Raw genomic sequence first — 57671 nt, forward strand, 5'->3', positions numbered from 1 at the left:
GCAATACAGAATGAAATAAACATAAATAAAGGTCAAGATTACTCCAAAGCCCTTGAAGCAATCGAGTTAGCTTCCACTCATTCTCAAAGAATTTTGAAAAGCGAATGGGAAAGAGTTAAACGTGGTGAAAAATCATTTCAAGTAGCTAAAAACTGGGTAATGCCATTAATAATGGCATTATCTCTAGTTTTCATTACAGCCTTATTGTTTAGTTCACCTGGACCTGTAAAGCCACCTCAGTCTATGGCTACAAAGTTTGCTGATTAGCAAGTCTATCAAAAGTAACTTTAATACTAAATCGAAGTGTTTTTATTGCAATACACTTTTAACCAAAAAACCCGACTTTCCAAAAGCTTAAAATGCGACATGCCGTTTATACATGTGACCCTCATATTACGTTTTTAAAAAGTAAATGAGATAAACCCTAAAGTAACTTTTATAAATTGAAGGATAACAACGTGAAAGTTTCATCACTACATTTGAAGGGCTTTAGAAATTTCAAAGATGCTCATATTAACTTCAAAGCTAGCAGCCTTGTTGTTGGCTCAAACGATATTGGCAAAAGTAATATGCTTCATGCATTACGGATAGTTCTTGATAAAAGCTTATCTGAAGCAGATATAGAGCCATCTGAACTAGACTTTCACATCAATGCTAATGAAATTTGTGATACCGTAGAAATCACTATCAAATTTGACCAGATCATTGAAGATGCAGTCATATCGGTCTTGAAAGGCAATGTTAGTGATGATGGTGAAACATACATAAGATATAGTGCTCAAAAATCAGACTTAAGCTACAAGTTATTTGTGGGACATTCGTTAGAAGATCTACAAGAGGTATCAAGTAGATTTTATCTTAAATATGTAAATTTGAAGTATATCCAGTCCCAACGAGATCTTGAACGCTTTATTCGTAAGGAAAAAAAGCAGCTCTTACGTATTGCACAACAGTTATTGAGCGAAGAAGATATTGAAGCCGATGAGGAACTTTTTTCAGAAATAAGTCAAGACCTCTCGACACTTAATGGGAAAGTTTCCCAACTTAGATATGTAACATCTGCTACCAGCGACGTGAACGAAGAGTTAAAGAAGTTAGCTCATCACTACGCTGACTATGAAGTTCAACTAGATACAGGAGCTATCGAAGTAAATGATTTTATTGACAAACTTCAGTTGGGTGCAAAATCAAATGGCTCAAATGTTATGCTTGGTGGGGATGGGAGAAACAATCAAATACTTTTAGCTTTATGGAAAGCTAAAAGTGCCATTGAACATGATCTAGATAATGAGGTCGTTTTCTATGTGATTGAAGAGCCTGGAGCCCACTTACACCCGCATCAGCAAAGAAAGCTTGCTAGCTATCTCACCAAAGAGCTTCCTGGTCAAACGATTATTTCATCTCACTCACCTCAAATAACAGTCAATTTTAAGCCCGACTCTATTGTACGACTCCGCACTAAAAATGGGGCAACTGTTGCAGCTAGTGAAGGGTGCTCTGATTGCATAGCTGAAGGCTGGGAGGATATGAGTTATCGTATGAGTATTTTGCCAGCAGAAGCCTTCTTCTCAAGTGGTATATTTTTAGTTGAAGGGCCATCAGAAGTACTTTTTTACCATGAGCTAGCTGAACAGTTAGACATTGACCTAGACTTTGAAAACCTTTCGATTCTGTCAGTGGATGGTATTTCATTTAAAGTTTATATCGAAATTTTGAATGCCTTAGAAATACCTTGGGTAATGAGGACAGATAACGATATCTCAAAAATCCCCAACAAAGATCAGTGGCAATATGCGGGAATTAATCGTTGCTTAAGGCTGGCTAACATTGAACCATTCCTGCATAGTGAAATAATGGTTAAACCACAAAAGACCATTGAAAGCGGTGAGTGGGAATCTGTATCAGACAATGTAAATGATAAAGGAATATTTTTATCTAAGATTGATTTAGAAACCGATCTCATAAATGAGCTCTCTGAGCCAATCCTTTTAGCACTGGGAAAAACAACTATACCTAGTGCAATTGACTACCTTCAAAAGAAAAAGGCACTTCGTATGCGCACTCTATTGAAGCATATTAGGCCCGACTTGAATCAACTAAGTGAAGGGGAATTAGCCAAACCACTAAGCAAGCTTGTGGAAGTCAGCAAAGAGGTAAGTATATGAGCGCTTTCACACCTACCGACCAACAAAAAGATGCCATTAACTACAAAGGAAATATGGTTATTACTGCTTGCCCAGGAAGTGGTAAAACAACTGTGATTAAGGAGAAAATCCGACAAATAACTCCTGAGCTACTAAACCATAAAGGCATCATCGCTATTACTTTTACTAGAAAAGCGAGTCTCGAATTAAAAAATAGATGTAAGCTTAATGCACATGACACAAAACAAAGCTTTTTTGGCACCATTGATAGTTTTTGCTACAAAGAGCTCATTCTTCCTTTTTTATCAAGAGTTTGGGATGGTTCACCGAATAATTGCCAAGTAGTTAAACGCTTACAAACACCTTATAAAAAATACTTAGCTGATGTCTATGAAAAGTCACCTAGTCTGGAGGATTTGAATAGTGATAAAGGATTTAAGCGTCTATTTGACGATGAAATTTTGTGGATGAGCTCCTTTGCGGCGATTGCACTACATATTTTAAATGAGTCCTCAGCTGCACAGCGTTACATAAAGGCAAAATACTCACATATATTCATTGATGAATATCAGGATACCTCCAAAGCTCAACATCAATTATTTTTGAAGCTTTTTGAGCTAGGACTGATTGCTACAGCTGTTGGTGATATACAGCAGTCTATTTTTGAATTTCGCGGAGGCTCACCGGAGCTATTGAAGCAACTTTCTGATAACGAAGATAATTTTAAACATTTTGAAATCACTATTAATCATCGTAGTCATCCTTCAATAATTAACTACGCCTCCAGGCTACTAAACCCAGATTTTCAACTATTGGAATATGAAGGAGATGCCCGAGTACATCAACTTGAGCTTGATGGAAACCTCAAAAATGTTGGAGAACAAATATCAGTGTGGGTTACCGAACTACTAAAGAGTGGCGATATAGATACTCCTTCAGAAGTTGCGATCTTAACGAGAAAGATAGACTCTATAAAACTACTGTCTACGGGGCTTGAAGTGAATCACCGAGTTTACGTTGACTCCCCACTTGATGAGCTAGGAACTGCCTGTGCAGACCTATATTCAGATCTACTTGCATTTAGTTTAGGAACCATCCCAACAGCTCAAGATTTAATTGATAAACAATTTCAATTTATCAATTCAAAAAAGCAACACATAGCTAATTTTAGAACACATTTACTGAACTTAAAAAACGAGCAGAATATCGATGAATTTATCAACAAATGTCGTAATCTTGCTTTGAACCTACAAATAGATGACACTCACGATTCTGATAATGTATTAAAGCAAATCTTAGAACACGAAGAGCAACTTAAACTATTCAAACCAATAGATAAAAATGAAGTACAAGTCATGACTCTACATAAATGCAAAGGACTAGAGTTTAAAGTAGTTTTCCACCTCGATCTTGAAGACTGGGTTTTCCCTTTTAAGAGGGTTATTGATAGTGATTGGGACAACCCAATTTACCCAAACTTAATTCAAGAAAAAAACTTGCATTATGTTGGAATAACAAGAGCTGAAAATGACTGCGTGCTCATTCAAGCAGGGTTAAGAAGAAATAGTTTTGGTGAATTCAAAGTCTCCAAACCATCATGCTTTCTAACACTTCCTCAGCTTGAGGGGCTTTACCAACAGTAATATATGAGACCCGTTTTTTTAGAAAATAATTTCAGTTAAACTGAAAAGGTTTTAGCTAACCTATATACAGAACTGAATTGATTACAGTCACCGGCGTCAGTTGAACTTAACAAACCACAATTCAGGTGCATCGGAAAATAAGGTGAACGTCTAATAAATGTATCAAGTTTTTTCTGTAGAATGCTAAGTTCTGCTAAAAAGGCTTACCAAAATTTAGAGAATAGAGTCTGGAAAATATATTTTCCAGACTCTATTTTTCTCAAAATTCTTTTAATTTTTTTACTTTTTTGGAAAAACGCTACAAAGATAGAGTGGGCATGGGTTTCCAGATTTTTTCCAGACTATGATATAAATAGTAAGAGCATTACCATGCGCTAACGACGATGTTTGGCTAACCTATTAGCCAACGCCTACGCTAAAAGCTAGCCAACTCAGGCTAGCTTTTTTATTGCCAGTTACCACCCCTTAAGTAAGAAAAATTGATGCTATGAATAAAATGATTTGAATTTTATTAATCATTGGCAATTTGTATAGTGACCCCATCAAGTACTCAGGCTTTCTATCTCGCTAAACAAGCTGCTGCCGCATCAAACCCAACTGAAAACCTAGACGACACTACTTATTCTTTGCCAATGAGGTCACTATGATCAACACCGCTAAACGAAAGTTACTCAGTGCGCCCACGCCTATGGCAGGTTTGGCCTTAGCTATTGCCAGTTTAGGTTGGTGTTGGGAGAGTTTTATTGACTTACACGGTTACGGTCAGTGGAGTAGCGCTGCCATTGCCAGCGTACTGCTGTTGATTCTAACCAGCCGATTTATTGCTCACCCACGCAGTCTTTTGCAAGATCTTGCCCATCCTGTAGTGGGTAGTGTTGTGCCGACCTTTGCTATGGCAACCATGGTGGTATCTAACTCAGTGGGACAATTCTCTGCTTACACGGGAGACATTCTGTGGTTGCTAGGGCTTGCGTTACACATTATTTTTCTGGCCAGTTTCTTATTCCATCGGGTAAGCGAGTTTGAGTTGCACCATATGGTGCCAAGCTGGTTTGTTCCGCCGGTTGGCATTGTGGTCGCTGATGTGTCGTTTTCAGGTAACCCCAATTTATACCTGCTTGCCATCGCGGCACTGGTATTTGGGATGGCAACTTATGCCATCATGTTACCTATTATGATCTACCGATTGATGTTCACCCATGAGATCCCCGATGCCGCTAAGCCAACGGTGGCGATTCTTGCTGCACCCGCCAGCCTCTCATTAGCTGGCTACCTAACAGTGTCTGCCAATCCATCGCCATTAATTATCGCGCTATTATTCGGCATTGCCGTTTTGATGACCTTAATTATCTATTTCGCATTTTTCAAACTACTGCAATTGCCTTTCAGCCCAGGCTATGCGGCCTTTACTTTCCCCATGGTCATCGGCGCTACGGCCCTATTTAAAACCGCTCAGTGGATGGACAGTGTCAATATTGCGGCCCAATATGTACAACAAGTAAACCTATTGGCGGTTATCGAACTAACCATTGCTACCTTGGTTGTGGGATACGTCGCGCTGCGGTATATCTGCTACTATGGCGCTCAAGCTACGCCCCCCGCCAGCGCGTAAATGAGCCAGCAGTATCATCAATTAAAGCGTTTGATCGCCCAACCAGCCTAAAGAGTCAATTTAATTTAATCTATAAATAAAATGAATTGAATTTATTAAAGATCAAACAGTTTGTATAGTTGAAGCTGACAACGACTTTGAGTACTGGCTGAATGACCGCGCACGCCCGCCCTTTTTATAAACAAGCACGCTACTGGCCATTTTGCCTCATCGCGGTGGTGTGCTTACTGCCAATCATCTCATCTCCTGTTGCACTCACTCTTGGATTAACTTTAGCCAGTTTAGGCCTAGTACCAAAGCAACTGGATTTAGGCGCCATCACCAAAAAACTGTTAGCCTATTCGATTGTCGGCCTCGGATTTGGCATTCAGCTAGAATCAGCCATCAATGCCAGCTTGGCCAACTTACCTTTGATTGTCGGCTCTATCATTGCCACTTTACTGCTAGGCTTTTTACTGACAAGGCTGCTTAATTTTGACAGTAAAACTGGCCACCTCATTGCGGCGGCAGTGCCATTGCAGCGGTCGCCCCTGCGATACACGCTAAACCCGATCAAACCGCCATCGCGTTAGCCACCGTATTTATACTAAACTCTGTGGCTCTGTTTGTATTTCCAACTATTGGTCATTTGCTGGACTTAAGCCAATATCATTTTGGAGTTTGGAGCGCGATTGCTATCCATGATACCTCATCGGTTGTGGGCGCAGCCGCAGCTTATGGTGATGAAGCACTGGTCACAGCCACCACAGTGAAGCTGGCCAGGGCGTTATGGATAGTGCCATTGGCTTTATTAAGCGCCATGTTATTCGGCGGTGATAAAAAGCGCTTGGCCGTACCTTATTTTATTGGATTCTACTGTGTGGCGATTGCCATTGGACATTGGTTGCCACAAGGAGAGGCGCTCTACCAAATACTCTTTAGCTTGGCTAAACGTTTATTGATTGTCTGCCTGTTCTTTATTGGTGCAGGTATTACAGTGAATAAGATGCGTCAGGCCGGACATAAACCATTGTTGCTGGGTGTGTTGTTATGGCTAGCAATCGGTGGTGGGTCACTTATCTACATCATCAGCTTTACTTGAGGCTTTCATCCCCACCAACAAATAGAGCAGCAGTAAAAAAGCACTTAAGTCGATGACTGAACGTAATAAACCTTCAGTACTAAGCGAGGCGCTAACAAAAACAACGCAACATAATATGATTAATAGTTTTCGCACGATTACCCCCACGGCCGACAATTAGATAGGCTAATTATTTCGCATCTGTGCCGTTGGGGATAATATTGTAATCCACTAATAAATAGCTAAAACTAATAAGTGGTATTTTGACTATACTGAAATAGCATAAGGATCTTGGCGACTATCGCTGTTCCATTGATATTCCGTGAGTTGCTCTATTCGCCGAGCTTCAGCCTCACCTTGGGTTTGTTTAATGTAATGTAAGGCGGCATCGATACCCGCTGAAACCCCAGAAGAAGTTAGGTACTTGCCATCATCAACCCAGCGGGCTGTCGGCTGCCACACCACTTGGCTATTCAAACTTGTTACCCAGTTATAGGCCATTTTATTGGTCGTCGCACTCACTTGATTCAGCAAAGCGGTTTTGGCTAACAGTGCACTGCCAGTACACACTGAAAACACCTTTTTGGATACTGCACATTGGCGTACTAGCCAATCAACCAGCTCACTGTCATCAACCAAAGTGCGAGTCCCTAAGCCACCGGGTATCAAAAATAGATCGCACGGAATCACATCTGGCAACTGTCTGTCGGTCACCACACGAGGGCCTTGATAACTGCGCACAACACTTTGGTTTCCCACCAGCAATATCTGGCTGTTGCGCATGTGTCCGAGCATTTCAATCGGACCATGCAGATCTAACGTTTCGTAGTCATCGAAGACCAACGCAACCGTTTTGTGGCGAGCGCCGGTATCACTTAATGCTGTGGGCGATAGCATCGCCGCGACTATGGCTGCACTGCCACCAATTAGCACATCTCTTCTATTCATATTCATCTCGTTGCGTATTGATCTTTCATCCCCTGCGGGCTACGGGGCCTGCGGGTACTTGGATAACATCACCTTAGTAGAGTTCCTTGGCTTTTTTACAGATAACTCAGTTTGAGGGACTCACCACAGTAGTGCTGCAAATTGCGAGCTAACCAGTCTATATAATCCTATGAAATAACGTCTAATTTTGACAACCAACATGCAAAACCACATGGCTGTTCTACACTTGATACATACTAATTAAAACTAAGGTTTGCTCAATGGCGCAGCGCTCGTTTTCCAACTGGCTTTCACTCAACTCTATCGGCACCAAAGTAATTCTCGCCATGCTCTCCATTAGCCTGTTAGTCATCATCTTGTCTACTTCCAATTACCTGATGAACCAGCGGGTTTCAACCGATACCAGCAGAGTGAGTCAATTTGAAATTCCCAAGGCAATTGCCACCATCAATATGCTTGATGAAATAGGTGACATGAATGCCAACATTTTAGAGTATTCCTTAGGCGAAGTAGATGAAAAACAAGAGTTCGATAACAACCAAGCCGAGTTCTACCTCTATTTAGCCCAACTTAAAAATGCCCTCAAAAACAATGATAAACGGGTGGCAGAAATCGAGCAGCTGTTTCAAGATTACCAAACTATCGCACGGGCAGAGGTGTTTAATCGCTATAACCCAGAAAATGAAGAGTGGGCCAAACAACGCGTAAAGGGACTCACAGAGGTAACAGGGCGCAAATTGGAGGTGTTACTTGATTCGCTAAAGCAGAGCGAAATTAACGATGTTGGCTCTCAAGCGGATCTGCGCGAGGTGATTAATGATGATCTACCGGGAGTACGCTACTATTTAGAGCTGGTTGATGAAGCTGGCGATATGGTCGCAAACCTGACCGAGTACATTACCGGAGTCTATCAAGCAAAGAATGACTTTGTCGAAAACGCACAAAACTTTGAAGAGTTCTTAACTAAGCTCAAGCCACTTGAGCAACGTACAAAAGAAGTTGAACAACTTAATGATGTTGAGGCGCTCTACAAAGTGCTTCGAGACGGGGGGTTTGAAGTATTTCAGCGTTATGACTCGGCTAACAAAATCACGGCTATTCAAGCCATTGATGAGCTAGAGCATAAGACCTTCGCGCGACTAGAGCAGTTGCTTGATGACATGTCAAAAGAGGCTGAATCCAGCGCCTCAATCTCACTTAACGGCCTCAATGATGTCACTCAGTCTAACCAATATGTCCTGATCACCTCGCTGGCATCGGTATTGATTCTTTGCGCCGGTATTATCCTATTTACTTACCGAGTCATCACCCGCCCCATTACTAAATTGAGCGGCACCATGAAGCAGCTTGCCGATGGTGATACTGACGTAGATATCGTCTATAGCGGCCGCAATGATGAAGTCGGCTATATGGCCAAAGCCATGGAGGTATTTAAGAAAAATATCATCGCCCGCAACCTTGCAGAGCGCGAGCTCGTTGAGGCTAAAGAAAATGCTGAAGCGGCTTCTAAAGCCAAAGCCTCGTTTTTGGCTACCATGTCCCATGAAATTCGCACCCCGATGAATGGGGTCATCGGCATGATAGATCTGATGTTAACAACGCAGATGAACCATGAACAACGGCAGATGACCTCAACCATACGTAGCTCAGCTTTTTCACTGCTCAACATCATTAATGACATTCTCGATTTTAGTAAAATTGAAGCCGGTAAATTAACCCTTGAACACATTAGTTTCTCTATAGATGAATTACTCGAAGGGGTGGTTGATACCATCACCCCCAACGCAGACAAGCAACAAGTTAGTTTGCAACTGTATATCGACCCCAGTTTGCCCACACATTTAATTGGTGATCCTATCCGTATTCGCCAAGTCCTATTCAATCTAATTGGTAATGCGGTGAAGTTTTCCGCCAACGACAACCAACAAGGGGTCGTTAAAATACTGCTTAGGATGACCGACGTCGGCAGCAAAAAAGTCACCTTTAACATTGAGATTGTCGATAACGGCATCGGCATTTCTGCCGACGTTATCAGTATGCTGTTTAAGCCCTTTACCCAGGCTGAGTCATCAACAACTCGGCGCTATGGCGGCACAGGCTTAGGCTTAGCAATTTGTTATAACTTGATAGATTTAATGGGTGGCACAATTGCGGTAGACAGCAAAGTAGGTGAAGGCTCCAACTTTAGCATCGACCTCTCATTGCCTTATGTCGCGCAGGAGAAAATTAACCTCAGCGAATATCAACACACGATTAATTTTATCGACATTCAATCGAACTGGCACCGTCAAGTGGTTGAAGAGTACCTGAGTGACAGCCAAATCCCCTTATCTGAATTGTCGGCCGCCAATCTTCATAGTGTTGCCGCCACAAACCAAGCCATCATTACCGTCATCACCGACAACCTAACGTCAACCTTGGCGCAATATACCGAATTTATGCAACCTCCGCTGTCATTGCCACTGCGATTTCTTGTGCTGGATTATGCATCTCGTGGGGCGGGTATTATGGATGAACGCACGTTCGCCATTGCAGCATCACCACTAAAACGCTCAACCTTACTCTACGGATACCGTGTGACACTGGGTAAAGACAGCCCGTTAGAGATGTCTGAGTTTGATAATCAAGAGATCTTTACCCCAGATGCCAGCATTGAAGAGGCTGAAGCCGCAGGCAGACTGATCTTGGTCGCCGAAGACAACCAAACCAATCAAGAGGTGATTAAGCGCCAACTGCTAAAACTAGGCTACAGCAGTTTGATAGCTAATGATGGCATTGAAGCTGAGCAACTTTATCCGCAACACCAGTTTGCTGCCGTCCTGACCGACTGTCATATGCCCAATAAAGATGGTTATGAGCTTGCCGCTACGCTCAAGGCTATGCAGCAAGATCAAGGTAAGCACATTCCCATTATTGCTATTACCGCCAACGCACTACTCGGAGAAGCAGAAAAATGCCTTGCTGCCGGTATGGACGACTACCTTGCCAAGCCCATTGAAATGGCCAAGCTCAAGAAAGTGCTGCAGCAATGGTTACAACCTCAAACGCAACCCACTGCCAAAGTGCTGCCCGCGATGGAGCCGATGACATTTAGTCCGCCTGCCTCAATTGTGCCACCGACTCCCTCTGCCCCCCATAGTGCGAACGCGCCTATGCAGGACAATGATGTCAGTGATATTTTTGATGACAGTGTGATAACCGATGTGTTTGCTGATGATATGCCTGACTATATCGCTTCGCTGGCAGACTTTATCGAGCTCACCATGCCGCAATTACGCGCTATGGTGCGCGATAGCCAATTTGATATATCCACCATAGGTCAGATAGCCCACAAGCTGAAATCATCTGCAAAAACCATGGGCATAAAGCAGATTGCCGAACACTGTGAACTGATCGAGCAAGCCGCGGCTCAACAAGATGCGCCAACAATTGGCCACTCTCTGGCGGTTATTGCCGCACAACTTGATGATGTAGAGGCGGCAATCAATGACAGGATCAAGCAAAATGGCAGCCAGCTAAGCTAAGCTGGCTAATGGTGACTAATAAAAAGGCGAAGGGTCGACGTCTAAGCTACTTGGCGATACGCCGCGTTCGATATGTAAATCTGACTTGAGCAGATCGACCATAGCGACATCAACATAACGCTTGTGCTTATTAGAATAGAAGCATTTCAAGATTGGATGCAGTGCATCACGGTTTTTCGCATCCCAGACAATGCCCACTCGGCCGTCAGAAAGTTCAACGAGCGAACCAACCGGGTATACCCCAACACACCGAATAAACTCATAAACCAGTTTTTCATCTAAATGAAATGGTGTCAGGCTCAACAATACTTTAAACGCAGCAGCAGGACTCATGGCTTCTTTATAGCAGCGGGTAGCCGTCAGTGCATCGAAGATATCCACGATACAACTCATGCGCCCGTGCAAGGGGATTTCATCACCTTTGAGTCCATGGGGATAGCCTTTACCGTCGAGCTTCTCATGGTGCATTAAGCATACGTCTTTGCTGATCTGCGATAACCCTGTGGTTTCAGCCATGATCTCTGCTGCATAGACTTGATGCAACTTCATATGCTCAAACTCTTCAGGCGTTAATCTAGCAGGCTTATTTAAGATCTCATCGTCGACCTTAATTTTGCCAATATCATGCAAAATTCCACCAATTGCCATCTGCCTAAGAATGTTTTTCTCTAGCTTGAGGTATTTACCAAAAGTGATCAGCAAAAAGGCAACATTGATTGAATGTTCGAGCAAGTAAGCATCTTTGGTTCGCAATGCCGATACGCACTTCAACGCATCGCTATCGTCTAACACTGATGCAATCATATTGTCCGCTAACGCTTCAAATGGCTCGACTTCTACCGCTTTGCCCTCGAAGGTTTCAGACAACACCTTTTTGACCAAGCCTTTCGCTTCAATCAGCAGTTTTTTAGCTTTAATTTGCGACTGTTCGCGATTAACCGTTTTCTTGACTATCGGTTTAGCCGGCAAAGGTGACGCTTTTTTCAAGCCACAACTTTCATCCGAGCGCTCGGCGTCGACCCAAACATATTGGATACCGCTTTTACTCAGCTTATCAATTGACTCTTGGCTGCGGATTTGACCCGCATTAGCCACAGCCACATGACCGCGTTTATCCACAGCAGTGACAAACATTCCGACCTGCAAACGAGGTACAGGAATACGCATCATGTCGGCGCCAGGCTTGGTGGTTTCACCCATCTGAACTACATCCCCCCGGATGAAAGCAAATACGTTACTTTACGTTAAATTCTAGACCTTTTATCAACACTATAGTGACAAGCACAACAAAATAATACTGAAAAAGGGCGACATTTTATGCTGAGTTCAGGGAAATGGCTATATAAATCAGTAGCCCATTGGATAAAAAATCACACAAATTCCTACCATACGACAAAAAGCATAAGCAAAAGCGAAACTAATCAAATAGTTTATGCCGCAACGGCTCAACTAGGCGGTAGCTTCATACATTCGACTCCCTGTGCTAACCAACGACGAAACGCACAGTTAACACAGGAAATAGCCACATCATCAACCTGCTCATCTTCATCATCGGCATCAAAATAGTGACAGCAAGCAGCAATGTCTCTCGAGGCTGACAGATCATTGCCAAAATCCGCACACCATCGGCTATCGATTTTAATAAACTGGCTCATAGCCCACCTTAATAAGTTTTAAGCAATTGTTTATCGGCATTAACCCATTGGCCGGCAAGTGGCATCACCAAAATGCTATTTTGATGTTGTCGGTAAACGGCTTTTAATTTGCCGGTCACCATCACCAACTCCGTCAACGCGAGGGCATTGTCTTTGGCATCAATCACGCGATCCACGCCCGTTGTCTCAATCAACTGGGCAACGCTGTAGATCTGGCCAACTTGTTGCGTCAACAACTGGCCCTTAACCCGACCATCATTGCCAAATAGCCGTAAACCTAAACCAGCTAACGCACCAATGACCCCATCACCCGTGCCACCATGCTCACTAAGATCAACCCCGGCATCAGCTGCAACTTGATAGGCGTTTGCTTTGGTCGTGACCTGCTGCTTGGCTGCTAAGCCAAATTCAATCAATGCCGTTTCATCAAAAGCTTGGTGCAGATCAATGATTGCCAAGCCCGGATCGGCTGCCGCCGCCATCTGCTGCTTTATGTGGGCGATCGCTAACATTTTAGCCTGAGCTAGCGATAACCGCGTCCTGACTTGGAAGCACATCGCGCTGTTATGCGATGTATAGGCAATATCAGGGTGAACCAAAAGTTGATGACGGGTGACAAACGCGCAGCGACTCAACTGGCCTTCGCTGACTATCATGGCAATCTCTTGGGCAATCTCACCCGTGCCCTTAGTGCCTATGTCATCGGTATCGTCAATACAAATCAGTAATGAGTGGGTTGTTAATGTCATTGCATCACACCTCATCTTTATGGAGAAGATCATGACTTTTCAGTCGCTGTAATACGCTCGGAACCAGCAGTGCGGCTGCAATCGCGAATAAACTGCCAAAAAATAAACTCTTAGCACCTTTTAGTAGAGATACTTCGACACTTAAGCCCAACAGCAGATCGCCCACAAACCCCTTTAGCGCCCACGCCAACGTCGCCGCCAATGCTAACGCAATAAAGCGCCATAGCAGCGGCATAACACTGGGTAGTAGCATTAAGGTGATATCCATGGCCACCGCGGGTAAGGCGAATTTGGCCAGAATTAACGGCCCGCCTTTGCCAACACCTAAAATCATGGCGACTACGCCTGCGAGTACGCCGCATAAGGTAATGGCGCCGCAACGCCCCACCCCGCCATAGCAAACCAAATAAAAGAAGCACATCAAAAACATCGAGTGCCCAGTTAGCCCTAGTTTTAAGCGCAGCATACTTTTCAGTGCCACCAGCAAAGTGGCACAAAAACCGATAAATAGTGCATCTTGCAATTGGAGTTTTTTATCAAACATGTGTTTTTCTCAATCAAAAAAGTTAATAACGCCAGAAAGTGGTTTTTTGCCGCTGGTCGAACTGACGCAATTTGGCAGCATTGGCCATCTGCTTGGCTAGCTTTAACAGCTGAATCAACAACGGCACCAAAATGCAGTGCACCAACTCTGGCCAATGGCGTGGATTGCGCAGTGCTTTAGCGGAAATGTTAGCGCCGCGCATACGCTGAATAGCGTATATTTCCTGTATTTCACGGGAGAAAAATGGCAATAACGAGATAGATGCTGCAACAACAAATGCCCATTTCACCGGCATCACCCAATTAAGCACCTCTGCAATACGCTCTGGCGAGCAGCTCATTGCCAACCACCAGCCCGGAATGGCGGCCAACAATAAACGACACACCGCCAGCACACCTTCAAGCATGCGATCAGACTGCTGCATTAATAGATACAGGCAGCAAGTCACTAGCAACTGCACCACAAACAACTTAATCAAACTCATCAGTTTGCCGCGCAGATAGCAGCCATGTAATAACAACATGCCATCCACTACGCAAAGATAAACCAGTTGAGTTTGGTCAATAAAGAATGCGCTGCTGGACAAGGTCAGCACCAGCAGTAAAGCTGCCGCACACCAACTGGGATCGTCGATGACAAAATAGCGCTTTGAGGAGCCACGCTGCGCACGTGAAGTGAATCTGAGCGCTTTATTAGCCAACTTGGTCGACCTCTAATTGCCCACCACTAAGATATTGCGCCTGGATCTGCCATTGCCTATCCACTTGCAACTGCGGCAACGCTCTATGGCTAGCAAGCACAATCCCACAGCCCCGTTGCTGCTCTTCGTTCAGTAATGCAACGACCTGCTGACAATAATCGTCATCCAATCCGGCAAAAGGGTCATCAAGTAGTAATATTTTTGGCTGAAGACACAATAGCGACGCTATCGCGATAAGGTGCTGCTGACCGTACGATAAAGTGTGGGGCGAATGCTCACTCAAGTGAGAAAGTCCAAGACGCTGTAGCATGCTAGTTGCGCGCTCCAGTGGCAGATTGAAGCGCTTAAGGCTAAAGCACAGCTCCTGCAGAACCGTGGTTTCAAACAATTGCCTTGAGGGGCGCTGAAATAGCATCATCAATTGCTGGCCAAACCCACCTAGCTTAGGCCGTTTACCCAACACCTTTATGGGGACTTGCACAATGTCGGCCTGAGCGCCGAGTAACGTTTTCAGCAGGGTGCTTTTTCCGGCACCATTACTGCCTACCAAAGTGACTAATTCGCCACTGAACAACTGTAAACCTGCACATTTAAACAAACAGTTGCCATCGGTAAACTGTAACGAAAATGCCGGTGCTTCTATCAGTAACTGGCGCTGTTTGGCGCACTGAACTGGCCGATAACGCTTTGGCTGTGAGACGGCAAACAAGCTCGCTTGCTTACTTAGCTGCCCTTGATGTAGGTGCCAACAGTGGCTGTAAAAATCAGCAAAAGCTTGAGGTTGATGTTCGACAATGACTATCGCGATTCCACGTGCTAGCAATGATTTGAGTACCGCACTAAGCTCAACAACCCCCAGGTCATCCAACTGTGCCCAAGGCTCGTCAAGTAGCAGCACATCCGGTTCGCATACCAGCTGAGCTGCCAACATCAGGCGATACTTTTGCCCCAGTGACAGGCTATCTACGGGTGTTTCCAAGCTAACCCATAAACCGACTGCCCGCAGGGCATGTTGCACTCGCACCAGCATTTTACTTGGCTCAACGGCCATGTTTTCCAGCACAAAAGCGATTTCAGCACCTACGGTTTGCCGTAGAATTTGTACCTGTGGATCTTGCATGACCATACCCACCACAGCCTGAGTGTACAGTTCACCTGTAATGGGTCTGGATACCACGCCAGCAATAATCCCTAGCAAGGTCGATTTACCGCTACCTGTTGCACCGGTGATCAAATGACACTCACCAGCCCGCAGGGCTAAGTCGACGCCATCGAGTACCGCATCTTGCCGACTAGAATAGGCTAAACCAACTTGCTTAAGTTCAACTAATGCTGACGTGCCCATGTGCTATATCCGCCACTTGATACCGGCAAATACCTCTCGACCTGCTTGTGGCAAGGCCTGGCTTTGATAGTAGTTTTCGTCAAGCAAGTTGCTCACCCGCAGATAAACGTCGAGCGTGTCATCAATGATCGGCTGGCTAAGATTGATATCAACTAGGGTATAGTCCTGCAACGATTGTTCGACCCACACTTGTTGACCCGACACTTTTTGCTGCTCATAGAACTGCTGATCCATGATGTGCTCTGCATTCACATTCACCCGTAGGCCAAAATCAAATTGATAATCAGCTTGCAAGCGCAGTTGATGCCGCGGGCGATATTCTAGAGACTGCATACCCACTTCGGCATCTTTGTCTTCAGTATCTAAGAAGCTATAGGCAAAGTTCAGTTGCAACTGATCAATGCTGATGTTGGTTATCGCAACATCGACCCCTTTAAACTTGTAGCGGCCCATATTTTGGTAAATGCCGTCGATATCTTTAGCAATGTAATCTTCTGAGTCCGTGTAATAACCTGCAACGGACAATGATGTTTGCGCGCCAAGTCCCTGCTCTATACCCAGTTCAGCATGCTTAGAACGTTCCGCCACTAATTCATCGTTGCCAGAAGACTGCGAGTAAAGGTTACGCATAGAAGGAAAACGCACTTTACGCGCAATGCCTGCATGTAATTGGGTACTATGACCTACTTGCCAATAGCCCGCGGCTTGCAAACTATGGTCGGTCTCATCATCGACAACCCGCTGCTGCTGATGTAATGCGCCACCAAACGTGAGTCCGTAGTCTTGTTGCTGGTATTGGTATTCCGCTGCCACACTGTATAACCATGCCGCATCATCAAAGTTATCACTGCTGCCACTGCCATTACCGCCACCACTACCGTTTCCTCCGCCGCTACCACCTCCTCCGCCGCTGCCACTTCCTCCGCCGCTGCCACTTCCTCCGCCGCTGCCACTTCCTCCGCCGCTGCCACTTCCACCGCCGCTGCCACTTCCGTCGCCGCTGCCGCTGTTGTCATCACTGGACAGATCCGTAGAAACCGATTGCCAATGCTGATGCTCAGCAATCACAGCGGTAGTCAATAGGTGTTCAGGGCTAAAACTGCTGATCAGTTGGATATTGCCACCTTGAACTATAGAGCTACCGTCTTGGGTGCGCTCAAGGACTTGGTAGTCGCTATCAACGTAACGGTTTTCAATCACATCGCTGCGGTTGTAATAGCCATAACCTCGCAGTGTAAACAACGAATTGAATTGATGGCCTATGCCGATTTGAAATGTTTGCGAGTCATAATCATCGACACGCTCGTATTTAGGGTTACCATCACTACTGCCATCCAGTGCGGGTTTACCCCATTCACCGCTACGAACACTAAAATTAGCTGACAGTTGAGTGCTATCAGATAGTGCATAACTGCCTTGGCCATATAGGCTACTTAGCTTGCGGTCACTGTTGTCGCGAACATCACCCGCTTCATCAGCGGTAGGCTGATAGTCACTGGATAATGGGAAACCGTCGGTTTGTTGATGTGAAGCTGATAGCAACCCCTGCCAGCGCTCACCAGAACCGGCAATACTTAAATCACCGTTAACAGTATCGTTGTCTGCAAACTCCACCGAGCCCGACACAGCAGGGGCATTGTCTCCTTGCTTGGTAATAATATTGATGACACCGCCAGCACCGCCTGGTCCATAGAGTACCGAGGTCGGCCCCACCGAAACGTTAATAGCGGCAATTTGGCTAGTCGGAATCACGCTAGGGTCAAATTGACCATCTTCGGCACCATTGGCTGGCACACCATTGATGAAAAACAGCACATGTCGTGCTTTAAAACCGCGCACGTCGACTCGAGGGGTGCCTTGGCCGCCAACACGCACATATATACCGGGGACATTTTTAAGCACTTGGTCTAGCCTAGTTACCCCCAATGCTTCAATCTCATCGCTAGTGACTGTCCAGCTTGTCGTGGCCGTTTCTATACTGGTCGGGCGTTCACCTTTCACCACAATCACTTCAGAAATATCTAAAATAGGACTACCAAGGTCGTCTGCCATACTCATTAATGGCGTGGCTGCTAGTGCAATAGATAATGTACTCAGACTCAATATATTATGTTTGTTTTTCATTGTTGTTATGACATCTAACCGATTAAAAAATGTTATTTTTCAGAGTCGACGCGATAACAACAAGATAATAAAACCGAAAAACCAACTTAGATCGACAAATATCGACACAGGGAAAAGAATTAGATCAGTATTAAAGACAAAATGTCTAACATGGACAATTTGGCAGACAAAAGTTCACAGCGTTAAGCTCACATAAATAGCGATAACGACTGTGCAATTGCCGAGCAAGTTCACAGGTTAAAAGTCTACGACTTGACAGTTTTTACCTAGGCCATTAGTTTGTGGTAAAGATTCTTATTACCAATTGTTTATCCCACTTAAGTGGGAGTGAACTGAGTAGATGGGCTCGGCACGCAACAATTTATTCAGGTAACTTTTGGAGTATTGATTGAGCGCCACCTCATTAGCACAGGCTGTCAAATCCCTAACCGCTAAACTTGAAAAGCTGCAGTTTCAACCCTACGGCGAACCGATAGTGCAACTCTCAACCGAAATGAGTGCACTGCCGACGATTGCGTGGTTGGCAGCACAGACGTGCTTTCCGAAAATTTATTGGAAAGGCCGCGATACCCAAGAAGAAGTGGCGGCAATAGGCAGCTGTAAAGACTTCATCTTTGATGACAGCACTGATGACAATCAGATGTCGCTGGAATACCAAAAGCAACGTTCCCTGTCGAGCAATCAAGATATTCGCTATTACGGTGGCGTCGCTTTTGATCGACAAACCACGAGCTGGCCCGAGTATGGTCGAGCCCACTTCGTGCTACCGCGCATAGAGATGCGCCGCAGTGGCAATCAATATCGATTGGTGATCAACCTTAATATTGAGTCTTGTGACGCCGAAACTGAGCGTCAGCAAGCGCTCAAGGCATTGCAGTTGCTTACCCCTCCAGCTCCTTTGCCACCGCCAAATAAGATTAATTTGTTGGCACGCAGTGATCGCCCAGACCGCAACCGCTGGACTGAGCTCGTTAAACAGATCACCCATGACAAATTCATTAAAGAAACACCCAAGGTGGTTCTGTCACGGTTAACCCAACTGGAAGTCGACGAAAAAGTTGATCCTTGGATGTTGCTTGCATGCTGGCAGGGCCGCAACAGCAACAGTTTTCAATTTGGATTCCAGTTCAACCCCGACAGTGCCTTTATCTCTTGCACACCAGAGCGACTTTATCGTCGACGTCAACGCGAGTTGTTTACCGAAGCACTAGCCGGCACCACGACCCGTGGTTTAAATGAAGAAGAAGACAGATTGCTTGCTAACCAGCTGCTTGAAGATGGCAAGAACAGCCATGAAAACCAATTGGTACGTGAGCATATTGTTGAAGCCCTCACCCCCTTAAGTCATTACGTCGGTGCCGATGAGCTCGCCAAAGTGTTTAAGTTGAGTCATATTCAGCACTTACATCGCGCAATACGTGCCGAACTCAAAGCGGGTGTGGATGATTTTCAGATTTTACAGGCATTACACCCAACACCCGCTGTCGGCGGCTTACCTAAAGAGTCCGCGCTGAGCTTTATTCGTCAGCAAGAAGGTTATGCTAGAGGCTGGTATGCGGGAGCTTGTGGTTATTTTAATAAGCATGAGAGTGAATTTGCGGTGGCGATTCGTAGCGCCCTTATTGAGCCCAACCGCATCAATCTATTCGCCGGTGCCGGCATTGTAAAAGGCTCTGAAGCAACCGCAGAGTGGAGCGAACTAGAAAATAAGCTTGCTACCGTGCTGTCAATTTTGACCGAACTATAACGCCGTTAAGGAAGCTTAAGGTTTCCTTGGCGGTCGTTCTCCTTCACATATAAATCAAACATCTTGTCTAGCTCGCCGCTACTGATCAGCACAGCTAAGTGTTTATCGAAATGGGTTTTTATCACCTCGCCATCGCTGTTATTAGCAAATACAAAATAAACCGGCGCTTTTATCACCGCTTCGATGATCGTGTATTGACGTGGCTGTGATAACTGCTGCGATAAACGCAGCATCGATGGCTTATAATCCAATACCGCATCAACTTTGCCGCCATTGACACGATTGAGCATACTCAACAGATCGCTAGATTCTTCATAGTGCATTGGCACCTCAATGAAGTCGTTAAATCGGTAGGCGAGCAACGCCAACACCTTTTTGTTCTCAAGACTGCTTATCCCTTGCCATGTTTTGGCCATTTGCGGACTTAATGCGGCATCAACGCTGTCTATTTCAACCGGTTTAGCACTGTAGAGAATGTCCGCCATATCGCCACGATAGAATCCCAGCGCCATATGCACTCGTTCATGCTTAAGCATGTACCTCACTCGAGAAAACGGCAGTACCTGAACACTGACCTGCCACATTGGCTGCGGAAAAATACGATTTAGCACGTCATAATAGAACCCAGAACCATCATGATTGGTATAGCCCTGTAAGTATTCGGTAGCAACATTAATACTAATAGGCGCACTTATGCTGCCCAGCGAAACCAACATTGCCATGCCAGATAACATCAACTGCCAGTTCTTCACTTCACACCCCCAAAAGGCGAATCAACAGTTCCATTTAGCCAGCTCACAACCAGCTACTCTGCCATCAAGTTTAGGTGCTTTTCGCTAGGTTTGACCTAGAATTTAGTGTGAACTGCCACTTAAATTGAGTGTTTGGGCTTGCACCATAATAAAAGCTCACTATAATGTGCCGCCCGAATTATCGGCAATTTGCTTACTGATGACTTAACGGTCGTCAGTGATTTATTCAACCTTAGCGGGTTCCCTCACCCCGCGCTAACCCATCAAAAAGGCCACAAGATGTTAATGTTATCTAACGAGCAACTTAAACGTGCTCTTTTCTGCCTTGTCAGTTTTCATATTCTGATCATTTGTGCCAGCAATTACTTAGTCCAATTGCCATTCCAAATTTTTGGTTTGCACACCACTTGGGGGGCGTTTAGTTTTCCCTTTGTCTATCTGGCCACCGATCTTACGGTGCGCATATTTGGTCAAGCTGCGGCACGCAAAATCATTCTCAAAGCGATGCTGCCTGCGTTGGTGATCTCTTACTTAGTTGGAGTGATGTTTCACAATGGCCTATACCAAGGCGCTGCTTTGGCTGAATTTAATAGCTTTGTGTTTCGAATTGCCTTTGCCAGCTTTGCTGCTTATCTTGTCGGTCAGCTTATGGATATCACCGTATTTGCCAAATTAAGAAAGCAGCAAACTTGGTGGATAGCACCTGCCGCCTCCACTGTGATTGGTAACTTAGTCGATACCTTAGTGTTCTTCAGTTTGGCATTTTACGCTTCTACCGATAGCTTTATGGCAGTACATTGGCCTGAAATCGCTATGGTCGATTATGGGTTCAAGCTAGCTGTCAGCTTATGTCTATTCTTGCCGGCTTACGGTGTGCTGTTGCGCATACTGCAAGATAAAATCTTGCGTTCGTCATCACAAACAGCAATAAGTTAGCGCAACAACTGGCCTGACCAGTCGTTTTGTAATAGAATCTCGCGGTCGAAATTTAACCTATATTGAGGCCGCCATCTTTGTTGCGGCCCTATGAGAGAGCCGCGATGTACTCAATTACGATTGAACAACACACCCAAATTGATGCTGACGCTATCAATTTAGTCATTGAACTGTGCAGCCAAATACCTGAATTTGAACGTCAATACAATACAGAAACACTCAAGCAGCGACTAACTGAAAGACGCTGCTTACTGCAATTGATTCGTGTTGAAGGGGAAATTGCGGGCTTTAAACTGGGCTACGCCATTGATGAGCAAAAATTTTATAGCTGGCTTGGGGCAATTTTACCTGACTATCGACAGTTAGGCTTGGCACAACAACTGCTGGCAGACCAAGAGCAATAGGCATTGGCTCAGGGCTTTAGCATCATGGAAGTCAATACTTACAACCAATTCACGTCGATGCTGAAAATGCTGATAAACCACCAGTATCAAATCGCTTCTGTCACCAATGACGAAAAAAATATTTCGCAGAATAAGATTAGATTACAAAAGCTTATCGCAGCTTAATAACAAAATAGTCAAATTTGCAACAAAAAGACTTGCGGACACGAATGATAATGATTACTATTTACATGCGTTCCAAAACTCAATCTTAATTAAGCACTTCATCTCTGTTTAATTTAATCTGAGTTCGCAAGCACGACATTGCTCACACACTCTTTGTGGCCAGGATAATTATCCTGGCTTTTTTTTGCCTGTAATTTACAGGCCAGCAATCTTTACACTAAGAATCACAAAAAACCATTGCCAACTTAAATGATAATGATTACTATTTGCATGCGTTCCAAGGACCGGCTCTTAAATACATCACGCTGTATATAGGGCGTGTTGACCTTTCGAGCTGATTTTTACAGCAGTTTGTGAGTTCTTTATACAAGGCAGAGGCTTTGATATGTAGTGCGCTACTTGATAAGCCAATAACGCAGTAGAAAGGGCCCACAAACGCTGCCCGAAGGGTTCGGATACAAGCGTTTTACTCCTTGTTGAGAGGTATTTTGCTTAGCATGCTAGGCGGCAAACCTCTCGCCGCGATAAAAACGCTTTTATCTCGAACAAAATTTAACCGCGAAAGGTCAACACGCCCTAGAGGGTTTAGGTTTTCAAGCACGACATTGCTCACACACTCTTAGGCCAGGATACTTGTTATCCTGGCATTTTTTTGTCTACACCGCCTGAAAAATGCAATCCTTCATAGGGCAAATTAATCTGATCTTCTTTGGCTTTATGGTACAGGCCAATAGTGAAAATTGTCCCTTTACCTAAAGTTGAAATCACATCAATGGTGCCGCCAATGCGCTTAATAATACCGTAGCTCAACGATAGCCCTAATCCGGTACCATCTTTACGAGTGGTGTAAAATGGGTCGAAAATACGTCCGAGCTGTTCCTCGGGTATCCCCTTACCTTCATCTTCTACTTCAATTTTGACCCCAATAGGCTCACCCGCCACCACCCAATCATAAGTGCGAATCCAAATACGTCCTTGGCCGTCCATCGCGTGAGCGGCATTCACCACAAGGTTAATCAATACCTGCAGCAATTGCGGACGATTGACTTGGATCGGGTAACTGGCATTGAGCTCTTGGTTAAGCACCACTTGCTGTTTCTCAATAGAGTGACGTACCAGCACCAACATCTCTTCAATGATCGGTGTAAGCTGGTGCATCTCTAGCGGGGCATTAAACTCGCCTGGTCGACTGTATTGCAGCAAGCTGCGGATAATGGTGCTAATACGGCCAACCTGCTGGATAACAATATCGATCTCTTCTTCCACATCTTGCGCTTGATCGCCAAGCTCATATTTAAGCAGCTCCATATTGCCTAAAATCACCGCGGTCGGGTTGTTAATCTCGTGGGCAATACCAGCAGTTAACTCACCCAGGGCGGTGAGCTTTTCATTAGTCACCAACTGCTGACGGGTTTCGTTTAGCAAGGCGACGTTGCGCTGTAATTCGTCGGTTTTCTCTTGCAAGCTGCGGGTCCGCTCTTCAACTTTGACTTCTAACTGCTCGGCGGCCGATTGAATCTGTGCATTGCGTCTTTGTAGCAAATCCAACATGCGATCAAACTGCTCCGCTAGGTTAGACAGCTCATTTTCACGCTCTAAGCCCAAAGATCCAATCCGCAAATTCCGTCCTGACTGCACCGCTTTAACAACGTGATGAATACGCTCAATAGGTTGCAGTAAGCTGTACGCACCGCGATATACCAGCAAACCAGACACGAGTAGCACCAACATCAATATGGTGCCCAGCTCAATAATGTTCAGTAAGTAGTTGTGAATGAATGGCGATTCGGAAAAGCCGGTATAGATCATACCGATACGCTGACCGCGAATATCTTCTAACGGCGCATAGGCTGAAATAAACCAATCATTAAACACAAAAGCGCGGTCGACCCATAGCTGTCCCTGAACGAGCACTTTTTGCTTCACTTCTTCAGAAACCAAGCTGCCTAAAGCCCGACCTCGGCTCTGATTATCTTGTGGGAAAAAGTGCAGCGGTACATTGGTGCTAATGCGTGTGTTATCTAAGAAGATAGTCACGGTACCGATAGAACGCTCAGGTAAGGTACCTTTGTCGTACACCAGATCGCGAATATGGTCGACAATACGCATATCACGGTTGAGTAAAATACCGCCATCAAGATACCAAGAAACTTCACCGTCGGCATCGACGATAGGCAGCAAGCTGCGGCTTAACATCCCGCGTGTTTCTACTGTTTTATCCGGTTTTTGCGAGCGCGGTGTTTCGACTAAATCGATGGCAGCGGTATCAACTAACGCAGGATTAATGCGTGCTAAACGCGTGGGGGCTAACACCATCAATCCAGACGTGGCGGCATTGTCACTAATTTGGGGCAACATCAAACGTAAATCGGGATCAGCAGCCGCTTCCGCCACTGTCACTAAGCGCAAAAAGTCTAAATTAAGTGTTTGACGTTTTTCAGCTAAAAATTGCTCAATCTGCTTACGGGTCGCCTTGCTATTGCGATCAATATTGCGAAAATCATTTTGAAATTCCCAAGATGCCTGCACTAATTCGAGCTGTTTCTCTTGGGTATTTTGTACTGCCACCAAAGTGTTATTTGCAACAGTCAAATCTGCTTTGACCTTCATAAATAACTGCTTGCCCGTGTAGCTGATATTCCAGTAGATGGTAATAAACACTAGGCTCACTAAGGTCAGCAAGATCGGCAATAATGTCAGAATAAGAATGCGATAACGCACCTTAGCTTGCACTTGTTGCCAATTAACGCCAAACAAGCGGGAGAACCAAGAAGTGCTAGTCTTCATCTTCTTTATTACCGTCAAACCATTCTTTATATTTACGATCGAGTGTTTTACGTGATACGCCCAAATCCCGCGCCGCAGCAGATTTATTACCACCATGTAAGTCCACTACTTGGGTCACGTGGTGTTTCTCGACCTCTTTTAGGGTCCAATCTAATGGATAACCAGAGTCACCATTAGCTTCATTCTTCGGTTGTTGCTTCCAGTATTCAGCAGGTGGCTTACCCAATAGAATACAGCGCTCAATCATATTGCGCAGTTCGCGAATATTACCTGGCCATTCATGCTGTTGTAGTTTGAGCAGATCTTCATGGCTCCACACCACTTCTTTCACACCCAGCTCTGACGCTAACTGGCGAGTAAAGTGGTGAGTTAATTCCACCACATCTTCCGGTCTGTCTCTGAGTGGCGGAATAACAATATCGAGCACATTAAGGCGATAAAACAGATCGCGTCTGAAATTGCCTTCTTCGACCTCTTCTGCCAGTTTGCGGTTGGTTGCCGCCAAGACCCGTACATCAATATTGATCTCTTTCTCGCTACCCACAGGCCTGATGGTGCGTTGCTCTAGTACTCGCAATAATGCCGTCTGCATTTTCAGTGGCATTTCACCAATCTCGTCGAGGAAGATGGTGCCACCGGAGGCAAAACTAAATAAGCCTTCACGGTTGCTCTTAGCCCCCGTGAACGATCCCGCAGCATGACCAAACAGCTCGCTCTCTAATAGCTCTGGTGCAATGGCACCACAGTTAACCGGCACAAATGGACCTTGGCGCCCAGAAAGCACGTGCAGTTGTCTTGCCACCAGCTCTTTACCGGTGCCAGACTCACCTTCGATTAAGATCACCGCATTGGTAGGGGCAACGCGCTCGATAACGTGCTTCACCTCCATCATCGCATCACTGCTGCCAATAATCGTTGATGATTGGTTTATCGACACTTCACGACGCAACATCAGGTTTTCGCGTTTGAGCAAACGGCGTTCAATACAGCGGTCAACCGCCTTCATCATCTGTTCGAGATGAAACGGTTTCATAATGAAATCGGATGCGCCAGCTCGCAGCGCTTTAATCGCTACGTCCATATCGGCATAGCCAGTCATAAAGATAATGTCAGAGCGGCGCTCTTGATCATTGAGCGCCTCATGCCACTCAATACCACTGCGGCCTGGTAGGCGGATATCAACAATTAATAGGTCGAAATGGCAACGACTGCGTAATTGCTCCGCATCTTCGATGCTCGAAGCGGTTTCGACCAAAGCGAATTTTTTCGCCATCGCCTTTTTCAAAAAGCTGCGCATGCCGGGCTCGTCATCGACAATCAGTACCGAAACGGCTGACGGCAGTGGCTTCATCTCTTTCTTAGTTTGGCTCATATTGTCTTCTTTAGGACATTTTGACTCATATTAGCCTAATTCTATCATCATAGTTAAGAAAATTGGTCAGCCTGAACCACTAATACTGGGCTTTGGGACATTATGTCTGGATGTTAATTTATGAGCTTGCGACGTGGCTCACACTTTAACCACTGTTTGTGACTCGGCAATTCAGCCCGAAAACTTGGCATTCAACTTGCTATCTAATGACTGATATTTATTGTTTAGCGATGGGATTGGCTTTCATCGCTCGTTTTATTGCCAGGGAGCATCAATGTTTAACGTAAAAAAAGCGTTTGGTTTCGCCATTGCAGCCACACTCATTATTGTATCGCCAGTTAAAGCTGACGAAATTATTAAGCTTGCCACGACTACCAGCACTGAAAACTCAGGACTACTGAAAAATTTATTGCCGACTTTTGAAGCTGAAACTGGCTACAAAGTACAAGTCATTGCTACCGGTACCGGTAAAGCATTGAAATTGGCGCGCCAAGGTGATGTGGATGTGATCATGACCCACGCGCCTGCCGCTGAAGCTAAATTTGTTGAAGAAGGTTACGGTTTGAACCCTCGTGGCATTATGGCTAACGATTTTGTGATCTTAGGCCCGAAAAATGACCCTGCTAAAATCCGTGGCAGTAAGACAGCTGAGGAAGCATTTGCTAAAATAGCCAATTCTGGTGCCACGTTTATCTCTCGTGGTGATAACTCTGGCACCAACATGAAAGAGATTATCATCTGGAACAAAGCTAACATCGACAACAACTTCCCAAGCTATAAGGCCGTTGGCCAAGGCATGGGTAAAACATTGTTGATGGCAAATGAATTACAAGGCTACACACTTTCAGACCGTGGTACTTTTGTTGCTTATAAAGCAAAGTTAGATTTAGCAATTGATTTTGATGGTGGCGCTGCATTAGCTAACCCCTATCAAATCATGCAAATCAACCCAAGCAAGTATCCTGATTTAAACCACGCCGGGGCAAAAGCTCTAAGTGACTGGCTAATCAGTGCCGAAGCTCAAGGCATGATCAATAGCTATAAAGTACAAGGTGAGCAACTATTCAAGGCAACATATAGCGAATGAACGACGGCTGGTTAGCCCTTATACAGCAGGCATTGAGCCTGCTGTTTTCTTTAGACCCTGAAGTTTGGTCTATTGTATCTGTCTCTTTTTCTGTCTCTTTTGCAGCACTAGCCATCACACTAATACCCTCATTAATATTAGGGTTTATATTGGCGTTTGGCCGTTTTCCTGGTCGCTGGCTGGTCACCAACTTAATTCAAACTCTGCAATCCATTCCTACCGTCGTCATCGGCCTGCTGGTCTATTTGATGCTAACTCGCATGGGCCCTTTGGGCGATCTTAAGTGGCTTTTCACCCAAAAAGGGATGATTTTAGGCCAAATGCTCATTTGTGCGCCGGTGCTCGTCGCCATGAGTCAGGCCGCTTTTACCAGCGTAGATAGACGGGCTTGGGAAACCTCACGCACCTTAGGTGCATCGTGGGCCCGAGCAGTTTGGACCGTTTGTCGTGAGCTAAAAGTACCGCTGTTAATGGCCATTGTTGCGGCGTTTAGCCGGATTTTAACCGAGGTTGGTTGTTCAATGATGGTGGGTGGCAACATCGCCGATGTGACTCGAAATATTCCCACAGCCATTGCTTTAGAAACCAGTAAAGGTGACTTTGCACAAGCCATTGCGTTAGGCCTAGTACTGCTAATTCTGTCACTTGTGCTTAACTTTACTTTAGGCACATTGCGCGGCAAAGCCGAACCAAGGAGTCATTAATTGATGGTTAAACTGACTGCTGACAATATTGAAATGCGCTTTGGTGAACGCTTGCTGTATCGTTTTCAACATTTGAGCTTAGCGCAAAACCAAACCATACATTTACAAGGTGACAATGGCTCAGGCAAAACCACATTAATGAAAATGTTTGCCGGACTCATTGCCCCCTCAAGCGGTGAAATCAATATTCAAGGTGCTGACTCTTTACCGTGGTGGCGACGTAACCCACTATTGGGCAAAGCCGTCTATCTGCACCAGCATCCATACTTGTTTGAGGGCAGTGTCGCGGCAAATTTAAGTTATGTGCATTCGCTTTGCGAAGGTGATAAAGCCACCATCATGGCGCGCACCGAGCAAGCGGCTAAATTAGCGCAACTCGACCACCTAATGCAGCAAAACGCGGCCAACTTATCTGGTGGCGAGCGTCAACGACTGGCAATAGCCAGGGCCTGGATCATGCAACCAAAGCTACTGATGCTGGACGAGCCGACGTCCAACATGGACAAGCTATCTCAAGAATTGGTACTAACACTGATTAAAGATTTGCAGAAACAGGGAACCGGCATGTTAATCAGCAGCCATCAGGCCTGTGTGTTAACTCAGCTATGCAATCAAATGTGGAAGATTGAGCAACAAGGCTTGACGAGTACGCAACATACGCCGACCATGGCAAAATACAGCAACACAGGTCAATCTCAGGAATTTAGTTATGTCACAGCAAGTTGATGCCGTGATCCTCGCCGGCGGTAAAGCACGTCGTATGGGCGGAGATGATAAAGGGTTGGTACTGCTAAACGACCAACCAATGATAAAACATGCCATTGATAGGGTACTTCCGCAAGTTAAGGAGATCCTGATCAACGCAAACCGTAACCAAAGTGAGTATGCTAAGTTCGATTTCCCAGTGATTAGCGATGAAGACTCGGGTTACCTTGGTCCGCTGGCAGGCATGATTACCGCCATGGCCCATACTCAAGCCAAGTATTTGATGGTAGTGCCCTGTGACTGCCCATTACTGCCCACCGATTTGGTTGAGCGAATGGTCAGTGCTTTGGAGAAACAAGGGGCAGACTTAGCGGTTGCCAGTGATGGCAAACGAGAACAACCAGTAGTGATGCTACTGAAACCTGAATTGCGAGACTCCATGAAGGCGTTTCTTGATGCAGGTGAGCGAAAAATCGATTTTTGGTACGCGAAACATCAGTATGTCGTCTGCGAATTTGCAGACCAACCTAATGCGTTCGTCAATGTAAATACGCCAGAACAAAAACAACAACTTGCTGAGGCAATTGCCCACTAAAATTGAGGTGTGAATGAGCATTCCGTTTAATAATCCGCTGTCTATTCCCGTACTCGGATTCTGTGCTTATAGCGGCACAGGAAAAACCACTTTGCTTAAAAAGCTCATTCCAGAGCTTAATCGTCGCGGCATTCGCTTAGCAGTGATTAAACATGCTCACCACAATTTCGATGTCGATATTCCTGGCAAAGATAGCTTTGAGATGCGTAAGGCCGGTGCAAGGCAAATGCTGGTTGCCTCGCACATTCGTTGGGCGTTAATGACCGAAGATGAAGTCGAAGATGCCCCTAAGCTGCCGCACCTGCTGCAACAGATTGAACAAGACCAAATTGATATCGTGTTAGTCGAAGGATTTAAAAAACTAGCACTACCAAAAATTGAGTTACACCGTGCAGCTCACGGTAAACCTTTTATCCACACCCATGATGACAACATCCAGGCCATCGCTTGCTGTGATGATACCCAGCTACCCAGTGACCTACGCCGTCTCGATATTAACAATGTTGCCCAAATAGCCGACTTTGTTATTGAATACAAAGATAACTACCAAGTTAAATCAAAATTGCCATTGCAAGCGGCGCCAGAGTGCGGTTGTGAGCTCGACAGCAGCAAAACGCTCTCAGTACGTGCCGGCATCGACAACATCTTATCTTATGTCACTCCGGTCACTGAACAACAAACCGTTGCGTTGGATGAACTGAGTAACCGTGTATTAGCCCAAGACGCCATCTCGCCAGTAAACGTGCCGCAGCAAACTAATTCAGCGATGGATGGTTATGCCTTTAAACATAGCGATCCTATGCTTGAACGCTACACCATCGTGGCTGACGTGATGGCAGGCCACAGCTACGATAAAACTCTGCAAGCAGGCGAAGCGGTACGCATCATGACGGGTGCCCCCGTCCCTGCGGGCGCCGATACCATCCAAATGAAAGAGATGGCCAGCGAATCAGCTGAGCACGTCAGTTTTTCTGGCGATATCAACCATGGCCAACATGTGCGTCTTGCCGGTGAAGATATCGCCCAAGGTAAAACGGCACTGGCGGCACATAACCGCCTGCAAGCAGCCCATCAAGGCATGCTGGCATCACTTGGATTTGGCGAACTACCGGTATTTAGAAAGCCCGTTGTAGCGGTCTTCTCCACCGGTGATGAAGTGTGTCAGCCGGGTGAACCACTGCAACCCAACTGCATCTACGATTCTAATCGCTACACCATTAAGTCGATGGCCAAACAACTGGGTTGTGATGTGATTGATTTAGGCATCATCCACGATTCAGAAGCGGCACTGATTGAGGCACTAAAATCTGCCGCGATCAAAGCCGATGTGGTGATCAGCTCAGGTGGTGTGTCAGTGGGTGATGCTGACTTCATCAAGCTGGCCCTTGAAAAAGTCGGTCAGATTAACTTCTGGCGTATCAATATGCGCCCGGGTCGTCCTTTGGCCTTTGGTCAAATTGGTGACAGCTTATTCTTTGGTCTACCCGGTAATCCGGTTGCAGTAATGGTGTCATTCATGCAATTTGTGCAGCCAGCATTACGCAAATTGGCTGGCGAACAAGATTGGCAAGCTCCGTTAATTCCAGCGATTGCCGATGTGAAGATGCGCAGCCGAAAAGGACGCACCGAGTTTACTCGCGGTGTATACCACCTTGGCCAAGACGGCCAACTGCACGTAACCACAACAGGTGCACAAGGTTCAGGAATGTTGAGTTCGATGGTAAAAGGAAATTGCCTGATTGTTATCGGTGAAGATGACGATCAAATGCTGCCTGGCGACACCGTCTATATTCAACCATTTTCCGACCTCTTGTAGGTATTGTTGTAGGTAAAAGTTATGAGTTTGATTGTCGATACCTTTGGGCGAACGGTGGAATATTTGCGTCTGTCGGTGACCGATAGATGCGACTTCCGCTGTGTGTACTGCATGAGCGAAGATCCCTGTTTTTTAGACAGAGAGCATGTATTGAGCTTAGAAGAGCTAGCCTGGATCGGCCAAGCCTTTACCGAACTCGGGGTAAAAAAGATTCGCCTGACCGGTGGCGAACCCTTAGTGAGAACCGACTGCGATCAGTTGGTGAAATTACTGGGTGATTTACCTGGGCTAAAAGAATTATCCATGACCACCAACGGTTCTCGATTGACCCGTTTTGCCGAAGAAATGAAGCAATCAGGCCTTAGTCGACTCAACATCAGTCTCGACACACTCAAACCAGAGCTGTTTACTCAACTGACGCGTAACGGCAAGCTTGAGCGGGTCATTGCAGGTATTGATGCCGCTAAAGCTGCAGGCTTTACACGTATTAAGATCAATGCGGTGATTTTACGTGGTCAAAATGATGATGAGGTTCTCGACTTAATTGAGTTTTGTCGAGAACGTGAACTCGATATTGCCTTTATTGAAGAGATGCCATTAGGCATTATTGATGAACGCAAAAAAAGTCGTCATTGCAGCAGTGACGAAGTCAAAGCCATCATTAATCAACGCTATGCCCTACACTTATCTGACAAACGTACTGGTGGCCCGGCACGCTACTACACTATGCCGGGCAGCAATATTCATGTTGGCTTCATCTCTCCCCATAGCAATAACTTTTGCCATGAATGTAATCGTGTCCGCGTTACGGTTGAAGGTCGGCTGTTACTCTGCCTCGGCAATGAAAACTCTGTCGATCTAAAAGCAATAGTACGCCAATACCCCGGTGATATTGAGCGCTTAAAAACGGCCATTCTTGATGCCATTAAGCTCAAACCAAAAGAACATCACTTTGGACCAGAAGGCGATACCCAAATACTGCGCTTTATGAATGCCACAGGCGGATAAGCAGCTACGCTATTGAGACAGCGCCATTGCATGATAAACTCACCCTATCTTATCAAGGATAATGACGAGTTTATTTAGCCATGGCGCGCTCACAAAAGTCGAAGAAGAAATGGAACAATATCATTATTATCGCCTCGATATTAATGGTATCTGTATTAACCCTTCTAGATGATAAAACCGCTAAACTTCCAGACGATGCAGTGGCGATGTTTGACCAATCTGCGCCGCTGTCGCAGCTCCAATTCGATGACTATTGGCTTGATGGTGCTGGCTTTCGCTGGCAATGTGATGAGCGTGTTCTTAATTGCCAGCAATGGGCCGAAGCCTGGAAAAATATTATGATTTCACCTCAGGGCTATTCACCTGCGGTGGACAGCGTACCCCATCAATTACAGATCCAAGTGGGTGATATCAACGAACCTCAAAGTTGGTGGTTTTATGCCCAAGAAGGGTTACTTAAATCCCCTGCCGGGAATTGGTATCTTATCCCACCGAGTTTACGCCAAGCCTTAACTCCCATTATTAAAGCTGGACAGGAATAATCATCACCATGCCAGAGCTCCCAGAAGTTGAAGTCACCCGCCAAGGTGTTGCCCCGTATCTGATTGACCAAACCGTTACTGAACTTACAGTGCGAAATCCGTCACTACGTTGGCCAGTGCCTGAATTGGCACAGCAAATCGTCGGCCAAACCATCACTCAGGTTCGCAGGCGCGCCAAATACTTACTGATTGATACAGCTGCAGGCACCACGATTGTCCATCTTGGTATGTCCGGTAGCTTACGTATTGTGCCGTGGCATACTCCAGCTGAGAAGCATGATCATATCGATCTACACTTAGCAAACGGTAGAATGCTCAGGCTCAATGACCCTCGCCGTTTTGGCGCGTGGTTGTGGTGTGAGTTGCCAGAGCAAGCCCATCCACTGTTGCAAAAACTGGGGCCGGAACCCTTAACTGATGACTTTAATGCAGCGCAACTTGCAGCAGCGATTGCCAATAAAAAGAAAGCCATTAAATTGTGCTTGATGGATAACCACATCGTCGTGGGGGTCGGCAATATCTACGCCAATGAAGCACTGTTTGCCGCTGGCATTCACCCACAAATGGAAGCGGGCAAAGTCGACTTAGCAAGATTGACGCAGTTAGTCGCCGAGGTGAAAAAGATTTTAGCTAAAGCCATTGAGCAAGGTGGCACCACCTTGAAAGACTTTACCAATGCCGAAGGCAAACCGGGCTACTTTGCCCAAAAACTGCATGTTTATGGCCGTGGAGGAGAAACCTGCAGCCAATGTGGGCATTTGCTCAGTGAGATAAAACTGGGGCAGCGGGCAACAGTATTTTGTAGCTTATGTCAGACTAAATAAGCGAGCTGAATAAAAAAGGGCTAACAATAAGTGTTAGCCCTTTTTTTGTGCCTAAACAAATGGTTTAGAAACGATATTCATAGGTACCAAATAACGTTGCATCAGTATCTTTATCGGCCGATTCAAATTCTGATTGTGATACCGTGCCGCCAATACTCATCATACCTTGCCAAATTGGCATGCGATAACTGAGCTCCAGCATCAATAAATCTTCTTTGCGTGGTTGCGGCGCCCACCCATGTGCAGGGCTGCTGCCATCTTTATTCAATTGAGCATAGCGTAGTATAGAAGTGATGCCTCTGCTGTTACTAAATTGACCCACCATACCCAATGCATAGACCACAGCATCACTATCATAGGTGCTGCCCAGTGAGCGGTCATAATAACGTGAGCCACTTTTGTAGGTAGAGTGTTCGTAGAAGCAATTAAAGACATTCTGGTTGGTGCCACAGGCGACCATCGTATCGCTGTACTCAAAAAATAGCTTATATTGTTGATTGTCAAAGTCGATACGAGTATCCACACCAAACATTTTGGCACAATCAGCCAAATCCCAAGGCATAGGACCACTAGAATCTTCACAGGTGCGTTCTAAATAGATCCCTACCGGAATGTCAAACCAAGTATCAGCGTAACGAGCATCAAAGCCAGCCATTTGGTTACCGATTTTGGTTTCCATAGCCGGATCGCATGAGCTGGCACCATTAGCACATTCGGTATTGCCTGCAATGGCATCCCACAGTGTACCTATGTCACAAGGCTCGCCTTCACCACAAAACATCGTTGTCCAAGAGAAGCCTAACTCAAGCTGACGCAGGGGCCTGATGGTACCGCGAAAGCTCCATAAAAGTGGGTTTTCTACCGCCCGCTCCTCTTCTAAGCGGCTTATGCCTGTTGTTAATGTCCAAGGGCCGATCCAAGATAACCAAGGTGTTTCAAATGCCGATGCATTATTACGAGTTAGCATCAATGAGGGCATCGGACGAGCATTACTCGAGCGATGTAAGGCAGAGTCAAACCCTGGACCCCACCATTGATCTATGGTCCCAGCAGTGACCATCCAATTACCGAGCGCCATCGCAAAATACGAATCATCTAAACGCACTTCTTTGTCATCAGCCGGATCATAGTGAGCAGAGGCAGAGACTTTAACCGCAAACCGATCCCCTAAGTACTCGTGGGATACTTTCACATCACCTTGCTCACGATAGTCGGAGCCAAAATGTTGAAAGCGAGCGGGGTCTGTAGCAGCTGCGGCCTTGATGCTTGTGTTGCCAAAATTACCTACCGCACGGCGATAATAAAAATTAACTCGCGCAAATGCGTCAACTAAACCAGCGGACATCAACGACGGTTCCGCTTTGGCCAAGTCTTGTCCGATACCAGACCACATTAATGGATACGTATTGATTGGAACAGTAATCACACCCGCATCCGCTAATGCTTGAATATCAGCCCGCAAATAGATATCTGATGTATCTACCCAAGGCGCAGCAACTAACTGGGCACAGCCAAAAAATGCGAAAAGAGCGATACAACTTGCTATCAACTTTTGTTTGATAAACATCATGGTTGATTTGCTATCCCTGTTTAAGAAGTGCCTTAGACACTTCTGGGTGGACAAACTGACTGACATCACCACCGTGTAATGCCACTTCTTTCACCAAGGTAGAAGAGATAAAAGAATTCTCTTCCGCAGGCGTTAAAAATACACTTTCTAACTCTGGGCTTAAGCGACGATTCATATTCGCCAATTGAAACTCATATTCAAAATCAGATACAGCCCGCAGACCACGAACTAACACGCTGGCTTGCTGCTCTTTAGCAAAATCCACCAACAGTCCTGAAAAACCCACCACCTCGACATTATCTAGATGAGCGGTCACATGTTTCAATAACTCAACTCGCTCGGCTAAGCTAAACCTTGGTTGTTTAGACGGATTAGCCGCAATGCCAATCACCACATGTTTAAACAGTTTGGCTGCTCGCTCAATCAAGTCGGCATGGCCGTTGGTTACCGGGTCAAAGGTGCCGGGATAGATAGCTCTGGTATGCATAGTGTCACTAGCCTCTATTCAATTACTGATTAGCCATAATATTTTCGATAATTTTGGTCGTTGATATTCCATCTTCAAAGCAGAGCACTTTGACAACACCACCTGCCGCAATCACTTCTTTACCACCAGCAATCTCTTCAATCTTATAGTCACCGCCTTTAACCAAAAGATCTGGTAATAAACGGGCAATCACTCGCTGCGGCGTATCTTCACTAAATGGAATCACCCAATCAACAGAAGCAAGTCCTGCCAACACCGCCATACGACGATCAACCGGATTAACCGGACGGCCATCGCCTTTAAGGCGGCGAACAGAGTCATCGTCATTCACTGCAACAATTAACCTATCGCCTTGGGCCTGTGCTTCTTGTAAATAACTCACATGCCCAGCATGCAAGATATCAAAGCAACCATTGGTCATCACCACTCGCTCGCCACGCAATTTTGCTTGCTCGAGGGCATAAACCAACTGATCTTCGGTCACCACCCCAAACCCCATTTCACCTTGGGTGTGTGATAGCGCCTCTACCAGCTCAATGCGGCTTACCGTTGAAGTCCCCAGCTTAGCAACAACAATGCCTGCTGCGGTGTTGGCAATAGCACACGCTTCTGGCATATCGCTGCCTGCAGCTAGTGATGTAGCGAGCGCAGATATCACGGTATCACCCGCACCAGTCACATCGTGAACTTCACGTGCCACAGTAGGAATATGCAACTCAGTGTTTTCAGCAGTAATCAGAGTCATGCCTTTTTCTGAGCGCGTAACCAACAGCGCTTCAAGATCAAACTGTTTCAGCAGCTTATGGGCTTTCTCGACTAAATCGGCTTCACTGGTCACCGTACCAGCGACGAGTTCAAACTCATGCAGGTTGGGAGTTAATAATGTAGCACCACGATACTTAGAAAAATCGCTACCTTTAGGGTCAACCAGTACTTTAACCCCTTGGGCTTTGGCTTGCTGGATAAATTCGCGCGGGTCTATCAATGCGCCTTTGGCATAATCAGACAAAATAACCACATCAACATCAGGCAGCGAGGCCACTGCACTATCTAGCAAAGCTTGGCTATCTGTTGCTGAATAAGGTTCTTCAAAATCCAATCGAATTAGCTGCTGATTACGTGACATAACCCGTAATTTGGTAATGGTGGGTTTCTCGACCACCGTATGCCACTTAGGCGTTACCCCTAAAGCCTGAATACCTGTAGTAAGCGCGTCTGCATTCTCATCTTGACCAACGATTCCAGCCAAAGAGACATGCCCGCCTAAAGTCGCGATATTCAATGCTACGTTTGCCGCTCCGCCAGGGCGATCTTCATTTTGATTAATCCGCACGACCGGTACTGGTGCTTCAGGCGAAATACGCCCTGTGGGTCCGGTCCAATAACGGTCTAGCATGACATCGCCGACCACTAAAACTTTAGCTTTTTCAAATGCTGGCAGAGAAACCTTCATAACGCTCATTCTTTTGCAAAAAATTAGCTGGTAATTGTACCTAATTTTATTGTCATCTGTTACTTTTCATCGATTTTTATCTAGCTAACTTAGGTATTAGCGCTAATTTTTGGCCACCACCCACCAGTTAAAGCTGTTATAATGTGCCACTTATGTCGAATACCCTATTGAATCACAGCGATGAACTCAGACATCTGTAGATGATTCGATTTAACTATACGAATTAACGATGAAAAGAATCCTGGTTTTTAGGCACGATAAAATTGGCGATTTTGTGCTGTTGTGGCCGGCGTTAAGCTTGCTCAAAAATGCACTGCCTGACGCCAGTATTGAAGTCTTTGTCGCGCCAGTTTTGAAGTCTTTCGCGCTTGCGTGTCCATACATCGATAATGTGATTGTTGACACTGGTGATGATGCTGCCATTCGCAAAGAGATTGCCCAGAGAAAATATGATGCTGCGCTGGTCTCCTTATCCCAGTTTCGAATCTACAAAATCATTCGCAACTTACCCATTCCTTATGTTTTAGCCCCTAAGCACAACTGGTATCAGTATTTTTATAAGCACCGCACTGATGCGCAGTACAAAGTAGGCGAAGGTTGTTGGCGTGGTGGCTGCATGTTGGTGGAGCATTTCTTAACCGAACACAAGCTCGACATCCCTGCATTGCCAGAGCAATATTGGGATGTCAGTGCTGAGCGCGACCACTGGCAACTGTATTACGGTAAACAAGCCGATGAAAAACTCATTTTTGTTCATCCGGGTACGGGTGGGTCCTCTGGCAGTTTAACCCCTGATGATTTTGTAAACCTATTGACCCAAGTTAACCATGCCAGTATCCACAAATGCCGCTTTGTTCTGACTTATAGCGGTGATGAAATTGTATTGGCACAGGCGATTTTTGATAAGCTTACACAAGCTAATATCAATGTAGAAATGGCCACCCCACTGAAAGATTTAACCGATTTTGCGAAATCGATCGTGGCGGCAGATATGTTTATGGCCGGTTCAACAGGGCCATTGCACATTGCAGGACTGCACAATGTACCCACGGTTGGATTTTATGCCGGACGTAGCTCGCAACCCAAAGTGCGCTGGCAAACACTCAGTCAAAGTCATAAGCGACTCGCTTTTACCCCACCTGAAGGGAAGAAAACTGGCCGTAATATGAGCCTGATTGATTTTGATGCTACCGCAAAATCTATTGCAGAATTTTTGAACACTTACTACAAAGTATAGAGACTAAGGCACAGCGACATGGCCGTTTAATGTCGCCCTAAATGTGGAATTGAATATGATAGTCGTAACAGGCGCAGCCGGATTTATTGGCAGTAACTTAGTAAAAGCCCTCAATGATATGGGTCGCAATGACATCATCGCCGTCGATGACTTGACTGATGGCACCAAGATGTTCAATTTGGCCGACTGTGAAGTGGCTGACTACTTAGATAAAGATCAATTTCTCCAACAGATTGAAGCGGGTCAATTTGATGGCCAGCTAGAAGTTATTTTTCATCAAGGCGCATGCTCTTCCACTACCGAGTGGGATGGTAAGTTTATGATGAGCAATAACTATGAATACTCAAAAACTCTGCTGCATTTTTGTGACCGTAACCAGTGTCAATACATCTATGCCTCCTCTGCTTCAGTTTATGGTGGCAGTGAGAAGTTTGTCGAGCAACGTGAGTTTGAAAAACCACTCAACGTTTATGCTTACTCGAAGTTTCTATTCGACCAATACGTACGTCAGCAACAGTTAAATTGCCAAGTGGCAGGATTGCGATATTTCAATGTTTATGGTCCAAGAGAACAACATAAAGGTGGCATGGCCAGTGTGGCATTCCATTTCAACAACCAAATCAAAGCCAACGATATTTGTCGATTATTCGAAGGCGTTGATGGCTTTGAACACGGTCAACAATTACGTGACTTTGTGTATGTTGAAGATGTGGTTAAGGTCAATATTTGGTTGTGGCAAAACCCAGAGGTCTCTGGAATTTATAACTGCGGCACCGGTCAAGCTCAGAGCTTTAATGACGTAGCCAATGCAGTGATTGGTTATCATGGCAAAGGTAAAATAGAGTACATTCCTTTCCCAGATAAGCTAAAAGGCGCTTATCAGAGCTATACCCAGGCCGACTTAACCCAGTTACGACAGGCCGGTTATAGAGCAGAGTTCAAATCAGTAGAACAAGCAGTGCCTGAATACCTAGCCTGGCTAGCAGAGCAGCACTTTATTGGCGAGTAAATATTAAAATTAACGAAAGCTTAGCTCGTTAACAGCAAGCTTAACGCCTTCGTATGTAAAACTATCGCTAGCTCATCTTGTTGAGCTAGCAGCTTAAACTTCAAATGGTGCAATATGTCCAAAAAGGTATTAGTTGTTGGTGTTTTTGATCTATTTCATCGAGGTCATGTCGAATTTCTAAAAAAAGCAGCAACTTTTGGTGACGAACTGATCATACTGATCAATGGTGACGAGATGACAGAGAAGTATAAACGTCGCCCGATATACTCAGAGCAAGATAGGGCTGCCATTTTAGAATCAATGGCATGTGTATCCCTTGTTGAAGTGACTAATAGCTTTGATATTAAGCCAATAATTGAAAAACATGATATCGACGTTATTGTCCATGGAGACGACTGGGAACATCAATCTTATTTAGCACAAATTCGCTGTACAGAAGAGTACTTGCAACAGCAAGGTGTTACTGTCGCCTATACCCAATATCATTCAACAGTTAGCACCAGCGCATTGTTGCAGCGCATTAAGGAATCTTAATTGCAAAATACTATTGGTAAGTTAAATACTAGACAACTTGAATTCCCAGCCCAACTGATTGTTCGCCAGAATGCTGTTGCGGCATCAAGTGAATTACTAGAACAACTATCGACCAATAAAGTAGTCATTGCGTTAGACGAAGGAGTCAGGCAACTCGCGCAGCAGTCATTGGCCTTTCTCGACCAGCGTAATTTAATCACTCATGCCATCAGTGCAGCTGATTTTGAAAATATTAGCCAAATTGATATGTTGTGTGCGCAACAGCAAGTCGACACCGTTATTGCATTTGGTGGCGGTAAAGTTTTGGATGCGTGTAAACGGCTTGCGAGCTTAAGAAACGTAAAATTAGTAGTCATACCAACCGCACTTTCAAGCGACTGTATCTCTTCACCTGTTGCCGTTATTTTTGATAAAGAGGGCAAGAAACTCAGTTTACCTGCAGCTATTCCGAATTTTATTATTGTTGATACTGATATCTGCGCCCGAGCACCAACGAGATTAACTCAGGCCGGTGTGGGCGATTTATTATCAAATTACAGTGCGCTTCTTGATATGGAATATGCAGAAAAGCAAGCTGAGATTGATGGGTTTTCATTTTTGCTAGCCAAATCTGCAGCCAACGAAATTCTGTATATGGGCAGCAAATCGTTAGATGATCCAGAAATAATCAATCAGTTAGCTGAAGGCCTTATTCTGTCTGGTTTGGCAATGGGATTCTCTGGGGATTCTCGCCCTTGTTCAGGCGCTGAGCACTTAATCAGTCACGCCTTAGACTTCTTGCAATTAGGCCATGGTTTACATGGTGAGCAAGTCGCCTTGGGCACTAAGTATTGCCATTATTTACGTAAACTTTTGGGATTACCCAGCCTCAACCCACAAGTTATCACCACTTTGGATGGACTAAATATCCAAAGTTCACCGGCAGCATTAGGCATTAGCCGAGAAGATTTCTTTAAAGCGTTAGAGATAGCCCCAAGTATGCGTAAAGGGCGGATTACATTTTTGGAGCAACTTGCTCATATTCCTCAAGCAACACTCCAGCAAGCCTATGCTGATGCTTTCGAACCATTAACCCAGTAAAAAGTCGACAATGCGCTTACTGCATTGCCCATCAACCGTACCGGCCAACTCATCAGTATACTTAGCCCGCTCAGCTGCGAAAGACTCAGGCTGGGCAATTTGCTGATCTACCACCTGTTTCAACTCTTTATAAGACTTGGCATGGGCGGCAACACCGGCATATCGATACAGGTCTTCATCCATTCGTTGATTAAAACGAAACTTGAAAATACCTCGATAGCTCCAGCGTAAATGGTAAAAATCACACCACACAACCGGTTTATCTAGCGCGGCAAATTCAAATAATGCTGAAGAAGCATCACTAATCAATAGGTCGGCACTGGCCATAAACGGCAATAAATTGGTTTGTTCTGCCGTTGCAAGATAAGCATTGTCAAAGCTCGCCCAGTGCTCCAATAGTTGCTTCTGCTTTTTATAAGCCGGCTTACTCAAAGAAAAATAATGCGGCTTCAGTAAAATATTGTAATCACTAAAGGCTGTAGGCCAATGCTTAGCCATTTTCTCAATACTGCTGGGATAGAATGTGGGTGCGTACAATAAGGTGGGTTTAGCCGGGTCTAAACCAATTGCTGCCAAATCAAGCCCAGACTCGGTTCCCTGAATAATAGGGTCAAGTTTAGCGTAGCCGGTATCAATAAACGTTTTGTCAGGAAACATACCTTGCAAACGCTTTAAGCGATACTGACCTTCAACAAAACGTACGTCAAAATCAGAATCTGACACTGTGTAATACACAGCTTTTGGGCCGATACCATGCTGCATCAATGCCGTTTTACAGATGCCTTTAAGTTTCGAGTCACCTTCAAAGGTATTGCCAAAAATCACCCACTTAGGCTGTTGATCAATATAATAAGCCAATGCTTGCTGCTGATTGTCTACCCAAGTGACCGATAGCTGATACTCTTCAACTAAGTGCTCTAAGGCAGCCTGCTGATCCTTACTACGGTAGATAACAAAGTGTACCGACTCGCCTCGCTTCAGCAATTCATGCATAACGGGAAGATATTGCGGTAGATAGTAGGGGTGTAATGCATCGAAGCAAATCAAATCAAAATCGGCCTTTTAAATTGTTAGCAAACACGACTTAAGCTGGGTTCTATACCAAGGTGACGATAATAGCATAATCACATAATGAAACTATATCGCGATAGGCAATTGTCTACCTTGGTTAAAAAAATCACCTTATTCCCCATTGAGACTGGCCGCTAACTTTCATATTCCAGCCAATTCAGGGTATGCTTAGCCAGTCAAAAATAGGAACGATTACCCATGCCAATTATCTCTGCTGCGCGACTAGCTCAATGCCAAAAAATGTTATTTATGTCCCCTGTGGCTTTAGGCGATTTTCTCTATTTGAAAACATTTTTGGTTGCATTTAAACAGCAGTTTCCGCATATCACAATTGATATTTGGTTAGATGACAATCGCTGTAATAGCGACGCATGGCGCTTATCTCGCAGCAAAATTTTACAACAGTGGATGGACACTGAAGGCGCTTTTAATATGACTTTTGGCTGCACAGACTCTAATGAAGCTATGCAACGCCACGCTGACCTAGCGAAAAAGCAGCAATATGACATTATTTTCTGCCACACGGTGAGTAAAAGCCGACAATACTCGCATTTGGCTCGAGAGATATCAGCCAAGGCTTTCATCGTTTCTAGCATCCCTAAAAAAGCATCATTTGGCTTACTAAACAGCTGGTTCTTCCGCCACTCAGATGCCACTTTTGTTTTACAAGACAATATGTTGCCAGCGGCGCATCATATCACTGATCGCTATCAACTTATCTTTGAAAAAATCACTGGAATGCACCTTTCAAAGCCAGATATGTTGCCAAACTTAGTGGTACCTACAACTATCTTGCCAGTGACAAAAACTTGGCTAGAGCAGCAATTCCCCAACCCGAATAAACAGGGGAAATTGCTATTTATGAATCACTTATCAACCAATGTAAAAAAAGATTGGCCGATAGAATATCTATTTTCACTGATCAAACAGATAGCACAAGCTAGCGATGAGCAGCGCTTCATCATCAACACCACGCCGGAAAGTTACCATGAGGTGAGTCTAGCGACTAAAGCCTTTACTGAAGAGTCAGGTTTACAAGTGGCAGTATTTACCGTCAATGAGCACTTTTTTGAGCTACCCTCACTCATCGCCGCTGCAGATTTTGTCATAACAGTAGATACTGCAATTTTGCATTTTGCCTTTGCAGCAAAACGACCTTTATTGGCGATGATGCGCCAGAAGAAACCGTACTGGGCACCACCAGAGTCACCCACGTCACACGTTATGTATGCGACCGAAGGTAAAGGCCATATTGCAGATATTTCCGTAGAGCGCGTGTTGACCAAATACACTCAAATGATCCATAACGACTAATCCCTAAGGCAACGAGCATGAAGAAAGCCATTTTTACCCTCGCTATCGGCGATAACCCCATGTACCGCGCAGCGGTAGATAGTTTTAAAGCCTACGGGAAACGTATTGGTGCCGATGTTATCGTTTCTGATCAATTGCACTATAAAATAGACATTAATAAGCCCAAATTTGATGCGAGTCCTGCGTGGTCAGAGAAACTTTATATTACTGAAATACTAAAAGAATATGATCGCGTTCTTTATCTCGATGCCGATATGATCGTCACACCTTGGGCCCGAGACATTTTTGCTGAATGTCCTGATTTAGATACGGTATACATGTTTAACGAAGGTCGCCACAGAGATCGCAGCGCGCAAGCCGAGCAGATCAATGCCGTTTTAGGCGAAGTCAATTGGCCCAAAGAAGACGACATGACAGTGTACTATAACTCTGGGATGTTCTTAGTTTCTAAAGAAACGGGCCTGTTTGATAACGCCGGCATTGAAGAGATGCAAGCCATTTGTAATCAAGTGAAGTTTTACGATCAAACCTACATCAACTACCTGATTCGTCGTGATGGCATTAAAAGTGTTGGGGTCGATGCGGGATTCAATCGTATGATGCTATTGGGCTACGATGACTATCAAAAGGCCGATTTTATTCACTATTCGGGCCGTGGCTATCGTCAAAAAGTACCTATGCGCGATATGAAGTACATTATTGATTACTGTGATATTTTCAAAGATACGCTATCGGATGCAGAAATTTTGCAGTATAAGCAACAAGCTTGGCATGTGTATATGTTGAAGCAACAACGTAAAACTAAACTCCCTATTGGCCTGCTCAGCTTTGTATTTGGCCTCATCCATCCAAGCCACAAATACTAACGCCAGATTGCCCAGCCCTGCCCAATAAGGAGAGCACTTTGCTCTCCTTATTTCATTAACAAACCAGACACCATTGCCCCACCTAACATCTCACCACAGCGCAACAATATCGCTGCACCTTTAACCTCATAAAAACAAAAAAGTTAATAAATTCGAAGACTTATGAAAAATGAAGTATATAGAGGTCGAACAGTTCTGTATTGAGGTTGCGATGAAAATCAGTTTAATTATTACCACCTATAATTGGCCTGAAGCACTAAAGGCTGTGCTTGACAGTGTTTTGCAACAAACCCGCATGCCAGATGAAGTTATCATTGCTGATGATGGCTCAACTGCAGCAACTGAACAGCTCGTCACTCACTACCAATCTCTGTTTCCCGTGCCACTGCTGCACAGCTGGCAACAAGACAAGGGCTTCCGCTTAGCACGCAGCCGTAACAAGGCTATCGAGATGGCTTCAAATGACTACATCGTAATGATTGATGGCGATATGGTATTAGAAAAACGTTTCATCCACGATCATAAATATCATGCCGAACCAGGCCACTTTATTACCGGTAAACGAGTAAAAATGAATGCTAAGTTGAGCCAGTTAGTTCAACAAAAAAAGTCCCAGCCTCACCTCCTATCGACCGGTATTAGCAGAGGCAGAGAGCTGGCCATACGTTGTCAACCTCTTGCTAAGCTTCTCAGCAAAAAAACCACCCATTCAACTGAGGGGATTCATGGCTGTAACCTCGCTTTCTGGCGTCAAGATGTCCTCAATATTAATGGCTTTAATGAAGAGTTCGAAGGTTGGGGGCCAGAAGACAAAGAGTTTGCACAACGTATGATAAATGCAGGAACGCTGCGTAAGCTCACCAAATTTACCACTGTAGCCTATCATTTAGACCATCAAGAAAGTTGCCGTAAATTACTGCAAAAGAATGATGATATATTTCAGCGTAGCATACGCCAAAAAGCCACTTGGTGTCGTGTGGGTATTAACGAGTTTTAGTGCCCAATGCGAGTAGCGCAGAAAGATCGATACTAGCTGCTGGCAGTGGCAATAATCTTAGGAAGCCCACCACCGCCCCAAAGAATACAGGCTTTCGCTTTAATTGAAGACTAACTGACACACCACACAGAGTGGCCAGATCTGATAGCTGAGAACGTTGCCGCATTGCCTGAGTTAGGAAAAATAACATGCTTGTGCTGTAGGCGCTGAAGATATTCAGCCAATGACTTATTTCGCATCTGTCTCTTCCATCAATGTCGCTGCCGCGAGCATGTACTGCTCGCTCACATGCGCATGGGTTTTGTTCGCTATCAGCGCCGACATCGGAATCTCTGGGTAGCTGACTAAAGCTTCATCCATCTTGTTCGCCAATTGTTTTACGTCGCGACAAGGCACCAGAAACTTGCTGAGTTCACCAATCAAAATCTCATTAGGTCCATAGGGGCAGTCAGTACTGACTACTGGCGTACCGCAGATTAACGACTCAACCAGTACATTACCTAACCCTTCATAATCGGAGCTCAGTACCATCAACTTAGCCCGTTTAATCCAAGCATATGGGTTAGCTTGAAATCCTGGCAGAATGACTCTATCAGCCACCCCATAACGCCTGGCAAGCTTACGGGCCTTGTTGACGTTACCGCACAACAGAACCAAGGGAAGTTGGTGCTTAGCTTGAGCCAATGCTTGAAACAATATGTCATGGCGCTTTTGTTTAGCCACTCTACCAACATGAATAATAAAACCCCCCTCTATGGGGATGTCAATCGGCTGCGACGCGGCCGCCACAATATCGTCAATATCAAACGGGTTGTATATGGTCGTCATCGATGCCGGAGTGATACGCTTACCGCGGCTGATCTCATCAGCAATACCTTGCGATACCGTAATCAAATGTTGTTGGTCTAATACTCGCTTTGCACGCCACATATTCCAAAAAGCTAGCGGGCCAAGTTTCATTTCCCGTGCTAACTCTGCTTCTATGGCGTTGTGTACCACACAAAATAGTGGCTTTACCTGTGCCTGAGTTGTCAGCAAGTTAGACTTATCCAGGTTGGAGATAAACAGATCAAACTGACCAAATTGTGCTGTTAATGATGATAGCCAACACTTAAAGCGGCGCACCGACGCATTGATTTTAAACACACTGTCAATCTGCTTATCATGCTCTGTAAAACAAAAATGCACTGGTAGCGACGCCGGAAGTTGGTAATCACAAGGTGGTTGTAACACCAACAGATGCGGTTGATTGCCTTGGGCTAACCAAGCTTGAGCAAGGGTCAAGACAACACGCTCAGCTCCACCACCGGCTAAGCTGTCGATAACTATGCCTATCCGTTTGGGCTGATCAATCACAATTTAGCAACCGTTCCACTTCAGCTAAACATATCGTTAAGCCATTGGTTAACGAAGCATCATCTAGATGCTGCGTTAACTCGGCCAATCGTTGTGGCTGCAACAACTCGCTAAGTGCAAGGCTCATGGCAGGGTGATTATTGTCTGCGGTAACAATAACCCCCGCTTGCTGGCACTTTTTCATGCGAGCTGGTTGATCTTTCGATACCGCAGCGGCCAATGTGGGCGTTTTTAACGCAATCGCCTGCAGTAAGGTATCGCCACCGCTTAATAACGCTGCTTTTGCACCACCCAGTAAATGAATGAATGCTTGGCTATCTAACTCCGCTATCGCTATCACACCGGGAATAGTAGGTAATGGCTTAGGATAATTGGGGCCAAACACCACCACACAAGCTATACCCAGTTGTTGGTAAGTTGTCTGCGCGGTTTTTGCCCAAAGATCAGCCGCTAAGCTGCCGTTAATTTTGTGGCCGCCTGAACCGGCACTAAACAACACGTAGTCGTTAGCCTGTAATTGGTAATGTTTTAACAGTGCTTGCTGCTGTTGCAGCTCAGGCTCGGTAAAAACCGAACCAGTATAAATTGGCTGAGGACGGTCAATCATTCGCAGTTTAAATTTTTCAAAAGCGGTCAGATCGCCAATCACAAACTCAGGTTGTACCACCCAATGGCTGTCGGTGACCAAGGCTCGCTCAACTTTCATGCCTCGCGCCCGCTTGCGACGGTGCTGACTGATAAATATCACTTTTGCACCTTGACGCTTAGCATGTTTAAGCTGCGCTTTACGACCTGCGGCATCAAAAATGACGATATCAGGCTGTAACTCAGTAACGAGTTGATTAACTTCTTTGACTTTCTTGGTCGGCGTGTCATCCACCAAATGAGTCCGATAAGGACATTGCTGACTGTATGGCGCGTAACGGTTTAACACAAAATCAATTTGTGCTGCCGGCCAGCGCCGCATAATTTCATCGGCAATAATTTTGGAGCGCATATATTCGCCGATACCTTCATCTGAAGACACCGGAACAAATAGGAACTTAGGCGCAATTGACATTGAATACTTCCATAATGCTCAGCTAATTAATGTTTACATCCTAGTAAAGCTGCTTTTAAGCATAACTTAGCCAAGTAGATCGTCTGGATAAGCGAGTTTATCACAACAGCGCTTGTTGGTGCGATATGCGGTCAATTTGCGCTTTCACCATATCAATACTAATCATTTTCATTAAGTCTGCGCCTTTAGCACGGGTCCCCCAAGGAACAGAGGCATTAAACTGCTGGGCTATTGCCTGCGGATAAACATTGACCACGTAATCTAGGCTAGTATATGGGCCGGTTCGACCCGGATTTGAATGTGCATAAAGACCAATAACCGCGGTGTTCTGGGTCACAGCCATATGCGCGGGCCCAGTATCTGGCGCAACAACGAGCTTAGCTTGCCCGAGCAATGCCAACAATTGGGTAAGTGATGTTTTACCGACCCAATTTTCAATGGCGGATTGGCTGTTGCCGGCAATTTGAGTCGCTAAGTTGAGCTCTAGCTCAGATGGACCGCCGCACAACAAAACCCGAAAACCCAATGTTGCAGCATGATCTGCGATTGCCGCATATCGTTCGGGCAACCAATTGCGCTCGGCTTTGCTCGCCGCGGCACAAATAATCATCACTTTGTCATTGCCAACCACGTTCGCTGCAAATTCGCTGTCGCTGGCGGGCACCGGAATATCCCAAGTAGGTGTTAAATCTTGCACGCCAATGGCTTTGGCAAAACCCATAAACCCCTCAAGCACGTGCGGGGTCGCTAAGGGCTCAACATGATGATTGGTCACCAACCACTGGCCTTCTTTAGCTCGAGCACGGTCAAACCCAACCCGGGTCTTGGCACTGATCATCATAGATGCAATCGTTGCTCGTAGCGCAACCTGCATATGCAATAGCACATCAAAACGCTGACCCGATAGTGCTTGTTTTAGCTGCCAATAACTGCGCCAACCCAAAGATTTGTCAAACACCACAAAATCAATGCCTTCAAGGTGACGTAATAGCTGATATTCAACTTTCCCTATCACCCAAGTAATTCGCAGCTGCGGATATTGTCGCTGTATCGCCTGCACCATCGCCACAGCATGGCAAACATCACCAATGGCAGACAGCCGTAATAAACATAACGAACGAGCAGAATCTAAATTCAGTGTCATGGCTCTAAAAGCTAGCAAAAGGATATAGCGAGTGTAATCTACAACCGCAACCACACCAAGTGATGTCCACAAAAACTGTTAATCCATAACTCAAGCTTACCCCCTGCGGTCAGTTGGAGTAGAATAGCGCGATAGTTTGTTATTAATTAAGCCAATCCATGCAGATAAAAACCATAGAAAAGAGCGTCATTGCATACTGCCAAGACACACCAAGCTGTATCAGTCCGCTTTGGTTTACTGCAGCCTTTTGGCACCAGCATAGCGCGGTTACCGGCTCGTCAACGGGTCGTTATACCACTTGGTTTGTTGACCCGACAGTGATTGACGTTCAATCCAATGCCAATTGGGTATTGCGTCACTATTACCGTGGGGGCTTGATGGAGAAGTTAAGCCGTGATGCCTACTTGTACACGGGGTTAACGCGTACCCGAGCCGTTGCCGAATTGGCATTGTTAGAGCAGCTATATCAAGAAGGGTTTAACGTCCCTAAACCAATCGCGGCACAAATTACTCGCCAGGGGCTGCATTATCGCGGCGATATTATTATCGAGCGGGTAAGCGGTGCAAAAGATCTCGTCGCCTATCTCACTGAAACCGCCATGACCACGCCACAGTGGCGCGCATTAGGTGAACTGATTGCCACTTTTCATCAGCGTGGGGTGTACCATGCTGACCTTAATGCCAAAAATATCCTTATCAGTGGCGATGAGTTTTATCTGATTGATTTCGATCGTGGCTGCATCAAATCGCCGCATTCCAGCTGGCAGCAAGCCAACATTAAGCGCTTGCTACGCTCATTCAACAAAGAGAAGCTAAAACAGTCAACGTTGGATTTCGATATGGCGCAGTGGCAAGCACTCCTTGATGGCTACAACCACGTATCAAGTCAAAAGTAACCGCTATAATTGCGCAGCAATCAAATCAAACTGCTGGGTTAACGCGCCTTTATTATTGGCCAACACATCAAGGCCTGCTTGGCTCGCTTGCTGGTGCAACTGTGGCTGCTTAAACTTGCTGATTAGCTGCTGAGCTAACATCTCGCCATCATCAATCACGCTCAGGCTGCCGGCCTGCTGCAGCAACTGCGTGATCTCGGCAAAATCCCAATGTTGTGGTCCAACATAGACAGGTAAGCCCAGCGCAGCCGGCTCCAGTGGGTTATGGCCACCGTTATCAATTAAGGTACCGCCGACAAAAGCTTGATCTGCTGCGCCATAGAACATCAACAGCTCGCCCATCGTGTCCCCTAAAACCACTTGGGTAGCAGCTGTTACAGCTTGCTGACTGCTACGGCGACTGACACTTAAATTTACCGCACTCACCGCCTCTGCCGCGGCGTCAAACTGCTCAGGATGACGAGGTACCATTACCATCAACGCATTGGGGAACTCAGTCAGTAAATGCTGATGAGCCGCAAGCATGGCGGCAAACTCTCCCGGATGAACACTGCCAGCAATCCATATCGGACGCTGCTGTGCTTGCCAAGTTTGGCGTAATGTCTGGGCTTGTAAGCTCAAATCTGCTGAAATGTTTAAATCGAATTTTAAGCTGCCTGTCACCTTAACCTTGTCAGGCGCAACTCCCAGTGCCACAAAACGCTCAGCGGTCTTGTTATCCTGCGCCAAGATACCATCAAGCAAACCTAGCATAGGCAACGACAACTTGGGTCGTCGTTGGTATTGCTGAGCCGATTTATCAGATAAGCGTGCATTGGCAAGCATGAGTTTCACGCCATTTTTGTGCGAGTAATGCAGTAAATTTGGCCACAACTCGGTCTCCATAATCACACAAACACGCGGTGAGACCTGGGCAAGAAAGCGACGTGTACAAACCGGAATATCAAACGGTAGATAACAATGCTGAACTTGATCACCTAACGCTTTAACCACTTCGGTTGACCCGGTTGGACTCGTGGTTGTCACCGTAATGGTCAATTGGGGGTGCAGTTGCATAATCCGTTTTATCAGCGGCAATGCGGCTAATGTCTCCCCCATAGAAACACAATGGAATAGCAAGTCAGTCTGTTGCAAGGAGCTGCACCCAAAACGCTCGCCCCAACGTTGACGGTAACTCGGACTTTTAAACCCGCGTACCAGTAAATACAGCACCAACAAAGGTGAAATAACATATAGGATCACTGAATAGACAAAACGATTCATAAATTGTGTACTTACAGTCAAATTGGGGCGCTAATGGCGCAATTCTAACATAAGCCAGCATAATATCTGCGATTGCGCTGTTAAGGCTTGCGTTCAGAGTAAAGATTGTTAATGATAACGACAAATGAAAAAGGATTGCTAACTCGATGAAAACCAGCGAAAAGATTGTGCATGGAAGCTTAAAGTTATTTAACGAGCACGGTGAGCGCAGCATCACTACCAATCATATCGCCGCAGACCTTGGCATCAGTCCAGGTAATTTGTACTATCATTTCAAGAACAAAGAAGACATTATCCAGTCTATTTTTTCTTTGTACGAAGCCAAATTACAAGTCGGTTTTCAACCCTATGTGGACCAACAGGTGGACGTGGAATTGTTGGTTGGGTATTTCGATACCATGTTCGATATTCTTTGGCATTTTCGCTTCATGTACACCAATATCACCGACATCCTCAATCGTGACCAAACCCTTCTCGCACGTTATCTGGTGGTTCAAGAGCAAGCCCTGGCACGCTCAAGTGCCATTCTCGCCAATCTTAAAAAAGATGGCTTATTAGAAATTGAAGACGCTGATATTAGCCCACTAGCAGACACCATGCGCATGATTGCCTGTTTTTGGATTGGGTATAAACAAACCCACTTAAGTACCGTCACCATCGACAAAGCCGTCATCTATCAAGGACTGCTGCGGGTCATCATGTTACTTAAAGCGCATTCGACTGCCAGCTCTTTGCCGACATTTCAACGCCTAGAGCAACATTATCGCCAGTTAGCCAATGCTTGAGTGGTCTGAGTAGCCTTAGTCAATACTTTACTGATAAATTGGTGCAATCAGCATAGTGTTGATTGCCCAGCTCCACGAGGTAAAGCAATTTGACACTAAGGTCACTAGCGACATAAGAGTGAACAGGAACACCATGAAAACCCGCGATAAAATAGTTCATGCCAGCCTAGCGTTGTTCAACGAACACGGTGAGCGCAGTATCACCACCAACCACATTGCCGCCCATTTAGGCATCAGTCCTGGTAATTTGTACTATCACTTTCGCAACAAAGAAGACATCATCCGCTCGATATTTAACTTATATCAAGAGCATTTGACTGCGGGATTTCAGCCCTACGAAGATGAAGAGGTCAGCATTGATTTGTTGATGGGCTATTTCGATGCGCTGTTTTATACCCTATGGGAATTCCGCTTCATGTACGCCAACTTAGTGATCATTCTTGGCCGTGATGCAGAGTTGAATCAGCTCTACGCGCAAACCCATCAAACCTTTCTGCAACGAGCCTCACAAATCCTGGTCAAGCTAAAACAAGATGGTGTACTCGATATTGCCGATGAAGAGATCACCCCCTTAACTGACACAATTCGTATGGTGGCGTGTTTTTGGATCAGCAATCGCCTCACCCATCACGCTGATCACAGTCAGATTACCAAAACATCACTTTACGAAGGGCTCTTACGGGTCATTATGATTTTTAAGGCCTATGCCACACCGTCAGCCAAAGCGACATTTTTGAAGGTCGAGCAACACTATCAACAACTCGCTAAGCAACAAGCACAGCAAGTCGCATAAACCACACTTGGGCTATTCCCTTCAGCTGCCGCAACCACACTTGTTGGCAGCTGAATGTTATTTTTCGCATTAGTTTTTGTTATCTAAAAGTGATGAATGCACGATCTTAGGTAATCCCACAAAAAAAGAGTGTCTGCTTACCTTAGTTTAAGGTTAGAATTCGGCCACTTTAACGTTGTTTTTAACTAAAGAAGCCATCGCAATTTTGCCGGAAATCTGGGGCGATAATGAATACCCTCAAGGTGTTATCAGCAATATTTAGGTGATATGGCTAATGTAAACACAACGGGCAACAACCAATACCCATGCACTCACTACACCAATTGAGCGAATCTTCGCTATGATTAGTCGAATACTTAGTGAGCAAAACTAGAACAATTAAGTGAAGGAGACAGCAGGTGTCTACGACCTCATTCTACAATCAAATCAATCAGCAGCTTGCCGATACCAAGGCTGAAGGCCTATACAAAAGTGAGCGTGTCATTGTATCTGCGCAGCAAACTGAAATTGAAGTTAATGGCCATGAAGTAATGAACTTTTGCGCCAACAACTACTTAGGTTTAGCCAATCACCCTGAACTAGTTAAAGCGGCACAGTCTGGCTTAGATAAGCACGGTTTCGGGATGGCATCTGTACGCTTTATTTGTGGTACTCAAGATATCCATAAGCAACTTGAAGCCAGTTTAAGTGAGTTTTTGGGTATGGAAGATACCATTTTGTATTCTTCTTGCTTTGACGCTAATGCAGGCTTGTTCGAGACTTTGCTTAGTGCTGAAGACGCCATTATTTCTGACGCATTGAACCACGCTTCAATTATTGATGGTGTGCGTTTATGTAAAGCTAAACGTTTTCGTTATGCCAACAATGATATGGCAGACTTAGAAACTCAACTTAAAGCGGCAAAAGAGGCCGGTGCACGTCATATCCTTATTGCGACCGATGGCGTGTTCTCTATGGACGGTGTGATTGCCAACCTAAAAGGGGTTTGTGACTTAGCAGACAAATATGGCGCACTGGTCATGGTTGATGATTCTCATGCTGTAGGCTTTGTCGGCAATGAAGGTCGCGGCACCCATGAATATTGCGAAGTGATGGATCGCGTCGATATCATCACCGGTACGTTAGGTAAAGCATTAGGCGGAGCATCTGGCGGTTTCACTTCAGGTAAGAAAGAGGTGATTGACTGGTTGCGTCAACGTTCACGTCCATACCTTTTCTCTAACTCGCTTGCACCTTCTATTGTCACCGCGTCAATCCATGTTCTTGAAATGCTCAAGTCTGGCCAAGCATTGCGCGAAGCTGTATGGGAAAATAGTCGCTACTTCCGCGAGCAAATGACTGCGGCAGGTTTCACACTTGGTGGCGCCGACCATGCCATCATTCCAGTGATGATTGGCGATGCTAAATTGGCCAGCGATTTCGCTAACCGCCTGCTAGAAGAACACATTTATGTTATTGGCTTCTCTTTCCCTGTTGTACCTAAAGGCCAAGCACGTATTCGTACACAAATGTCAGCAGCGCACACTAAAGCACAGCTAGATAGAGCAATCGAAGCCTTTACCCGTATCGCCAAAGAGATGGACATTATTTAGGAGTTCGTCATGAAAGCATTAAGTAAACTTAAGCCTGAAGAAGGCATCTGGATGGTCGATGCACCAGAGCCAGAGCTAGGGCATAACGACTTACTGATTAAGATCAGCAAAACCGCTATCTGTGGCACCGATGTACATATCTATAACTGGGACGAGTGGTCACAAAATACCATTCCTGTTCCTATGGTTGTCGGCCACGAATATGTGGGCGAAGTGGTTGGTATTGGTCAAGAAGTCCGTGGATTCAGCCTAGGTGACCGCGTATCGGGTGAAGGTCATATTACCTGTGGTCACTGCCGTAACTGCCGTGCGGGCCGCACACATTTGTGCCGTAATACCTCAGGTGTCGGCGTCAACCGTGATGGTGCGTTCGCCGAGTACTTGGTGATCCCAGCCTTTAACGCTTTTAAGATCCCTGACGATATTTCTGATGACTTAGCGGCCATCTTTGACCCCTTCGGCAATGCCGTACATACCGCACTATCATTTGATTTAGTCGGTGAAGATGTAATGATCACCGGTGCAGGCCCTATTGGTATTATGGCTGCCGCGGTCTGTAAACACGTGGGCGCACGCCATGTTGTGATCACCGATGTGAATGAATACCGCCTAGATTTGGCCAAGAAAATGGGCGCAACCCGCACCGTTAACGTGGCAACGGAAAAACTAGAAGATGTGATGAGCGAATTGGGGATGACAGAAGGCTTTGATGTCGGGCTGGAAATGTCCGGCGTACCCGCAGCTTTTCACTCTATGCTCGATACCATGAACCATGGCGGTAAAATTGCCATGCTCGGTATTCCTGGTGGCGAAATGGCCATTGACTGGAGTAAGGTGATCTTTAAAGGCCTAGTGATCAAAGGCATTTATGGGCGTGAAATGTTTGAAACATGGTACAAAATGGCCAGTTTGATTCAATCTGGCTTAGATATCTCTCCTATTATCACCCATCACTACAACATCGATGACTTCCAGCAAGGTTTCGATGCCATGCGTTCGGGGCAGTCAGGCAAAGTCATTCTCGATTGGCGTTAATTTGCCAGTGCATAAGGAGCTGTACACCTGCAGCTCCTTATTGCACACTATGCTGCATTAGCAAAGATTCATTCAGGAAGTACCATGTCTGCTTTTCAGCACCTCAGCGTTAACCAACTCATTCAAATGAGCGAACAGAGCCAACCACAAATTGTTGATATCCGTGATGCCGCTAGCTTTGAAGCCGGCAATATCCCGCAATCAATCAACCTCACTAATGAAAATTTAGCGCAATTTATTGGCGATGCCGATATGGACCAGCCATTAGTCGTGGTTTGCTATCACGGCATCAGCAGCCAAAGTGCGGCAACCTACCTCAATGAGCAAGGTTTCGATGATGTATATAGCCTCGATGGTGGTTTTCAGGCTTGGCGAGAACAGTTATAGTTCAAGCTATTACTCCTAAAACGCGTTAAGGATTACCTATGTGGGAAATCGGTCACCTGCCTAACCCAAGGGCAGCGCAAGCCTTAGTCGATTACCTCAAAGGTCAAGGCGTTGATTGCCAAATACATCCTGTTGCCGAAGGGGTCATGCTTACCGTTAGCGATGAAACCCATCTGCACCGAGCGCAAACAGAGTATCAAGCCTTTTTAGCTAACCCCTATGATGAGAAGTATTTACAGGCTTCGTGGGACAACGGCTCAACCCAAACCAAATTTGATTATGGTGCGCCCTCATTGCAGCTCTTTAGTCAGTTTATTACTGGTGCAGGGCCGCTGACACTCGCTGTGATAGCCATTTGCAGCCTAATTTTTATTGGCTTCAATATTGGTTTTGCAAACCAAATTTTCGAGCAGCTAGCGTTTTTTGGCGCTGTACCTCAGGCCGAATTTAGCCAATTCTGGCGGGTGTTTACTCCAAGCTTGATGCATTTCTCTGCGCTACATATCATCTTCAACTTATTGTGGTGGTGGTATTTGGGCGGCAAGATAGAAAACCGCATTGGCCTAGCGCCGCTAGCCATCATACTGGTGGTTGCCGGTACTTTACCCAATATAGTGCAATATTATATGACCGGTCCCAACTTTGGCGGCCTCTCCGGGGTTGTCTATGCCGTGTTTGGGTACACCTGGATAATGGGCACCCGCGCACCACAGTGCGGCATCAGTTTACCGCGCGCCTATGTAGGTTTCATGTTGGTATGGTTGGTACTTGGCTTTACCGATATGTTTGGCTTATCCATCGCCAATGGCGCCCACTTAGGTGGCTTGCTAGTGGGCATGCTACAAGGGTTTATCGACAGTCAACGTCGCCGGGCTAACTCCGCGCCCTAGCGGGTTTGTAGATTTGTTCATTAAAACCAATTGCTATAGATCTATTTGTTTTAACCAAACTGTAACAAACTGCTTGATCTGTCTATTTTTCATGCTAAGTTAGTGCATCGACTTTGTTGTGGGGAAATATGCGTCGCAGTCAAGTCGATTTACACGACAAAAAAATAATAAGTCCACAAATTAGAATTATTTGTCAAGAAGTCTTATCTAGTTCACACTTTTATTTTTTTCAACTATAAATCAGCAAGTTAAGATCCACACTCCGTAGCCTTATCTAAGTCTATGGATCTTATCCTATTTTTAGCTCACAGACTTATCCACAGGCAGTGGATGATTTTTGCGTGGCCGAAATCCTCTGTCTGTGGCATGCTAGCGCCATCATAGAATTGCCAAATCGAAACAACTATATGCCTACTATTGCCGATAACCCGCTGATCCTTGTGGATGGTTCTTCCTATCTATACCGTGCTTACTATGCACCACCACATTTAACGAACTCTAAAGGTGAAGCAACGGGGGCTGTTTACGGCGTGATTAATATGCTTCGCAGCTTATTGAATCAATATAAGCCAAGCCAAATGGCGGTTGTATTTGATGCAAAAGGCCCAACATTCCGCAATGAGATGTATGCGGAATATAAGGCTCAACGTCCACCCATGCCCGATGATTTGCGTAGCCAAATCGCCCCTCTTCATCAAATTATTAAAGCGCTTGGTCTGCCGCTAGTGAGTATTCCTGGCGTCGAAGCAGATGATGTTATCGGCACCATCGCCACCCAGGCGAGTAAAGAGGGTCGCGCGGTACTTATCAGCACTGGTGATAAAGATATGGCGCAATTGGTTGATGACAACGTCACCTTAATCAATACCATGACCAATACTATCCTTGGCCCTGCTGAAGTCACTGAAAAGTTTGGTGTTGGCCCTGAACTCATTATCGACCTGTTGGCGCTACAAGGAGACAAGGCCGATAACATTCCGGGTTTACCTGGTGTGGGCGAAAAAACCGCGCTAGCAATGCTCAACGGTGTTGGTGGCGTGGATGCGATATTAGCCAATCCAGAAAAAATGCCAGCACTCGGTTTCCGCGGCTCCAAAACTATGCCTGCAAAAATTGCTGAACATGGTGACATGCTAAAGTTATCTTACGAGCTCGCCACGATTAAATTGGATGTAGAGCTTGAACAAGATTGGCACCAACTGAACATCAATGAGCCCAACAAAGATGAGTTGATAAAGTGCTACGGGGAAATGGAGTTTAAACGCTGGCTAGCAGAAGTACTTTCTAACAAGCCTGCTGCAACCGCAGACGATGGCGGTGAACAGGTTGCAGCATCGCCCGCTATTGAAGCAAATTACAC

50 protein-coding genes and 1 pseudogene (2 of these 51 cut by a window edge) are annotated in these 57671 nt (G+C 45.5%); 32 read left to right on the top strand and 19 right to left on the bottom strand.

The annotated features are described in order from the left end of the window. From L865_RS23035 to L865_RS23040, 5 genes and pseudogenes are all read left to right on the top strand, one after another. Positions 1-267 carry the final stretch of a hypothetical protein gene (locus tag L865_RS23035; RefSeq protein ID WP_051484421.1) on the top strand. Its footprint begins 372 nt before the window's first position, so only the last 267 of its 639 coding nucleotides appear in the window; the start codon falls outside the window, past its left edge; it ends in the stop codon at positions 265-267. 191 nt (positions 268-458) lie between these two features. Beyond that, positions 459-2165, top strand: coding sequence for an ATP-dependent nuclease (locus L865_RS0103470; protein ID WP_028771956.1), 1707 nt, complete (start codon positions 459-461; stop codon positions 2163-2165). After that, positions 2162-3787, top strand: coding sequence for a UvrD-helicase domain-containing protein (locus L865_RS0103475; protein ID WP_028771957.1), 1626 nt, complete (start codon positions 2162-2164; stop codon positions 3785-3787). The genes L865_RS0103470 and L865_RS0103475 overlap by 4 nt, the downstream gene beginning before the upstream one ends. 643 nt (positions 3788-4430) lie before the next feature. Next, a complete protein-coding gene (locus L865_RS0103480) occupies positions 4431-5399 on the top strand; it encodes a TDT family transporter (RefSeq protein ID WP_028771958.1) in 969 nt (322 codons plus the stop codon). Between the two features lie 152 nt (positions 5400-5551). Next, positions 5552-6480, top strand: a pseudogene (locus L865_RS23040) (YeiH family protein). Positions 6481-6726: 246 nt separating this feature from the next. On the opposite strand, the gene L865_RS0103490 reads toward L865_RS23040, so the two are convergent. Beyond that, entirely contained in the window at positions 6727-7407 is a 681-nt protein-coding gene (locus tag L865_RS0103490) for a DJ-1/PfpI family protein (protein WP_028771959.1), read from the bottom strand. 260 nt (positions 7408-7667) lie between these two features. Here L865_RS0103490 and L865_RS0103495 point away from each other — a divergent pair, with 260 nt between their 5' ends. Continuing rightward, positions 7668-10931, top strand: a complete 3264-nt coding sequence (locus tag L865_RS0103495; RefSeq protein ID WP_028771960.1) for an ATP-binding protein — start codon at positions 7668-7670, stop codon at positions 10929-10931. A 15-nt stretch (positions 10932-10946) separates the two neighbouring features. Here the strand turns inward: L865_RS0103495 and L865_RS0103500 are convergent, their stop codons facing one another. The 7 genes from L865_RS0103500 to L865_RS0103530 all read right to left on the bottom strand — a co-directional run bounded on the left by L865_RS0103500 (position 10947) and on the right by L865_RS0103530 (position 18048). Continuing rightward, the gene (locus L865_RS0103500) at positions 10947-12131 is read right to left on the bottom strand and encodes a cyclic di-GMP phosphodiesterase (protein WP_028771961.1); all 1185 of its coding nucleotides are present in this window, start codon (positions 12129-12131) and stop codon (positions 10947-10949) included. Between the two features lie 245 nt (positions 12132-12376). After that, positions 12377-12586: a hypothetical protein gene (locus tag L865_RS23045; RefSeq protein WP_037470473.1), complete on the bottom strand. Its 210-nt coding sequence runs from the start codon at positions 12584-12586 to the stop codon at positions 12377-12379. 8 nt (positions 12587-12594) lie between these two features. Then, positions 12595-13335: a DNA-binding protein gene (locus L865_RS0103510; RefSeq protein ID WP_028771962.1), complete on the bottom strand. Its 741-nt coding sequence runs from the start codon at positions 13333-13335 to the stop codon at positions 12595-12597. Positions 13336-13339: 4 nt separating this feature from the next. Beyond that, a complete protein-coding gene (locus L865_RS0103515) occupies positions 13340-13879 on the bottom strand; it encodes a hypothetical protein (protein ID WP_028771963.1) in 540 nt (179 codons plus the stop codon). A gap of 22 nt (positions 13880-13901) precedes the next feature. Beyond that, positions 13902-14579 (bottom strand): energy-coupling factor transporter transmembrane component T, encoded by a 678-nt coding sequence (locus L865_RS0103520; protein ID WP_028771964.1) that lies wholly within the window; start codon positions 14577-14579, stop codon positions 13902-13904. Beyond that, positions 14572-15924, bottom strand: coding sequence for an ATP-binding cassette domain-containing protein (locus tag L865_RS0103525; RefSeq protein ID WP_028771965.1), 1353 nt, complete (start codon positions 15922-15924; stop codon positions 14572-14574). Before L865_RS0103525 ends, L865_RS0103520 begins: the two co-directional genes overlap by 8 nt. Before the next feature lie 3 nt (positions 15925-15927). Continuing rightward, on the bottom strand, positions 15928-18048 hold the full coding sequence (locus L865_RS0103530; protein WP_028771966.1) for a TonB-dependent receptor plug domain-containing protein: 2121 nt from the start codon (positions 18046-18048) through the stop codon (positions 15928-15930). Between the two features lie 388 nt (positions 18049-18436). On the opposite strand from L865_RS0103530, the gene L865_RS0103535 reads away from it, so the two are divergent. Continuing rightward, positions 18437-19795 (top strand): isochorismate synthase, encoded by a 1359-nt coding sequence (locus L865_RS0103535; RefSeq protein ID WP_028771967.1) that lies wholly within the window; start codon positions 18437-18439, stop codon positions 19793-19795. A gap of 5 nt (positions 19796-19800) precedes the next feature. Here L865_RS0103535 and L865_RS0103540 read toward each other — a convergent pair whose 3' ends face one another. Further along, positions 19801-20547, bottom strand: a complete 747-nt coding sequence (locus tag L865_RS0103540) for a substrate-binding periplasmic protein (RefSeq protein ID WP_245608383.1) — start codon at positions 20545-20547, stop codon at positions 19801-19803. A 279-nt stretch (positions 20548-20826) separates the two neighbouring features. On the opposite strand from L865_RS0103540, the gene L865_RS0103545 reads away from it, so the two are divergent. Both L865_RS0103545 and L865_RS25845 read left to right on the top strand, forming a co-directional pair. Then, entirely contained in the window at positions 20827-21483 is a 657-nt protein-coding gene (locus L865_RS0103545) for a 7-cyano-7-deazaguanine/7-aminomethyl-7-deazaguanine transporter (RefSeq protein ID WP_028771969.1), read from the top strand. 104 nt (positions 21484-21587) lie between these two features. After that, positions 21588-21887, top strand: a complete 300-nt coding sequence (locus L865_RS25845) for a GNAT family N-acetyltransferase (RefSeq protein ID WP_245608384.1) — start codon at positions 21588-21590, stop codon at positions 21885-21887. Between the two features lie 801 nt (positions 21888-22688). Here the strand turns inward: L865_RS25845 and L865_RS0103555 are convergent. Both L865_RS0103555 and L865_RS0103560 read right to left on the bottom strand, forming a co-directional pair. Beyond that, positions 22689-24839: a sensor histidine kinase gene (locus tag L865_RS0103555; protein WP_037470474.1), complete on the bottom strand. Its 2151-nt coding sequence runs from the start codon at positions 24837-24839 to the stop codon at positions 22689-22691. Further along, the gene (locus tag L865_RS0103560; protein ID WP_028771971.1) at positions 24829-26211 is read right to left on the bottom strand and encodes a sigma-54-dependent transcriptional regulator; all 1383 of its coding nucleotides are present in this window, start codon (positions 26209-26211) and stop codon (positions 24829-24831) included. The genes L865_RS0103555 and L865_RS0103560 overlap by 11 nt, the downstream gene beginning before the upstream one ends. 274 nt (positions 26212-26485) lie before the next feature. On the opposite strand from L865_RS0103560, the gene L865_RS0103565 reads away from it, so the two are divergent. From L865_RS0103565 to mutM, 8 genes are all read left to right on the top strand, one after another. Continuing rightward, positions 26486-27298, top strand: a complete 813-nt coding sequence (locus tag L865_RS0103565; protein ID WP_028771972.1) for an ABC transporter substrate-binding protein — start codon at positions 26486-26488, stop codon at positions 27296-27298. After that, positions 27295-28002, top strand: coding sequence for an ABC transporter permease (locus L865_RS0103570; RefSeq protein ID WP_028771973.1), 708 nt, complete (start codon positions 27295-27297; stop codon positions 28000-28002). The genes L865_RS0103565 and L865_RS0103570 overlap by 4 nt, the downstream gene beginning before the upstream one ends. Before the next feature lie 3 nt (positions 28003-28005). Continuing rightward, positions 28006-28728, top strand: coding sequence for an ABC transporter ATP-binding protein (locus L865_RS0103575; RefSeq protein WP_028771974.1), 723 nt, complete (start codon positions 28006-28008; stop codon positions 28726-28728). Beyond that, entirely contained in the window at positions 28712-29302 is a 591-nt protein-coding gene (gene mobA / locus L865_RS0103580) for a molybdenum cofactor guanylyltransferase MobA (protein ID WP_028771975.1), read from the top strand. Before L865_RS0103575 ends, mobA begins: the two co-directional genes overlap by 17 nt. A 13-nt stretch (positions 29303-29315) precedes the next feature. Then, positions 29316-31118, top strand: coding sequence for a bifunctional molybdopterin-guanine dinucleotide biosynthesis adaptor protein MobB/molybdopterin molybdotransferase MoeA (locus L865_RS0103585; RefSeq protein ID WP_028771976.1), 1803 nt, complete (start codon positions 29316-29318; stop codon positions 31116-31118). 21 nt (positions 31119-31139) lie between these two features. Further along, on the top strand, positions 31140-32126 hold the full coding sequence (gene moaA / locus L865_RS0103590; RefSeq protein ID WP_028771977.1) for a GTP 3',8-cyclase MoaA: 987 nt from the start codon (positions 31140-31142) through the stop codon (positions 32124-32126). Between the two features lie 80 nt (positions 32127-32206). Further along, positions 32207-32668, top strand: a complete 462-nt coding sequence (locus L865_RS0103595) for a hypothetical protein (RefSeq protein ID WP_028771978.1) — start codon at positions 32207-32209, stop codon at positions 32666-32668. An 8-nt stretch (positions 32669-32676) separates the two neighbouring features. Then, positions 32677-33492 (top strand): bifunctional DNA-formamidopyrimidine glycosylase/DNA-(apurinic or apyrimidinic site) lyase, encoded by an 816-nt coding sequence (gene mutM, locus L865_RS0103600; RefSeq protein WP_028771979.1) that lies wholly within the window; start codon positions 32677-32679, stop codon positions 33490-33492. A 64-nt stretch (positions 33493-33556) separates the two neighbouring features. Here the strand turns inward: mutM and L865_RS0103605 are convergent, their stop codons facing one another. From L865_RS0103605 to hldE, 3 genes are read right to left on the bottom strand one after another with little or no spacing between them, the layout of a single operon-like run. Next, positions 33557-35059, bottom strand: a complete 1503-nt coding sequence (locus L865_RS0103605; RefSeq protein WP_245608388.1) for a capsule assembly Wzi family protein — start codon at positions 35057-35059, stop codon at positions 33557-33559. Positions 35060-35072: 13 nt separating this feature from the next. Continuing rightward, the gene (gene coaD, locus L865_RS0103610) at positions 35073-35549 is read right to left on the bottom strand and encodes a pantetheine-phosphate adenylyltransferase (RefSeq protein ID WP_028771981.1); all 477 of its coding nucleotides are present in this window, start codon (positions 35547-35549) and stop codon (positions 35073-35075) included. A gap of 22 nt (positions 35550-35571) precedes the next feature. Continuing rightward, a complete protein-coding gene (gene hldE / locus L865_RS0103615) occupies positions 35572-37002 on the bottom strand; it encodes a bifunctional D-glycero-beta-D-manno-heptose-7-phosphate kinase/D-glycero-beta-D-manno-heptose 1-phosphate adenylyltransferase HldE (protein ID WP_028771982.1) in 1431 nt (476 codons plus the stop codon). Positions 37003-37231: 229 nt separating this feature from the next. Between hldE and L865_RS0103620 the strand changes: the two genes are divergently transcribed. From L865_RS0103620 to L865_RS0103635, 4 genes are all read left to right on the top strand, one after another. After that, positions 37232-38239 (top strand): glycosyltransferase family 9 protein, encoded by a 1008-nt coding sequence (locus L865_RS0103620; RefSeq protein ID WP_028771983.1) that lies wholly within the window; start codon positions 37232-37234, stop codon positions 38237-38239. A 55-nt stretch (positions 38240-38294) separates the two neighbouring features. Next, positions 38295-39248, top strand: a complete 954-nt coding sequence (gene rfaD, locus L865_RS0103625; protein WP_028771984.1) for an ADP-glyceromanno-heptose 6-epimerase — start codon at positions 38295-38297, stop codon at positions 39246-39248. Positions 39249-39362: 114 nt separating this feature from the next. Further along, positions 39363-39782 (top strand): FAD synthase family protein, encoded by a 420-nt coding sequence (locus L865_RS0103630; protein ID WP_028771985.1) that lies wholly within the window; start codon positions 39363-39365, stop codon positions 39780-39782. Beyond that, positions 39783-40862, top strand: coding sequence for an iron-containing alcohol dehydrogenase (locus L865_RS0103635; RefSeq protein ID WP_028771986.1), 1080 nt, complete (start codon positions 39783-39785; stop codon positions 40860-40862). It begins immediately after the preceding gene. Here the strand turns inward: L865_RS0103635 and L865_RS0103640 are convergent. Continuing rightward, positions 40851-41909 carry a CDP-glycerol glycerophosphotransferase family protein gene (locus L865_RS0103640; protein WP_028771987.1) on the bottom strand — a complete coding sequence of 353 codons (1059 nt, stop codon included), beginning with the start codon at positions 41907-41909 and terminating at the stop codon, positions 40851-40853. The genes L865_RS0103635 and L865_RS0103640 overlap by 12 nt on opposite strands. Positions 41910-42131: 222 nt before the next feature. On the opposite strand from L865_RS0103640, the gene L865_RS0103645 reads away from it, so the two are divergent. The 3 genes from L865_RS0103645 to L865_RS0103655 all read left to right on the top strand — a co-directional run bounded on the left by L865_RS0103645 (position 42132) and on the right by L865_RS0103655 (position 45110). Beyond that, on the top strand, positions 42132-43247 hold the full coding sequence (locus tag L865_RS0103645; RefSeq protein WP_028771988.1) for a glycosyltransferase family 9 protein: 1116 nt from the start codon (positions 42132-42134) through the stop codon (positions 43245-43247). Between the two features lie 17 nt (positions 43248-43264). After that, entirely contained in the window at positions 43265-44113 is an 849-nt protein-coding gene (locus L865_RS0103650; RefSeq protein ID WP_028771989.1) for a glycosyltransferase, read from the top strand. A gap of 169 nt (positions 44114-44282) precedes the next feature. Then, positions 44283-45110 (top strand): glycosyltransferase family 2 protein, encoded by an 828-nt coding sequence (locus L865_RS0103655; RefSeq protein WP_281171103.1) that lies wholly within the window; start codon positions 44283-44285, stop codon positions 45108-45110. Positions 45111-45338: 228 nt separating this feature from the next. Here the strand turns inward: L865_RS0103655 and L865_RS23055 are convergent, their stop codons facing one another. The 3 genes from L865_RS23055 to L865_RS0103670 all read right to left on the bottom strand — a co-directional run bounded on the left by L865_RS23055 (position 45339) and on the right by L865_RS0103670 (position 48670). After that, entirely contained in the window at positions 45339-46466 is a 1128-nt protein-coding gene (locus L865_RS23055; protein WP_245608385.1) for a glycosyltransferase, read from the bottom strand. Further along, positions 46459-47526, bottom strand: a complete 1068-nt coding sequence (locus tag L865_RS0103665) for a glycosyltransferase family 9 protein (protein WP_028771991.1) — start codon at positions 47524-47526, stop codon at positions 46459-46461. The genes L865_RS23055 and L865_RS0103665 overlap by 8 nt, the downstream gene beginning before the upstream one ends. A gap of 100 nt (positions 47527-47626) precedes the next feature. Further along, entirely contained in the window at positions 47627-48670 is a 1044-nt protein-coding gene (locus L865_RS0103670; RefSeq protein WP_028771992.1) for a glycosyltransferase family 9 protein, read from the bottom strand. Between the two features lie 158 nt (positions 48671-48828). On the opposite strand from L865_RS0103670, the gene L865_RS0103675 reads away from it, so the two are divergent. Next, positions 48829-49566, top strand: coding sequence for a 3-deoxy-D-manno-octulosonic acid kinase (locus L865_RS0103675; protein ID WP_028771993.1), 738 nt, complete (start codon positions 48829-48831; stop codon positions 49564-49566). Positions 49567-49569: 3 nt separating this feature from the next. On the opposite strand, the gene waaA is transcribed toward L865_RS0103675, so the two are convergent. Further along, entirely contained in the window at positions 49570-50829 is a 1260-nt protein-coding gene (waaA, locus tag L865_RS0103680; RefSeq protein ID WP_028771994.1) for a lipid IV(A) 3-deoxy-D-manno-octulosonic acid transferase, read from the bottom strand. 146 nt (positions 50830-50975) lie between these two features. On the opposite strand from waaA, the gene L865_RS0103685 reads away from it, so the two are divergent. The 7 genes from L865_RS0103685 to polA form a co-directional block, all read left to right on the top strand. Continuing rightward, the gene (locus L865_RS0103685) at positions 50976-51614 is read left to right on the top strand and encodes a TetR/AcrR family transcriptional regulator (RefSeq protein ID WP_028771995.1); all 639 of its coding nucleotides are present in this window, start codon (positions 50976-50978) and stop codon (positions 51612-51614) included. A gap of 133 nt (positions 51615-51747) precedes the next feature. Next, positions 51748-52407, top strand: a complete 660-nt coding sequence (locus tag L865_RS0103690; RefSeq protein ID WP_028771996.1) for a TetR/AcrR family transcriptional regulator — start codon at positions 51748-51750, stop codon at positions 52405-52407. 398 nt (positions 52408-52805) lie between these two features. Continuing rightward, a complete protein-coding gene (locus L865_RS0103695) occupies positions 52806-53999 on the top strand; it encodes a glycine C-acetyltransferase (protein ID WP_028771997.1) in 1194 nt (397 codons plus the stop codon). 9 nt (positions 54000-54008) lie between these two features. Further along, positions 54009-55034, top strand: coding sequence for an L-threonine 3-dehydrogenase (gene tdh / locus L865_RS0103700; protein WP_028771998.1), 1026 nt, complete (start codon positions 54009-54011; stop codon positions 55032-55034). A gap of 84 nt (positions 55035-55118) precedes the next feature. Next, a complete protein-coding gene (gene glpE, locus L865_RS0103705) occupies positions 55119-55421 on the top strand; it encodes a thiosulfate sulfurtransferase GlpE (RefSeq protein WP_028771999.1) in 303 nt (100 codons plus the stop codon). 38 nt (positions 55422-55459) lie between these two features. After that, complete coding sequence (gene glpG, locus L865_RS0103710; protein ID WP_028772000.1) at positions 55460-56311, top strand: rhomboid family intramembrane serine protease GlpG; 852 nt, start codon at positions 55460-55462, stop codon at positions 56309-56311. 407 nt (positions 56312-56718) lie between these two features. After that, positions 56719-57671 carry the start of a DNA polymerase I gene (gene polA, locus L865_RS0103715; RefSeq protein WP_028772001.1) on the top strand. It continues 1798 nt past the right edge of the window, so only the first 953 of its 2751 coding nucleotides appear in the window; its start codon is at positions 56719-56721; its stop codon lies beyond the right edge, outside the window.

Origin of the sequence: Shewanella waksmanii ATCC BAA-643, from assembly GCF_000518805.1 — a bacterium.
Classification (GTDB): Bacteria; Pseudomonadota; Gammaproteobacteria; order Enterobacterales; family Shewanellaceae; genus Shewanella; species Shewanella waksmanii.

Bases quoted from the DNA above. Each gene is read 5' to 3' on its own strand.
- L865_RS0103475 (WP_028771957.1), top strand. From the start codon at position 2,162: ATGAGCGCTTTCACACCTACCGACCAACAAAAAGATGCCATTAACTAC.
- L865_RS0103480 (WP_028771958.1), top strand. From the start codon at position 4,431: ATGATCAACACCGCTAAACGAAAGTTACTCAGTGCGCCCACGCCTATG.
- L865_RS0103490 (WP_028771959.1), bottom strand. From the start codon at position 7,407: ATGAATAGAAGAGATGTGCTAATTGGTGGCAGTGCAGCCATAGTCGCG.
- L865_RS0103495 (WP_028771960.1), top strand. From the start codon at position 7,668: ATGGCGCAGCGCTCGTTTTCCAACTGGCTTTCACTCAACTCTATCGGC.
- L865_RS0103500 (WP_028771961.1), bottom strand. From the start codon at position 12,131: ATGGGTGAAACCACCAAGCCTGGCGCCGACATGATGCGTATTCCTGTA.
- L865_RS23045 (WP_037470473.1), bottom strand. From the start codon at position 12,586: ATGAGCCAGTTTATTAAAATCGATAGCCGATGGTGTGCGGATTTTGGC.
- L865_RS0103510 (WP_028771962.1), bottom strand. From the start codon at position 13,335: ATGACATTAACAACCCACTCATTACTGATTTGTATTGACGATACCGAT.
- L865_RS0103515 (WP_028771963.1), bottom strand. From the start codon at position 13,879: ATGTTTGATAAAAAACTCCAATTGCAAGATGCACTATTTATCGGTTTT.
- L865_RS0103525 (WP_028771965.1), bottom strand. From the start codon at position 15,924: ATGGGCACGTCAGCATTAGTTGAACTTAAGCAAGTTGGTTTAGCCTAT.
- L865_RS0103530 (WP_028771966.1), bottom strand. From the start codon at position 18,048: ATGAAAAACAAACATAATATATTGAGTCTGAGTACATTATCTATTGCA.
- L865_RS0103545 (WP_028771969.1), top strand. From the start codon at position 20,827: ATGTTAATGTTATCTAACGAGCAACTTAAACGTGCTCTTTTCTGCCTT.
- L865_RS25845 (WP_245608384.1), top strand. From the start codon at position 21,588: ATGTACTCAATTACGATTGAACAACACACCCAAATTGATGCTGACGCT.
- L865_RS0103555 (WP_037470474.1), bottom strand. From the start codon at position 24,839: ATGAAGACTAGCACTTCTTGGTTCTCCCGCTTGTTTGGCGTTAATTGG.
- L865_RS0103560 (WP_028771971.1), bottom strand. From the start codon at position 26,211: ATGAGCCAAACTAAGAAAGAGATGAAGCCACTGCCGTCAGCCGTTTCG.
- L865_RS0103565 (WP_028771972.1), top strand. From the start codon at position 26,486: ATGTTTAACGTAAAAAAAGCGTTTGGTTTCGCCATTGCAGCCACACTC.
- L865_RS0103570 (WP_028771973.1), top strand. From the start codon at position 27,295: ATGAACGACGGCTGGTTAGCCCTTATACAGCAGGCATTGAGCCTGCTG.
- L865_RS0103575 (WP_028771974.1), top strand. From the start codon at position 28,006: ATGGTTAAACTGACTGCTGACAATATTGAAATGCGCTTTGGTGAACGC.
- mobA (WP_028771975.1), top strand. From the start codon at position 28,712: ATGTCACAGCAAGTTGATGCCGTGATCCTCGCCGGCGGTAAAGCACGT.
- L865_RS0103585 (WP_028771976.1), top strand. From the start codon at position 29,316: ATGAGCATTCCGTTTAATAATCCGCTGTCTATTCCCGTACTCGGATTC.
- moaA (WP_028771977.1), top strand. From the start codon at position 31,140: ATGAGTTTGATTGTCGATACCTTTGGGCGAACGGTGGAATATTTGCGT.
- L865_RS0103595 (WP_028771978.1), top strand. From the start codon at position 32,207: ATGGCGCGCTCACAAAAGTCGAAGAAGAAATGGAACAATATCATTATT.
- mutM (WP_028771979.1), top strand. From the start codon at position 32,677: ATGCCAGAGCTCCCAGAAGTTGAAGTCACCCGCCAAGGTGTTGCCCCG.
- L865_RS0103605 (WP_245608388.1), bottom strand. From the start codon at position 35,059: ATGTTTATCAAACAAAAGTTGATAGCAAGTTGTATCGCTCTTTTCGCA.
- coaD (WP_028771981.1), bottom strand. From the start codon at position 35,549: ATGCATACCAGAGCTATCTATCCCGGCACCTTTGACCCGGTAACCAAC.
- hldE (WP_028771982.1), bottom strand. From the start codon at position 37,002: ATGAAGGTTTCTCTGCCAGCATTTGAAAAAGCTAAAGTTTTAGTGGTC.
- L865_RS0103620 (WP_028771983.1), top strand. From the start codon at position 37,232: ATGAAAAGAATCCTGGTTTTTAGGCACGATAAAATTGGCGATTTTGTG.
- rfaD (WP_028771984.1), top strand. From the start codon at position 38,295: ATGATAGTCGTAACAGGCGCAGCCGGATTTATTGGCAGTAACTTAGTA.
- L865_RS0103630 (WP_028771985.1), top strand. From the start codon at position 39,363: ATGTCCAAAAAGGTATTAGTTGTTGGTGTTTTTGATCTATTTCATCGA.
- L865_RS0103645 (WP_028771988.1), top strand. From the start codon at position 42,132: ATGCCAATTATCTCTGCTGCGCGACTAGCTCAATGCCAAAAAATGTTA.
- L865_RS0103650 (WP_028771989.1), top strand. From the start codon at position 43,265: ATGAAGAAAGCCATTTTTACCCTCGCTATCGGCGATAACCCCATGTAC.
- L865_RS0103655 (WP_281171103.1), top strand. From the start codon at position 44,283: ATGAAGTATATAGAGGTCGAACAGTTCTGTATTGAGGTTGCGATGAAA.
- L865_RS0103665 (WP_028771991.1), bottom strand. From the start codon at position 47,526: ATGTCAATTGCGCCTAAGTTCCTATTTGTTCCGGTGTCTTCAGATGAA.
- L865_RS0103670 (WP_028771992.1), bottom strand. From the start codon at position 48,670: ATGACACTGAATTTAGATTCTGCTCGTTCGTTATGTTTATTACGGCTG.
- L865_RS0103675 (WP_028771993.1), top strand. From the start codon at position 48,829: ATGCAGATAAAAACCATAGAAAAGAGCGTCATTGCATACTGCCAAGAC.
- waaA (WP_028771994.1), bottom strand. From the start codon at position 50,829: ATGAATCGTTTTGTCTATTCAGTGATCCTATATGTTATTTCACCTTTG.
- L865_RS0103685 (WP_028771995.1), top strand. From the start codon at position 50,976: ATGAAAACCAGCGAAAAGATTGTGCATGGAAGCTTAAAGTTATTTAAC.
- L865_RS0103690 (WP_028771996.1), top strand. From the start codon at position 51,748: ATGAAAACCCGCGATAAAATAGTTCATGCCAGCCTAGCGTTGTTCAAC.
- tdh (WP_028771998.1), top strand. From the start codon at position 54,009: ATGAAAGCATTAAGTAAACTTAAGCCTGAAGAAGGCATCTGGATGGTC.
- glpE (WP_028771999.1), top strand. From the start codon at position 55,119: ATGTCTGCTTTTCAGCACCTCAGCGTTAACCAACTCATTCAAATGAGC.
- glpG (WP_028772000.1), top strand. From the start codon at position 55,460: ATGTGGGAAATCGGTCACCTGCCTAACCCAAGGGCAGCGCAAGCCTTA.